The sequence below is a fragment of the Streptomyces amritsarensis genome (genome assembly GCF_001953875.1).
GTDB classification, from domain to species: domain Bacteria; phylum Actinomycetota; class Actinomycetes; order Streptomycetales; family Streptomycetaceae; genus Streptomyces; species Streptomyces amritsarensis.
The window spans coordinates 1-54,729 of the sequence record NZ_MQUR01000034.1 but is presented as its reverse complement, the minus strand read 5'-3'; the positions used below and the strand labels follow the sequence as shown (position 1 = coordinate 54,729).

General features: G+C 71.9%; 55 protein-coding genes, 2 pseudogenes and 1 riboswitch (1 of these 58 only partly in view). Of the genes and pseudogenes, 29 read left to right on the top strand and 28 right to left on the bottom strand.

Annotated elements, in window-relative coordinates:
* Positions 1–595: the 3' portion of a CBM35 domain-containing protein gene (locus tag AVW11_RS16665; protein ID WP_030854694.1), read on the top strand. Its footprint begins 449 nt before the window's first position; 595 of the gene's 1,044 nt are visible here — the last part of the coding sequence; the start codon falls outside the window, past its left edge; the stop codon is at positions 593–595.
* 65 nt (positions 596–660) lie between these two features.
* On the opposite strand, the gene AVW11_RS16660 is transcribed toward AVW11_RS16665, so the two are convergent.
* The 3 genes from AVW11_RS16660 to AVW11_RS16650 form a co-directional block, all read right to left on the bottom strand.
* A complete protein-coding gene (locus AVW11_RS16660; RefSeq protein ID WP_030854690.1) occupies positions 661–1,581 on the bottom strand; it encodes a 1-phosphofructokinase family hexose kinase in 921 nt (306 codons plus the stop codon).
* A 100-nt stretch (positions 1,582–1,681) separates the two neighbouring features.
* Entirely contained in the window at positions 1,682–2,845 is a 1,164-nt protein-coding gene (gene nagA / locus AVW11_RS16655) for an N-acetylglucosamine-6-phosphate deacetylase (protein WP_030854688.1), read from the bottom strand.
* The gene (locus tag AVW11_RS16650) at positions 2,845–3,804 is read right to left on the bottom strand and encodes an ROK family protein (protein WP_076044436.1); all 960 of its coding nucleotides are present in this window, start codon (positions 3,802–3,804) and stop codon (positions 2,845–2,847) included. Before AVW11_RS16650 ends, nagA begins: the two co-directional genes overlap by 1 nt.
* Positions 3,805–3,980: 176 nt before the next feature.
* Between AVW11_RS16650 and AVW11_RS16645 the strand changes: the two genes are divergently transcribed.
* The 3 genes from AVW11_RS16645 to otsB are packed head-to-tail and all read left to right on the top strand — an operon-like array spanning position 3,981 to position 6,460.
* Positions 3,981–5,279 carry an ABC transporter substrate-binding protein gene (locus tag AVW11_RS16645; RefSeq protein WP_030854683.1) on the top strand — a complete coding sequence of 433 codons (1,299 nt, stop codon included), beginning with the start codon at positions 3,981–3,983 and terminating at the stop codon, positions 5,277–5,279.
* A 56-nt stretch (positions 5,280–5,335) separates the two neighbouring features.
* Positions 5,336–5,572 carry a DUF3263 domain-containing protein gene (locus AVW11_RS16640; protein ID WP_030031449.1) on the top strand — a complete coding sequence of 79 codons (237 nt, stop codon included), beginning with the start codon at positions 5,336–5,338 and terminating at the stop codon, positions 5,570–5,572.
* A 39-nt stretch (positions 5,573–5,611) separates the two neighbouring features.
* Positions 5,612–6,460: a trehalose-phosphatase gene (gene otsB / locus AVW11_RS16635; RefSeq protein ID WP_030854680.1), complete on the top strand. Its 849-nt coding sequence runs from the start codon at positions 5,612–5,614 to the stop codon at positions 6,458–6,460.
* Positions 6,461–6,499: 39 nt separating this feature from the next.
* On the opposite strand, the gene AVW11_RS16630 is transcribed toward otsB, so the two are convergent.
* Entirely contained in the window at positions 6,500–7,858 is a 1,359-nt protein-coding gene (locus tag AVW11_RS16630) for an alpha,alpha-trehalose-phosphate synthase (UDP-forming) (protein WP_076044434.1), read from the bottom strand.
* Between the two features lie 46 nt (positions 7,859–7,904).
* A complete protein-coding gene (locus AVW11_RS16625) occupies positions 7,905–8,882 on the bottom strand; it encodes a glucosyl-3-phosphoglycerate synthase (RefSeq protein ID WP_076044432.1) in 978 nt (325 codons plus the stop codon).
* Positions 8,883–9,067: 185 nt separating this feature from the next.
* Positions 9,068–9,225: riboswitch (SAM riboswitch) on the top strand.
* A 17-nt stretch (positions 9,226–9,242) separates the two neighbouring features.
* Here AVW11_RS16625 and thrC point away from each other — a divergent pair.
* The 4 genes from thrC (at position 9,243) to groL (ending at position 13,427) form a co-directional block, all read left to right on the top strand.
* Positions 9,243–10,517 (top strand): threonine synthase, encoded by a 1,275-nt coding sequence (thrC, locus tag AVW11_RS16620; protein WP_060180076.1) that lies wholly within the window; start codon positions 9,243–9,245, stop codon positions 10,515–10,517.
* 36 nt (positions 10,518–10,553) lie between these two features.
* Positions 10,554–10,832, top strand: coding sequence for a MoaD/ThiS family protein (locus AVW11_RS16615; protein WP_030854668.1), 279 nt, complete (start codon positions 10,554–10,556; stop codon positions 10,830–10,832).
* A gap of 385 nt (positions 10,833–11,217) precedes the next feature.
* Complete coding sequence (locus AVW11_RS16610; RefSeq protein ID WP_030009783.1) at positions 11,218–11,424, top strand: cold-shock protein; 207 nt, start codon at positions 11,218–11,220, stop codon at positions 11,422–11,424.
* Between the two features lie 383 nt (positions 11,425–11,807).
* Positions 11,808–13,427, top strand: a complete 1,620-nt coding sequence (groL, locus tag AVW11_RS16605; RefSeq protein ID WP_030854666.1) for a chaperonin GroEL — start codon at positions 11,808–11,810, stop codon at positions 13,425–13,427.
* Between the two features lie 86 nt (positions 13,428–13,513).
* On the opposite strand, the gene AVW11_RS36595 is transcribed toward groL, so the two are convergent.
* Positions 13,514–13,654 (bottom strand): hypothetical protein, encoded by a 141-nt coding sequence (locus AVW11_RS36595; RefSeq protein WP_206281905.1) that lies wholly within the window; start codon positions 13,652–13,654, stop codon positions 13,514–13,516.
* Between the two features lie 312 nt (positions 13,655–13,966).
* Between AVW11_RS36595 and AVW11_RS16600 the strand changes: the two genes are divergently transcribed.
* The 3 genes from AVW11_RS16600 (at position 13,967) to AVW11_RS16590 (ending at position 15,434) form a co-directional block, all read left to right on the top strand.
* A complete protein-coding gene (locus AVW11_RS16600; RefSeq protein ID WP_078094547.1) occupies positions 13,967–14,446 on the top strand; it encodes a hypothetical protein in 480 nt (159 codons plus the stop codon).
* A 51-nt stretch (positions 14,447–14,497) separates the two neighbouring features.
* Positions 14,498–15,103: a phosphoribosylanthranilate isomerase gene (locus AVW11_RS16595; protein ID WP_060180074.1), complete on the top strand. Its 606-nt coding sequence runs from the start codon at positions 14,498–14,500 to the stop codon at positions 15,101–15,103.
* 88 nt (positions 15,104–15,191) lie between these two features.
* A complete protein-coding gene (locus AVW11_RS16590) occupies positions 15,192–15,434 on the top strand; it encodes a hypothetical protein (protein ID WP_413081471.1) in 243 nt (80 codons plus the stop codon).
* 9 nt (positions 15,435–15,443) lie between these two features.
* Here the strand turns inward: AVW11_RS16590 and AVW11_RS16585 are convergent, their stop codons facing one another.
* Complete coding sequence (locus tag AVW11_RS16585; RefSeq protein WP_076044430.1) at positions 15,444–17,123, bottom strand: serine/threonine-protein kinase; 1,680 nt, start codon at positions 17,121–17,123, stop codon at positions 15,444–15,446.
* A gap of 126 nt (positions 17,124–17,249) precedes the next feature.
* Complete coding sequence (locus tag AVW11_RS16580) at positions 17,250–17,621, bottom strand: protease inhibitor I9 family protein (protein ID WP_076044428.1); 372 nt, start codon at positions 17,619–17,621, stop codon at positions 17,250–17,252.
* A gap of 598 nt (positions 17,622–18,219) precedes the next feature.
* Here AVW11_RS16580 and AVW11_RS16575 point away from each other — a divergent pair.
* Positions 18,220–19,404, top strand: a complete 1,185-nt coding sequence (locus AVW11_RS16575; RefSeq protein WP_060180070.1) for a S8 family peptidase — start codon at positions 18,220–18,222, stop codon at positions 19,402–19,404.
* A gap of 70 nt (positions 19,405–19,474) precedes the next feature.
* On the opposite strand, the gene AVW11_RS16570 is transcribed toward AVW11_RS16575, so the two are convergent.
* Together AVW11_RS16570 and AVW11_RS16565 are read right to left on the bottom strand one after the other, a co-directional pair.
* Complete coding sequence (locus AVW11_RS16570) at positions 19,475–19,729, bottom strand: DUF397 domain-containing protein (protein WP_060180069.1); 255 nt, start codon at positions 19,727–19,729, stop codon at positions 19,475–19,477.
* Positions 19,713–20,549, bottom strand: coding sequence for a helix-turn-helix domain-containing protein (locus AVW11_RS16565; RefSeq protein ID WP_060180068.1), 837 nt, complete (start codon positions 20,547–20,549; stop codon positions 19,713–19,715). The genes AVW11_RS16570 and AVW11_RS16565 overlap by 17 nt, the downstream gene beginning before the upstream one ends.
* Before the next feature lie 114 nt (positions 20,550–20,663).
* On the opposite strand from AVW11_RS16565, the gene AVW11_RS16560 reads away from it, so the two are divergent.
* Together AVW11_RS16560 and AVW11_RS16555 are read left to right on the top strand one after the other, a co-directional pair.
* Complete coding sequence (locus tag AVW11_RS16560) at positions 20,664–20,882, top strand: hypothetical protein (protein ID WP_030854634.1); 219 nt, start codon at positions 20,664–20,666, stop codon at positions 20,880–20,882.
* Positions 20,879–21,241: a hypothetical protein gene (locus AVW11_RS16555; protein ID WP_076044426.1), complete on the top strand. Its 363-nt coding sequence runs from the start codon at positions 20,879–20,881 to the stop codon at positions 21,239–21,241. Before AVW11_RS16560 ends, AVW11_RS16555 begins: the two co-directional genes overlap by 4 nt.
* 173 nt (positions 21,242–21,414) lie before the next feature.
* On the opposite strand, the pseudogene AVW11_RS39270 reads toward AVW11_RS16555, so the two are convergent.
* The 4 genes and pseudogenes from AVW11_RS39270 to murQ all read right to left on the bottom strand — a co-directional run bounded on the left by AVW11_RS39270 (position 21,415) and on the right by murQ (position 25,026).
* A pseudogene (locus tag AVW11_RS39270) lies at positions 21,415–21,763 on the bottom strand (YxiG-like protein).
* Between the two features lie 9 nt (positions 21,764–21,772).
* Positions 21,773–22,360 (bottom strand): GNAT family N-acetyltransferase, encoded by a 588-nt coding sequence (locus AVW11_RS16545; protein WP_076044444.1) that lies wholly within the window; start codon positions 22,358–22,360, stop codon positions 21,773–21,775.
* Between the two features lie 95 nt (positions 22,361–22,455).
* Positions 22,456–24,066: a PTS transporter subunit EIIC gene (locus tag AVW11_RS16540; RefSeq protein ID WP_079250647.1), complete on the bottom strand. Its 1,611-nt coding sequence runs from the start codon at positions 24,064–24,066 to the stop codon at positions 22,456–22,458.
* A gap of 30 nt (positions 24,067–24,096) precedes the next feature.
* Positions 24,097–25,026, bottom strand: coding sequence for an N-acetylmuramic acid 6-phosphate etherase (murQ, locus tag AVW11_RS16535; RefSeq protein WP_076044424.1), 930 nt, complete (start codon positions 25,024–25,026; stop codon positions 24,097–24,099).
* 916 nt (positions 25,027–25,942) lie between these two features.
* Between murQ and AVW11_RS16530 the strand changes: the two genes are divergently transcribed.
* Complete coding sequence (locus tag AVW11_RS16530) at positions 25,943–26,317, top strand: hypothetical protein (protein ID WP_030850974.1); 375 nt, start codon at positions 25,943–25,945, stop codon at positions 26,315–26,317.
* A gap of 7 nt (positions 26,318–26,324) precedes the next feature.
* Positions 26,325–26,594, top strand: coding sequence for a DUF4031 domain-containing protein (locus AVW11_RS16525; protein ID WP_030850977.1), 270 nt, complete (start codon positions 26,325–26,327; stop codon positions 26,592–26,594).
* Positions 26,595–26,815: 221 nt separating this feature from the next.
* Here AVW11_RS16525 and AVW11_RS16520 read toward each other — a convergent pair whose 3' ends face one another.
* The gene (locus AVW11_RS16520; RefSeq protein WP_076044422.1) at positions 26,816–27,010 is read right to left on the bottom strand and encodes a hypothetical protein; all 195 of its coding nucleotides are present in this window, start codon (positions 27,008–27,010) and stop codon (positions 26,816–26,818) included.
* A gap of 335 nt (positions 27,011–27,345) precedes the next feature.
* On the opposite strand from AVW11_RS16520, the gene AVW11_RS16515 reads away from it, so the two are divergent.
* Positions 27,346–27,954 carry an SMI1/KNR4 family protein gene (locus AVW11_RS16515; protein WP_030850983.1) on the top strand — a complete coding sequence of 203 codons (609 nt, stop codon included), beginning with the start codon at positions 27,346–27,348 and terminating at the stop codon, positions 27,952–27,954.
* 48 nt (positions 27,955–28,002) lie between these two features.
* Here the strand turns inward: AVW11_RS16515 and AVW11_RS16510 are convergent, their stop codons facing one another.
* On the bottom strand, positions 28,003–29,271 hold the full coding sequence (locus tag AVW11_RS16510) for a serine hydrolase domain-containing protein (protein WP_076044420.1): 1,269 nt from the start codon (positions 29,269–29,271) through the stop codon (positions 28,003–28,005).
* 365 nt (positions 29,272–29,636) lie between these two features.
* Here AVW11_RS16510 and AVW11_RS16505 point away from each other — a divergent pair, with 365 nt between their 5' ends.
* Positions 29,637–30,533: a helix-turn-helix domain-containing protein gene (locus AVW11_RS16505; protein ID WP_206281904.1), complete on the top strand. Its 897-nt coding sequence runs from the start codon at positions 29,637–29,639 to the stop codon at positions 30,531–30,533.
* A gap of 120 nt (positions 30,534–30,653) precedes the next feature.
* The gene (locus tag AVW11_RS16500; protein ID WP_076044416.1) at positions 30,654–31,544 is read left to right on the top strand and encodes an RpnC/YadD family protein; all 891 of its coding nucleotides are present in this window, start codon (positions 30,654–30,656) and stop codon (positions 31,542–31,544) included.
* 51 nt (positions 31,545–31,595) lie between these two features.
* Here the strand turns inward: AVW11_RS16500 and AVW11_RS16495 are convergent, their stop codons facing one another.
* Positions 31,596–31,904 carry an immunity 53 family protein gene (locus AVW11_RS16495; protein WP_076044414.1) on the bottom strand — a complete coding sequence of 103 codons (309 nt, stop codon included), beginning with the start codon at positions 31,902–31,904 and terminating at the stop codon, positions 31,596–31,598.
* A gap of 63 nt (positions 31,905–31,967) precedes the next feature.
* On the opposite strand from AVW11_RS16495, the pseudogene AVW11_RS16490 reads away from it, so the two are divergent.
* Positions 31,968–33,082: pseudogene (locus AVW11_RS16490) on the top strand (IS630 family transposase).
* Between the two features lie 30 nt (positions 33,083–33,112).
* Here the strand turns inward: AVW11_RS16490 and AVW11_RS16485 are convergent.
* A complete protein-coding gene (locus AVW11_RS16485) occupies positions 33,113–34,339 on the bottom strand; it encodes a Cmx/CmrA family chloramphenicol efflux MFS transporter (protein WP_079250650.1) in 1,227 nt (408 codons plus the stop codon).
* A gap of 73 nt (positions 34,340–34,412) precedes the next feature.
* Positions 34,413–35,099, bottom strand: coding sequence for an HD domain-containing protein (locus AVW11_RS16480; RefSeq protein ID WP_076044409.1), 687 nt, complete (start codon positions 35,097–35,099; stop codon positions 34,413–34,415).
* A gap of 110 nt (positions 35,100–35,209) precedes the next feature.
* On the opposite strand from AVW11_RS16480, the gene AVW11_RS16475 reads away from it, so the two are divergent.
* Positions 35,210–35,896: a copper homeostasis protein CutC gene (locus AVW11_RS16475; RefSeq protein ID WP_060180059.1), complete on the top strand. Its 687-nt coding sequence runs from the start codon at positions 35,210–35,212 to the stop codon at positions 35,894–35,896.
* Positions 35,897–35,982: 86 nt separating this feature from the next.
* On the opposite strand, the gene AVW11_RS16470 is transcribed toward AVW11_RS16475, so the two are convergent.
* Positions 35,983–38,073: a HelD family protein gene (locus AVW11_RS16470; RefSeq protein WP_076044407.1), complete on the bottom strand. Its 2,091-nt coding sequence runs from the start codon at positions 38,071–38,073 to the stop codon at positions 35,983–35,985.
* Positions 38,074–38,383: 310 nt separating this feature from the next.
* Here AVW11_RS16470 and AVW11_RS16465 point away from each other — a divergent pair, with 310 nt between their 5' ends.
* Entirely contained in the window at positions 38,384–38,569 is a 186-nt protein-coding gene (locus AVW11_RS16465; RefSeq protein WP_076044405.1) for a hypothetical protein, read from the top strand.
* A gap of 30 nt (positions 38,570–38,599) precedes the next feature.
* Here the strand turns inward: AVW11_RS16465 and AVW11_RS16460 are convergent, their stop codons facing one another.
* Positions 38,600–39,829, bottom strand: coding sequence for a serine hydrolase domain-containing protein (locus tag AVW11_RS16460; RefSeq protein WP_030851010.1), 1,230 nt, complete (start codon positions 39,827–39,829; stop codon positions 38,600–38,602).
* Between the two features lie 287 nt (positions 39,830–40,116).
* Here AVW11_RS16460 and AVW11_RS39095 point away from each other — a divergent pair, with 287 nt between their 5' ends.
* Positions 40,117–40,332, top strand: a complete 216-nt coding sequence (locus tag AVW11_RS39095; protein ID WP_079070793.1) for a hypothetical protein — start codon at positions 40,117–40,119, stop codon at positions 40,330–40,332.
* On the opposite strand, the gene AVW11_RS16455 is transcribed toward AVW11_RS39095, so the two are convergent.
* From AVW11_RS16455 to AVW11_RS16425, 7 genes are all read right to left on the bottom strand, one after another.
* The gene (locus AVW11_RS16455; RefSeq protein ID WP_060180057.1) at positions 40,298–41,941 is read right to left on the bottom strand and encodes a DNA repair helicase XPB; all 1,644 of its coding nucleotides are present in this window, start codon (positions 41,939–41,941) and stop codon (positions 40,298–40,300) included. The genes AVW11_RS39095 and AVW11_RS16455 overlap by 35 nt on opposite strands.
* Positions 41,942–42,208: 267 nt before the next feature.
* Positions 42,209–43,426, bottom strand: coding sequence for a class I SAM-dependent methyltransferase (locus AVW11_RS16450; RefSeq protein WP_060180056.1), 1,218 nt, complete (start codon positions 43,424–43,426; stop codon positions 42,209–42,211).
* Entirely contained in the window at positions 43,423–43,995 is a 573-nt protein-coding gene (locus tag AVW11_RS16445) for a dTDP-4-dehydrorhamnose 3,5-epimerase family protein (RefSeq protein WP_060180055.1), read from the bottom strand. The genes AVW11_RS16450 and AVW11_RS16445 overlap by 4 nt, the downstream gene beginning before the upstream one ends.
* Positions 43,992–45,104: a DegT/DnrJ/EryC1/StrS family aminotransferase gene (locus AVW11_RS16440; RefSeq protein ID WP_060180054.1), complete on the bottom strand. Its 1,113-nt coding sequence runs from the start codon at positions 45,102–45,104 to the stop codon at positions 43,992–43,994. Before AVW11_RS16440 ends, AVW11_RS16445 begins: the two co-directional genes overlap by 4 nt.
* Positions 45,101–46,129, bottom strand: coding sequence for an NAD-dependent epimerase/dehydratase family protein (locus AVW11_RS16435; RefSeq protein WP_076044403.1), 1,029 nt, complete (start codon positions 46,127–46,129; stop codon positions 45,101–45,103). Before AVW11_RS16435 ends, AVW11_RS16440 begins: the two co-directional genes overlap by 4 nt.
* A complete protein-coding gene (locus AVW11_RS16430) occupies positions 46,129–47,502 on the bottom strand; it encodes an NDP-hexose 2,3-dehydratase family protein (RefSeq protein ID WP_060180052.1) in 1,374 nt (457 codons plus the stop codon). Before AVW11_RS16430 ends, AVW11_RS16435 begins: the two co-directional genes overlap by 1 nt.
* On the bottom strand, positions 47,499–48,545 hold the full coding sequence (locus AVW11_RS16425; protein WP_060180051.1) for a glycosyltransferase family 2 protein: 1,047 nt from the start codon (positions 48,543–48,545) through the stop codon (positions 47,499–47,501). Before AVW11_RS16425 ends, AVW11_RS16430 begins: the two co-directional genes overlap by 4 nt.
* A 468-nt stretch (positions 48,546–49,013) precedes the next feature.
* Here AVW11_RS16425 and AVW11_RS16420 point away from each other — a divergent pair, with 468 nt between their 5' ends.
* The 6 genes from AVW11_RS16420 (at position 49,014) to AVW11_RS16395 (ending at position 54,720) form a co-directional block, all read left to right on the top strand.
* Complete coding sequence (locus tag AVW11_RS16420) at positions 49,014–50,018, top strand: LLM class flavin-dependent oxidoreductase (RefSeq protein ID WP_276209090.1); 1,005 nt, start codon at positions 49,014–49,016, stop codon at positions 50,016–50,018.
* A 17-nt stretch (positions 50,019–50,035) separates the two neighbouring features.
* Positions 50,036–51,145, top strand: a complete 1,110-nt coding sequence (gene mpaB, locus AVW11_RS16415; RefSeq protein WP_063898584.1) for a daptide biosynthesis RiPP recognition protein — start codon at positions 50,036–50,038, stop codon at positions 51,143–51,145.
* On the top strand, positions 51,142–51,963 hold the full coding sequence (gene mpaM, locus AVW11_RS16410) for a daptide-type RiPP biosynthesis methyltransferase (RefSeq protein WP_076044401.1): 822 nt from the start codon (positions 51,142–51,144) through the stop codon (positions 51,961–51,963). Before mpaB ends, mpaM begins: the two co-directional genes overlap by 4 nt.
* Positions 51,960–53,234: a daptide-type RiPP biosynthesis aminotransferase gene (mpaD, locus tag AVW11_RS16405; protein ID WP_060180049.1), complete on the top strand. Its 1,275-nt coding sequence runs from the start codon at positions 51,960–51,962 to the stop codon at positions 53,232–53,234. Before mpaM ends, mpaD begins: the two co-directional genes overlap by 4 nt.
* A complete protein-coding gene (gene mpaC, locus AVW11_RS16400; RefSeq protein WP_060180048.1) occupies positions 53,231–54,433 on the top strand; it encodes a daptide-type RiPP biosynthesis dehydogenase in 1,203 nt (400 codons plus the stop codon). The genes mpaD and mpaC overlap by 4 nt, the downstream gene beginning before the upstream one ends.
* A 98-nt stretch (positions 54,434–54,531) precedes the next feature.
* Complete coding sequence (locus tag AVW11_RS16395) at positions 54,532–54,720, top strand: daptide-type RiPP (RefSeq protein WP_060180047.1); 189 nt, start codon at positions 54,532–54,534, stop codon at positions 54,718–54,720.
* Positions 54,721–54,729: the final 9 nt, after the last annotated feature.

Here is a 54,729-nt window from a genome sequence, read left to right as displayed (position 1 = left end):
GGTGGTCGGCGCGGTGGTGATCGGCATCGGCGCGGCCATCGCGTTCGGCGACAGGAACAAGCCCGAGGACAAGGGCAAGGACACCGCGAACGGCAACCAGCAGTCGGCGGCCCCGCAGGATCCGGCGAGCCCGACCCCGAGCGCGAAGCCCTCGCAGGTCCAGCTGCCGAAGGGCGAGGCGGCCGGTGCGGGCATGGTGCTGACCGGCGGCGCGAAGCTGGACAGCACGGTGCCCGGTTCCAAGAGCGCGGGCGGTCAGTACGTCGCGGGCTTCAACCAGCCCGGGGCGGCGCTCACCTGGACGGTGGAGGTGCCGGAGGCGGGCGACTACACGCTGTTCGTCAACTACGGAGTCCCCGGCAAGGACGGCAAGGCGACCCTCACGGTCAACGGGCAGACCCCGACCCAGGGGCTGAACCTGGCCAACTTCGCCAAGGCCGCCGACGGTGCCTGGGACAAGGGCTGGACGCGCACCTACGCGTGGATCACCCTCAAGAAGGGCTCGAACGCGATGAAGATCTCGTGTGAGCCCGGCAACCAGTGCGACGTGATCTTCGACCAGCTGGAGCTGGCCGCGGGCCACACCAAGCGCTGACCGCGACCCGCCGAACGCTCTCTGGCCCTGCCGCACATGCGGCGGGGCCAGAACCGTTTCCCCCGTCAGCTGCCGTTCGTCACGCGCACGGTCCGCCGCAGCTCCTCGTAGGCGCCGGGGTCGAACTCTCCCGCCACCGGGGACAGGACCGTGGCCGCCGAGAGGGCTGCCGCGCGGGTGAGTCGGTCCGGCCAGTCCAGGCCCTCCGCCAGGGCGGACAGCAGGCCGGCGACGACGGAGTCGCCGGCTCCGGTGGGGTTGCCGGACAGCGGGCGCGGCGGGGCCGCCTGCCAGGTGCCCTGGGCGGTGGCGGCCAGCAGGCCGGCCGGTCCCAGCGAGGTGACCACCGCGTGCGCGCCGCGCCGGCGGGCGTCGCGGCTGGCGGGGAGCGGGTCGCGGGAGCCGGTGAGCTCGGCCAGTTCGGCGGAGTTCGGCTTGATGATCTCGGGCCGGGCGGCGACTCCGCGGCGCAGGGCCTCGCCGCTGGTGTCCAGGAGGACGGGGACCCCGGCCGCGCGGGCCGCCCGTACGAGCACCGCGTACGCGCCGACGGGCACGCCCGGCGGGAGGCTGCCGCACAGGGCCACCGCCCGCACCCCGGCGACGAGCTCCTCGTAGTGCGCGAGGAACCGCGCCCACTCCGCGGGCGTGATCAGCGGGCCCGGCTCGTTGAACTGCGTGGTGTCGCCGGTGGTTTCGTCGACGACGGCCAGGGTGCGGCGGGAGGCGCCCTCGCAGGGGAGCAGGGCGTCCACCACGCCGGGGGAGGCGGCCAGCAGGTTCCGCACGACGGAGCCGACCGGACCGCCGGCGAAGCCCGTCGCCGTGACCTTGTGGCCGAGCGCGGCCAGGACGCGGGCGACGTTGAGCCCCTTGCCGCCTGGCCGTTCGGTGACGGCGGTGACCCGGTGCGAGGCGTGCGGAAGCAGCCGCGGCACGCGGTACGTGACGTCTAGTGCGGTGTTGAGCGTCACGGTCAGGATCATGGGCACCCCCGGGTCTGTTGCTGCCGGGATCATGCCAAACCCGAGGCGGTCGGCCCAGTCCTACGGGCCGACGGCCTCGTCCTGTCCAGCCGCTTGGCCGTCAGGCGGGTGCGTGCAGGGCCGGGCTGACGACCCATTCGCCGCGCCGCATGACGCCCTTGAGGTCGAAGGCGGCGTCCAGGACGACGAGGTCCGCGTACTTGCCGGGCTCCAGCGAGCCGATCTCGTCGTACAGGCCGATCAGCTTGGCGGGGTTGGCGGAGATCGCCTGGACGACGGACTCCACGGGCAGCTTGTCGAGGGTCACCGAGCGCTTGAAGGCGGTGTCCAGGGTGAGTGTCGAGCCGGCGATGGAGCCGCCCTCGACGAGGCGGGCCACACCGCCCTTGACCTCGACCTCCAGCGGGCCGAGGTGGTAGGTCCCGTCGCCGAAGCCGGCCGCGTCCATGGCGTCGGTGATCAGTGCCACGCGGTGGGCGCCCGCGTGGTGGAAGGCCAGTTCGAGGGCGGCGGGGTGCAGGTGGGTGCCGTCGTTGATGAGCTCGACGGTGACCCGCTCGTCCTCCAGGAGGGCGGCGATCGGGCCGGGTTCGCGGTGCGCGAGGGCGGGCATCGCGTTGAAGAGGTGGGTGGCCACGGTCGCGCCCGCCTCGATGGCGGCGCGCGTCTGCTCGTAGCTGGCGTCGGTGTGCCCGATCGCGGCGATGACCCCGTGCTCGGCCAGCAGCCGTACGGAGTCCAGGCCGCCGGGCAGTTCGGTGGCCAGGGTGAACATGCGGGCGGCGCCGTGGGCCGCGTCGATGAGCTTGCGGACCTCGGCCGGGTCGGGGTCGCGGAGCAGGTCCTCCTTGTGGGCGCCCTTGCGGCAGGCGTTGATGAACGGCCCCTCGAAGTGGATGCCGGCGATCTCGCCCGCCTGCGTGAGCTCCGCCAGCAGCCCGGCCCGCCGGGCGAGTTCGTCCAGGTCGCCGGTGACGGTGGAGGCGACCAGGGTGGTGGTGCCGTGCGCGCGGTGGGTGCGCACGCCCCGCAGGACGTCCTCCGCGGTTCCGGAGGTGAACGAGGCGCCGCCGCCGCCGTGGTTGTGCATGTCGACGAAGCCGGGGACGATCCAGTGCCCGGTCAGGTCGACGATCTCGGCGCCCTCGCGGGCGCTGCCTGCGATGCGGTCGCCGTCGACGATGACCCGGCCGCCCGCCACGGTCCCGGTGGGCAGCACCACCCTGGCGCCGGAGAGAACAGTGCTGTGTGCGCTTCCGGACATCAGGCCGGTACCTCCGTGGCGAGTAGGTCCCAGGCGAGCAGCCCTGCGCCCAGGCAGCCGGCGGTGTCCCCGAGGGCCGCCGGCACGATGTGGGGGAGCCGCTGGAACGTCACGCGCTCCTCCACGGCCTTCCGTAGTGGTGTGAACAAGGTTTCCCCCGCCTCCGCGAGCCCGCCACCGATGATCAGCGTGCGCGGGTCCAGCAGGGTGATGGCGGTGACCAGCCCGTCGGCGAGGGCCCCCACGGCGGACAGCCACACCTCGCGGGCGCGCGCGTCACCGGATACGACGGCCTTGGCGCAGTCGGCGGCATCCGCCCCGGGGTCGCCGGAGGCTGCCGCCCAGGCGCGGCTGACGGCGGCGGCGGAGGCGAGGGTCTCCAGGCAGCCGCGCTGGCCGCAGCCGCAGTCGGGCCCGCCGGGGCGGACCACGATGTGCCCGATCTCGCCCGCGTACCCGTGGGCGCCGGCCTCGATGCGGCCGGCGATGCCGATGGCGCCGGCGATGCCGGTGCCGAGCGGGACGAAGAGGAAGCGGTCGGCGCCCCGGCCGGCGCCGATGCGGCCTTCCGCGAGCCCGCCCGTGCGCACGTCGTGGCCGAGGGCCACCGGGATCCCGCCGAGGCGCTCGGTGAGCAGGGCGCGCAGCGGTACGTCGCGCCAGCCGAGGTTCGCCGCGTAGACGGCGATGCCCTGGTCGGCGTCGACGATGCCGGGGACGGCGACGCCGACGGCCGAGGCGGCCCGTCCGAAGCGCTCCCGGCCGATGGCGAGGAGCTCGGCGGCGAAGTCCTGGATCGTCTCGACGACGGCGTCGGGGCCCCGCTCGCGCCCGGTGGCGCGGCGTGCCTCGTGCAGCAGGGCGCCTCCCCCGGCCGCCGCTGGGTGGTGCCCCCCTGCGGCGATGAGGGCGGCCTTCATCCCGGTGCCGCCCACATCGAGGGCGATGACGTGTTTCACGGGTTTCACAGAGACAGTCTCGCGTGCTCGGCGGGGAAAGGTCTAGTCCATTGAGGGGGATTGTTGAGTGGCCATACAAATCGGGCGCCCTGGTGGGGGGCCTGATGTGGACGAGCCGCCAAAGTGGTGTAGACCTTACGTGGATCGTACGTACAACAAGGGGTGGATCGATACCTGTGAAGGGCCGTTACCAGAGCCTGGCCGCGTCCGGCGCCGCGCTGTGCCTGACCGCCGTGACGCTGACGGGCTGCGGAGCCGTCGGCGGGCTCACCGGAGACAACGAGGTGACCCTGCGGGTCGTGGCGGCCGACTACGGGGACAATCCGCAGAACTCGTCGGCGGCCTACTGGAAGGGACTCGCCGAGGGCTTCCAGAAGGACCACCCCGGCATCAAGGTCGAGGTCGACGTCTACTCGTGGTCCGAGGTCGACGCCAAGGTCGCCGAGATGGTCAAGGCCGGCAAGGCCCCCGACATCGCCCAGATCGGCGCCTACGCCGACTACGCCGCCGCCGGCAAGCTGTACTCCACGGCCGAGCTGCTCTCGGTGAAGACCGAGGCCGACTTCCTCGCCCCGCTCGCGGACGCCGGGAAGGTCAAGCAGACGCAGTACGGCATGCCCTTCGTCTCCAGCACCCGGCTGCTCTTCTACAACGAGAAGCTGCTGGCCGACGCGGGCGTGATCGGCAAGGACGGCAAGGGCTGGCAGCCGAAGAGCTGGGCCGACCTGGAGGCCGCGGCGAAGAAGCTCAAGGGCGCGGGCGTCACCACCCCCTTCGCGCTGCCGCTGGGCCGCGAGGAGGCGCAGGCCGAGACGATGATGTGGATGCTCGCGGGCGGTGGCGGCTACACCGACAACGAAGAGGGCTACTCCATCGACTCCGCCGACAACGTCAAGTCGCTGGAGTTCCTGCGCGACAAGATGGTCGGCCAGGGGCTCACCGGGCCGGTCGAGCCGGGCAAGCTGGACCGCCAGGCCGCCTTCGAGGCCTTCACCAAGGGCGAGGTCGGCATGCTCAACGGCCACCCGACGCTGATGAAGCAGGCCGAGGCCAAGGGCGTCAAGTACGGCATGGTGCCGCTGCCGGCGTCCGACGGCTCCCCGCAGCCGGCGATGGGCGTCGCGGACTGGGTCATGGCCTTCAAGAACGGCCACCGCGAGCAGTCCGGCAAGTTCCTGGACTACCTGTACCAGCCCAAGAACGTGACGGCCTTCACCGACAAGTACGACCTGCTGCCCGCCACCACCAGCGGCTTCCAGGCCAAGCAGGCCACCACGAACGGCTCCGCGGCGCAGCTGAAGCCCTTCCTGGCGGCGCTGCCCAGCTCGCGGCTCTACCCGGTCGGCAAGAAGTCCTGGGCGGGCGTCAGCGAGGACATCAAGCAGAAGATCGGCACGGCCGTCCAGCCCGGCGGGCAGCCCGCCAAGGTGCTGGAGGAGATCGCCACCGCCGCGCGCGCGGCGGACAAGGGCTGACACGGCTGACCCGGGGGACGCCGCCGCCTGTCGGAGGGCGGCGTTAATCTGGCGGTATGACGGACGAGGGGCAGCTGACGGCCACGGAGGCCGCGGTGCTCGCGTACGAGGGACGCACCTGGCCGGGGCCCGGAGCCAAGGAACGGGCCATACGGGAAGGACTGGGGATGACCCCCGTCCGCTACTACCAGCTGCTCAACGCCCTCATGGACGACCCGCGGGCGCTGGCCCACGCCCCGGGCACCGTCAACCGGCTGCGCAGGATCCGCGAGGCCCAGCGAGCCCGGCGATAGCCGTAGCCGTCGACCCGCCGGGCCGTTAGGGTCGTGCGTATGGGGAGCCATCCGCACGACCTGCCGATGCCCGTCACCGCAGCCGGACGCGAGGGACTCGAAGCCCTGCTCCGCGCACCCCGCCGGTCCGTGGTCGCCCTGGACTTCGACGGCACCCTCGCCGACATCGTCCCGGACCCGGACCAGGCCCGGGCACATCCCGAAGCCGTACCCGCGCTCTCGGCGCTCGCCCCCGAGGTGGACTCGGTGGCGGTGGTCACCGGCCGGCCCGCGGGCGTCGCGGTCCGCTACGGCGGCTTCGCCGGGGTGCCGGGACTGGAACACCTCGTCGTCCTCGGCCACTACGGCGCCGAACGCTGGGACGCCGTGACCGGCATAGTCCACGCCCCGGCCGAGCACCCGGGGGTGGCGGCCGTACGGGCCGAGCTGCCCGGGTTCCTGGACTCCATCGGGGCCTGGCGCGGCACCTGGATCGAGGAGAAGGGCCGGGCGCTCGCCGTCCACACCCGGCGGGCCGAGGACCCGGCGGCGGCCTTCGCGGCCCTGCGCGAACCCCTCACCGAGCTGGCCGCCCGGCACGGGCTGATGGTCGAACCGGGGCGGGCCGTGCTGGAGCTGCGGCCCCCCGGCATGGACAAGGGCGTGGCCCTGACGGAGTTCCTCGCGGAGCGGGACGCGCAGACCGTGCTGTACGCCGGGGACGACCTGGGCGACCTCGCCGCGTACTCGGCCGTCGAGAAGCGCAGGGCCGACGGGCTGCCGGGGCTGCTGGTGTGCAGCGGCTCGGCCGAAGTCCCCGAGCTCGCCGCCCGCGCCGACCTGGTCCTCCCCGGCCCGGGCTCCGTGGCCGCCTTCCTGGCGGCCCTGGCCGCGGCCCTGCGGGGCTGAACACGCCTGCGAGGTCCGGGGCGGCGCCCCGGCAGCGGATCAGGCCAGGGCGGCGAGCTGGGCCTCGAACCAGGCCGTCGGCGGGAGGGCCGTCGCGGCCGCCGCCAGGCGCTTGGTGCGTTCCGCGCGCTCCTCGTCCGGCATGGACAGCGCCGCGTGCAACGCCTCCGCCGTCGCCGACACGTCGTACGGGTTCACCGTCAGCGCGTCCTCGCGGAGCTGTTCGTAGGCCCCCGCACCCGTGGACAGCACCACCGCGCAGCCGGCCTCCGACACCACCGGGATCTCCTTCGCCACCAGGTTCATCCCGTCCCGCACCGGGTTCACCAGAGCCACGTCCGCCATCCGGTAGACCGCCAGCGACCGGGCGAAGTCGTCCTTCACCGACACCAGCACCGGCTGCCAGTCCTGCGTGCCGAACTCCGCGTTGATCTGCGCGGCCAGCTCCGAGACCGCCGCCGTGTAGTCCCGGTACACCTTCAGGTCCTGCCGCGACGGGTACGCCGAGGCCAGGTGGACCACGCGGCCGCGCCACTCGGGGTGGACCGTCAGCAGCTCCCGGTAGGCCAGCAGGCCGCGCAGGATGTTCTTCGACAGCTCCGTCCGGTCCACGCGGGCGATCGTCCTGCGGCCCGCGACCTCCGCCCGCAGCTCCGCCAGCTTCTCGTCCACCTCCGGCCGGTGCGCGAGCGCCCGCAACTCGTCGCCGTCCACGCCCAGCGGGAACACGGCCACGCGCCGTGCGTCGTCCGGCTGCGCGGCGGCCGCGAAGGCGTCGGCCCAGGCCCGGGTGTGGAAGCCCACGACATCGGCGCCGAGCATCCCCCACATCAGCCGGCTGTGGATGTCGTCGGGCAGCATGTCCAGGAACACCCGCGCCGCCCACGGCGTGTGCGTGAAGTGCGCGATCCGCAGGTCCGGCCGCAGCTCCCGCAACTGCCCCGGCACCAGCGCCAGGTGGTAGTCCTGCACCAGCACGCGGGCCCCCGGCCCCGCCTCCTCGGCGAGGGCGCGCGCGAAGGCCTCGTTGTACGCGACGTACGAGGCCCAGCGGCGCCGGAACTCCGCGTCGAAGACCGGCTCGCGCGGCACGTCGTACAGGTGGTGGTGGGTGAACCACAGCACGGAGTTCGCGATGCCGTTGTACGCGTCGTGATACATCGTGGGATCGATGTCCAGCATCCGGACGCCCGGCTCGGAGACGTCCCGGCGGACCGCCTCCCGGTCCGCGTCCGACAGGGCCGCGCAGATCCACAGCGCCCCCGGCTGCCTCGCGAGGGCCGCCGAGAGTCCGGAGACGAGACCGCCCCCGCCGCGCCGGGCGCTGAGCGTCCCGTCGTCGCGGAGGTCGTAGGAGAGCGGGCCGCGGTTCGCGGCGACGAGTACCTGAGAAGCCATGCGGCGAACCTAGCCCGGCCCGCGCTCGCTCAAACGTATGGACACGTCACGCCACGCGGCGCCGCCCGTACTCCTCCACGTCCAGCATCGGCGGCCGCTCCTCGGTGTCCACGGCGTACGTGTGCGGCACGAAGCCCTCCGGGCCCCGCTCGAACTGCGTCAGCTCCGGCCGTACGAGGTGCCCGCGCGAGAGCCGTACCTGGGCCGTGCGGTAGATCGCCGCGGCCATCCGGCCCAGCGCCTGCCCGCCCTGGTGGCGGTGGAGGCGCACGCCCACGTCCACCTGCGCCAGCGCGTCCAGCCCGACCGTGTGCAGCGCGTCCACCAGCAGGCCCAGCTCGACGCCGTAGCCCACGGGGAACGGCAGCCGCTCCAGCAGGGAGCGGCGCACGGCGTACTCGCCGCCCAGCGGCTGGACGAAGCCGGCCAGCTGCGGCCAGTGCAGGTTCAGCAGCGGGCGGGCGACCAGCTCGGTGACCCGGCCGCCCTGGCCGGGGGGCCTGCCGGAGGCGAGCCCGTCGAATTCCGTGCCCAGCGGCCGGTCGTACATCGCCTTGACGAACTGCACGCCCGGGTCGGTCAGCAGCGGGCCCACGATCCCGTGGACGAAGGAGGCGGAGAAGTCGCGCAGGTCGGCGTCGACGAAGCAGACGATGTCGCCGGTGGTGGCCAGCAGCGAGCGCCACAGCACCTCGCCCTTGCCGGGCAGCGCCGGGATCCTCGGCAGGATCTCGTCGCGGTGCACCACCCGGGCGCCCGCCTTCGCCGCGACCTCGGCGGTCCGGTCGGCCGAGCCCGAGTCGACCACGACCAGCTCGTCCACGAACGGGACCGGCAGTCCCTCGATCAGCTCACGCCGGATGACCTCCACGATCGCGCCGACCGTGGCCTCCTCGTCCAGCGCGGGCAGCACCACGCTGACCGTGGTCCCGGCCGCCCGTTTGAGGTCGAGCAGCTGGTCGAGCGGTCGGTCGGCGGCGGACCAGGAGCGGTCGGCCAGCCAGCGCTCCACCTCTTCCAGCACCCTCAGCACTCCCTGCTCGTCGGCGTTATCGGCCGTTATGTGATCCATCTCGCGGTTCGGACGGCTGTCTCAACCGCCCGTCCCTTCGGTTACAGTCTTGAACAACGCGAAGGACCACCGCATGCCGGGGTCCCCCGCGTACAAACGCACCGGCGCGCCACAGAGCGCGTGTGCCGGTGCCATACCGCTCATCCAGAGGGGCAGAGGGACACGGCCCGTTGAAGCCCCGGCAACCCTCCAGTCGGTTCTCGCGATCGCGCAGCAGCGCTCGTCAGCGAGGTCCCCGGCTAGGGAAGGTGCCAATTCCGTCTCATGGCGAAATGCGCCATGGGGAAGATGAGGAGAAAGGGCCTCGCCATCATGGCTGCACAGACTGTCGCCACCTCTGTCGATCTCGGACCTGCCACGGGCCTTTCCTGTCGCGAGTGCGGTACCCGCTTCGAGCTCGGTCCCATCTTCGCGTGCGCCGAGTGCTTCGGACCTCTGGAAGTCGCCTACGAGCTGCCCACCGGTGACCCGGAGGCCCTGCGCGCCGCGATCGAGGCCGGCCCGAACAACATCTGGCGCTACGCGCCGCTGCTGCCCGTCCCCGCGGACGTGGCGTCCAAGCCGAGCCTGAACCCGGGCTTCACCAAGCTCGTCGACGCGGCCAACCTGGCCAAGGAGCTGGGCGTCACCGGCAAGCTGTACGTCAAGGACGACTCCGGCAACCCGACGCACTCCTTCAAGGACCGTGTCGTGGCCATCGCCGTCGAGGCCGCCCGCGCCTTCGGCTTCACCACCCTGTCGTGCTCCTCGACCGGCAACCTGGCCGGCGCCGTCGGCGCCGCGGCGGCCCGGGCCGGCTTCCGCTCCTGCGTGTTCATCCCGCACGATCTGGAGCAGGGCAAGGTCGTCATGGCCGGTGTGTACGGCGGCGACCTGGTCGGCATCGAGGGCAACTACGACGACGTCAACCGCTTCTGCTCCGAGCTCATCGGCGACCCGCTGGGCGAGGGCTGGGGCTTCGTCAACGTCAACCTGCGCCCGTACTACGGCGAGGGCTCCAAGACCCTGGCGTACGAGATCTGCGAGCAGCTCGGCTGGCAGCTGCCCGACCAGATCGTCATCCCGATCGCGTCCGGCTCGCAGCTCACGAAGATCGACAAGGGCCTGCAGGAGCTCATCAGGCTCGGCCTCGTCGAGGACAAGCCGTACAAGATCTTCGGTGCCCAGGCCGAGGGCTGCTCCCCGGTGTCGACCGCCTTCAAGGCCGGCCACGACGTGGTCCGCCCGCAGAAGCCGAACACCATCGCCAAGTCCCTCGCGATCGGCAACCCGGCCGACGGGCCGTACGTCCTGGACATCGCGCGCCGCACCGGCGGTTTCGTGGAGGACGTCAACGACGAGCAGGTCGTCGAGGCCATCAAGATCCTCGCGCAGACCGAGGGCATCTTCGCCGAGACCGCGGGCGGTGTGACCGTCGGCGTGACGAAGAAGCTCATCGAGAACGGGCAGCTCGACCCGGCGCTGACCACCGTCGTCCTCAACACCGGCGACGGCCTCAAGACCCTGGAGGCGGTGGCCGCGGACAGCGGGCAGACCGCCACCATCCGCCCCAGCCTGGACGCGTTCCGCGCCGCCGGCCTGGCCTGACCTCCCTCCACGAACTACCGGAAAGGCAGTAGCGCCATGAGCGTCAACGTCCGCATCCCCACCATCCTGCGCACCTACACCGGCGGTCAGGCCGAGGTCCCGGCCGAGGGCGCGACCCTCGCCGAGGTCATCGAGTCCCTGGAGAAGAACCACCCGGGCATCGCCGCGCGCGTCCTGGACGACCAGGGCAAGCTCCGCCGCTTCGTGAACGTCTACGTCAACGACGACGACGTGCGCTTCGAGGGCGGGCTGGCGGCGGTGACGCCGGACGGCGCCGGCGTCTCGATCATCCCGGCCGTCGCGGGCGGCTGCTGACCCACCCGGTAAACCGAAATTACCCCCTCCGCTATAAGTGGAGGGGGTAATTCTGCTTGATTGGGCGGGGTAGAGTTGGGGAAGTCCCCTCCGCTGGACTTGCCCGCCGCATATGAACGGGTCGCGTGAGGGTCGACATCGGGTCAATGTGCAGGTGCGGTATGGGGCTTTGGCGAAATTTGCCAGGCCCGAGTTGCCCTGGAATATGCCAAATTTTCACTCTATTTCAATGTTTCTCGGTGTCCAGATTTCTCGTCGGATTGACCTGTTGCAGACAGCACTCGCGCAGATACATTCAGCCTCGGTCGAAGCGTTCCGACGCAAGTTCTGACCCGGGAACGCGAAGTGCGTTCCCGCGCAAGGGCCAGTAATAGGGGAGTTAGGCATGGCTCAGGGCACCGTCAAGTGGTTCAACGCGGAGAAGGGCTACGGCTTCATCGCGGTCGACGGTGGTGCGGATGTGTTCGTCCACTACAGCGCCATCCAGATGGACGGGTACCGCACCCTTGAAGAGGGTCAGCGGGTCGAGTTCGAGATCTCGCAGGGCCAGAAGGGTCCGCAGGCGGACATGGTCAAGCTCGCGCTCGGCTAGTCCCGGAGCATCGACCACCGACGCTCGGTCTTCCGTCGAAGACCCGGAAGACCTACGAGGGGCCCACATCCCGGACACGGGATGTGGGCCCCTCGCGTGTGCGCCGCCGTGTGCCTGCGTTCTCCCTGGAGCCGCTTGCGCCCACCCGTCACCCGACCGCCACCCCTCGTCGAGGCTTCTTCGAAGCCGCTTGCACTCTCGGGGGTCGAGTGCTAATCATTGGCGTTAGCACTCTACGAGTGAGAGTGCTACTGAAACGAGGACCGGGTCGGTGAGGCCCGCAGGGTCCGGTGGGAAGGAACCGCCGGGCACGCAGGCCGTCCGTCGCGGGCGCGGGCGCGGTCCTGGGAGCAATCCACCGCTGTCCGGGAGGACCACTTCAGATGGCCAAGATCATTGCGTTCGACGAGGAGGCCCGCCGCGGCCTCGAGCGTGGGATGAACCAGCTCGCCGACGCCGTCAAGGTCACCCTTGGCCCCAAGGGTCGCAACGTCGTCCTTGAGAAGAAGTGGGGCGCCCCCACGATCACCAACGATGGTGTCTCCATCGCCAAGGAGATCGAGCTCGAGGACCCGTACGAGAAGATCGGCGCCGAGCTGGTCAAGGAAGTCGCCAAGAAGACGGACGACGTCGCCGGCGACGGTACGACCACCGCCACGGTCCTGGCCCAGGCGCTCGTCCGCGAGGGCCTGCGCAACGTGGCCGCCGGTGCCAACCCGATGGCCCTCAAGCGTGGTATCGAGAAGGCCGTCGAGGCCGTCTCCGCCGCCCTGCTCGCCCAGGCCAAGGATGTCGAGACCAAGGAGCAGATCGCTTCGACGGCCTCCATCTCCGCCGCCGACACCCAGATCGGCGAGCTCATCGCCGAGGCCATGGACAAGGTCGGCAAGGAAGGCGTCATCACCGTCGAGGAGTCCCAGACCTTCGGTCTGGAGCTGGAGCTCACCGAGGGCATGCGCTTCGACAAGGGCTACATCTCGGCGTACTTCGCCACCGACATGGAGCGTATGGAGTCGGCCCTCGACGACCCGTACATCCTGATCGTCAACTCCAAGATCGGCTCGGTCAAGGACCTGCTGCCGCTCCTGGAGAAGGTCATGCAGTCCGGCAAGCCGCTGCTGATCATCGCCGAGGACGTCGAGGGCGAGGCCCTGTCGACCCTGGTCGTCAACAAGATCCGCGGCACCTTCAAGTCCGTCGCCGTCAAGGCCCCGGGCTTCGGCGACCGCCGCAAGGCCATGCTCGGTGACATCGCCATCCTCACGGGCGGCACGGTCATCTCCGAGGAGGTCGGCCTCAAGCTGGAGAACGCCGGTCTCGACCTGCTCGGCCGCGCCCGCAAGGTCGTCATCACCAAGGACGAGACCACCATCGTCGACGGTGCCGGTGACAGCGACCAGGTCGCCGGTCGCGTGAACCAGATCCGCGCCGAGATCGAGAACTCCGACTCGGACTACGACCGCGAGAAGCTCCAGGAGCGCCTCGCGAAGCTGGCCGGCGGCGTGGCCGTCATCAAGGCCGGTGCCGCGACCGAGGTCGAGCTCAAGGAGCGCAAGCACCGCATCGAGGACGCCGTTCGCAACGCGAAGGCGGCCGTCGAGGAGGGCATCGTCGCCGGTGGTGGCGTGGCCCTGCTGCAGGCCTCCGCGGTCTTCGAGAAGCTGGAGCTCGAGGGTGACGAGGCGACCGGCGCCAACGCCGTGAAGCTCGCCCTGGAGGCCCCGCTGAAGCAGATCGCCGTCAACGGTGGTCTCGAGGGCGGCGTCGTCGTCGAGAAGGTGCGCAACCTTCCGATCGGTCACGGCCTGAACGCCGCGTCCGGCGAGTACGTCGACATGATCGCCGAGGGCATCATCGACCCGGCGAAGGTCACGCGCTCCGCGCTGCAGAACGCCGCGTCGATCGCCGCGCTGTTCCTGACCACCGAGGCCGTCATCGCCGACAAGCCGGAGAAGGCCTCGGCCGCTCCGGGCGGCATGCCGGGCGGTGACATGGACTTCTGATCGGCCCGCTGGTCGATCGGCTGTTCTCGAACGAGGGCGGCACCCCGACGGGGGTGCCGCCCTCGGGCGTTCCGGGGCCGGGACGGTCAGAACGCGGTGTCGAGGGCGAAGTCGAACGGTGCGGGGATGCGCAGCGGCTCGCCGAAGGACACCGTCGTACGGGCGCGGTACCCGTGGGGCGACGGGTCGTGGAAACAGGTGATCTCCGAGTCCTGCATGTCGACCACCAGGTGGATCGGGACGAGGCGCGCTCCGCCTCCGGGAAACGGAAGAGGAACCCCGATCGGGCGGTGAAAACCGCTGGCCGCAGCGGGTGGGGGCGTGTGAACGTACGGCCATGGGGAACTCCGTCGCTCATCGCGTGCTGCGCACCGCCGATCCCGCCGAGGCGTACGCGAAGGCGCGCCATCCGTCCGTACCGCCTCCCCGGCGTGACGGGCAGGGATGAGGACGGGGTGGGGAGTTCTCGGGCCTATCCCGTGTTCCGGACCGATGACCTCGGGGAGGCCCATCGCAGGGCCCGGATGCTGTGCGGGCGGATGAGGCCCCTCGAACCGGAGATGTGGCTGTGCGCGCGGACGGAGACCGTCGCCGAGGCCCGCGGGATGGCGGCGCTGCTGCCGGCCGGCATGTTCGATCCGTCGGACTACTGGGCGGCCGCGGACACCTGGTACCTGGGTGCCGAACTGCCCCGTGACGACCGGGAGCTGGCAGCGGCGCTGCCGCTCACCGTCGACGCGTACGCGGCTCCCGGCCCGGTGGAAGCGGGGTTCCTGCGGGCGCTGCGCGGCGGGGCGGCCACGATGCTGTGGCGGGGAGCCTGGCCGGACGTCCCCGGGATACCGTCCTCGTCGGCCGACCCGACGAACCAGCGGGTGGAACTCGACCTCAACGAGGAGCATCCCGACGGGCGGCACACCGTCTACGTGCACTTCGCGGCCGCCGACGACGAGGGCGCCGCCCATCTCGCGGCCTTCATCGGCGGGGCGGTGCTCGGTCCCGTGCAGGTGGGCCGGTGAGAGAGGCGGGCGGGCACGGCCCGGCTGCCCGGGTCGGCATAGGCTGGGCGCATGGCTGACCTCTTCGTCAAGATCTGCGGGCTCAGGACCGCGCCGGACGTCGACGCCGCGGTGGCGGCCGGGGCCGATGCCGTCGGGTTCGTGTTCGCGCCCGGCAGCCCCCGTACGGTCGACGCCGCCGGCGCGCGCGAGCTGGCGGCCCGGGTGCCGGACACCGTGCTGACCGTCGGGGTCTTCCGCGGGCAGTCCGTCGAGGAGGTGCGCCGCCTCGCCGAGGAGAGCGGCGTGCGCGGTGTGCAGCTGCACGGCGAGGAGGGCCCCGAGGACTTCGCGGCGCTGCGCGCCGAGGGCCGCACCCTGCTGCGGGCCACCTCCGGGCGCGTGGAGCGCTGCGGTGACTACGGCGAGGACCTGCTGCTGCTCGACGCCCCCGACCCGGGCTCCGGCCGGCCGTGGAACTGGGGGTCGGCGGACTTCACCGCGCCCGAGGGCCGGTGGCTGCTGGCCGGCGGGCTCAACCCGGGCAACGTGCGCGAGGCGCTCGCGGCCACCGGGGCGTGGGGTGTGGACGTGTCCAGCGGTGTGGAGCGGGAGCGCGGGGTGAAGTCGCCGGACCTGATCCGCGCCTTCGTCGAGGCGGCCCGGGCCCGGACCTGATCCGCCGGACACCCCCTGGGTCGGTGCGCGGCCGCGGCAACACCGCAGGTGTTGCCGCCGTCGACGCCCTCGGCGGGCGGTGCATGGGATGCGGCGGACGGGGCACCCGGGCGGTGGAGGACGGTTCGTCGTTCAGGAGGTGGAAGCCGTGCGCCGTAGGAAGGTGCTGAACTCCTTTCCCGCCGGTGATCCTTACGGCAGTCGGCCGGCCGAGGAGTACGCGGCCAGGTGCCGCGAGCGGGGCCTGCGGGCGACCGTCGTGATGGACCTCGACCGGGACGCCTTCCTCGTCGTGGCCCTCGACGCGGACGCGCCGCAGCGGGCGGCGTGACGCCCTGCGTCAGGCGGCCGCGCGCCAGACCGTCATGTCGGCCCTGACCCAACTGGGCTGCTTCGACTGGCCCGGCGCCGACTTGATGCCGATGACGAACAGCGCGATGTCACCGGAGGGGTGCTTCATGCACACCTCGCTGCCGACCGCCAGGACGTGCAGCGTCAGCTTGTTCTGCCGGGCGAAGGCGAGCTTCTCGCGGCACGTTTCGAGGTTGCCGGTGCCCGCCTTCTCGGGCAGGGAGAAGACGACCGCGTCGCTCTTCATCGTGCAGCCGCTGGCCAGCCCGCACTCCATGCGGATGTCCCCCGAGCGGTCGCCGTCGTCGTGCTGGACGGGCTCCTTGATGCTGATCGAGTTGTTCTCGTTCAGCTCCAGCCCCGGGTACGGGACGGGCCTGGGCGGCTGGACCGCGCTCGGTGTCGGTGTCGGGGTGGGTGTGGGGGCTGACCCGGTCGTCGGCGTCGGGCCGGACGACCGGGCCGCGGCCGTCTCGCGTTCGGTCGCCCCGTCCGCCCCCTCCATGAGCTTCCAGCCCAGGCCCCCCAGCGTCAGCGCGGCCGTCACCGCCGCCACGGTGGCGACCCGGGCGGTCCGCCGCCGTCCGGGCTCGGCGGCGGCCGCTGCCGACGCGGCCGGCGTCGCGGACGACGCGGCCGCGGCTCCCGCCGGGGCGGCCGTCGCGTGCGCTTCCCCGCCGGGGGCCGCGTCCCCCGGCGGTGTGCCCTGCGGCGTCGTGCCGCCCGGGGGCGCGTCCTCCTGCGTCGTGCCCGACGCGGCGGGTCGTGCGACCGGAGTCGGTATCTCCTCCTCCAGGCCGGACACCTCCCGCCAGACGGCCGGTCCGCCGCCCGCGGCGGCCTCCTCGCCGAGGTACTCGAGGCACCACGCGAGGATCTCCGCCGGGGTGGCCCGCTCCTCCGGTTCGGTGGCCAGGCACAGCGCGAACAGCGGACGCAGCGGCTCGGGCAGTCGGGTCAGGTCGGGCTTGGAGTGCACGATCCGGAACAGCACGGTCATGGACGGCCCGTCCCCGTACAGCGGCTTGCCCAGCGCCGCGAACGCCGCGGTCTGACCCAGCGCGAAGACGTCGGTGGCCGGGGTGGTCTCGCCCGCCAGCCCCTGCTCGGGAGCCATGTACTGGGGCGTGCCGATGGTGTTGCCCGTGGCGGTGGCCGTCAGGCCGGAGGCCTGCGAGATGCCGAAGTCGATGACGCGGGGCCCGTCGGCGGCCAGCAGCACGTTCGACGGCTTCAGGTCGCGGTGGACGATGCCCGCGCCGTGGACGGCCACGAGGGCCTCGGCCACGCCGGCCACCAGCCACACCACCGCCGCGTCGGGCAGCGGCCCGCGCCGGGCGACGGCCTCCGACAGCGAGGGGCCGGGCACGTAGACGGTGGCCAGCCACGGCGGCGTCGCCTCCGCGTCGGCGTCGATCAGCTCGGCCGTGTACGCGCCCCGGACCCGCCGGGCGGCCTCCACCTCCCGGCGGAAGCGCCGCCGGAAGGTCGCGTCCTCGGCCAGTTCGGGATGCACCACCTTGATCGCGACGGGGCGGCCGCCCGGGGTGTGCGACAGGTACACGCGGCCCATGCCCCCGGACCCGAGCCGGGCGGCGAGGCGGTAGCCGCCCACGGTCCGTGGATCGTCAGCCCGCAGCGGCTGGAACACCTCGGTCGCGCTGTTCATCGGTCTCCCCCCGATCCCCCCGTGACCAACCGGTGAGTTGATCCACGTAACCCTAAGCGCCGGGCGGTGACGGGGTGCTGCCGGGGAGCGGGCGAGGCCGGGGCGGACCGGGCCGGGCGGCGCCGGTCAGCCGGCCGTCTCGAAGGAGGACACGCCGCCGTCCTCCTGGACGGACTCCACCCCCGGGATGACGTGCAGGGCCGCGACCTGGCCGGGGCTCAGTCGGGCGGAGAAGCCGTGCAGGGCGGTGCGGTAGACGTAGTCCGGGGAGGCCCCGACCATCCGGGCCACCGCCGCCGGATCGACGTCCTGGTGCACGGTGACGATGTACGGGGCTTCGTCGCCGACGGCCGCACGGGCCACGGGCGCGGCCACGGCGGCGGTGGCCGCGGCCGCGGCCGTGGCAGTGGCGACGGGGAGGGCGGTGGCGGCGGCCAGCGCGGCGGCGGCCGCGACCACGGGCAGGGCTCGGCCCGCTCGGCTCAGGAGGATGCGCATGGGGGGAGGCCATCACGCGCCGCGGTGCGGGTCAACGACGTCCGGGGGTGTGGCGGGCGCACGGGCGGCGCACCGGCCGTGCGCCCCCCGGGCCGGTGGCGGCCCGTACGGGTGATGTGGCGATCCAGCCGGGTCGGCCGCCGGCCGTGGGGGCTCCGGGTACGCCGGTGGGGGTCGGCCGCCGGCCGTGGGGTCCCGGGGTGCTCCGGTGACGGCGCGACGGGGTCCCCCCTCGTGCCGTCGCCGCGCCTGTCTCGGCGCCCCGGCCCGGCCAGGGGCGGCCGCTCGCCGCCGGCAGCTTTGACGACCTGCCCGCGCGGTCACCCGTACGGGTGGATCTTCCCGGATCTTTCCCGGCGGCCGGCCTTCCCGTGCGGCCCGCGTTCGCCCACGGAACCGCCGGAGGATGACCCTTTCTGCACCGTGCGCGCCGGGCCCTCCCGGGGCGAGTCCGGCGCTGGGCCAGGCGGAGGGCGGGCGGCTCAAGTCCTCCGAGGGGCGAGCCCGATGTACGGGAGGGCCGCGTCCCGGGCGTCGTCCGCCCGGTGGAAGCGGCTCCCCCCACGTCGATCCACACGCACTTCAGGGAGTTCTCTCGATGCGTCTGCTCGCCGCACGCCTGACCACGGCCGCCGTGCTCACGTTGACTTCCGTGGCGGCCGGTACGGCCTCCGCCGCCGGACCGGAGCCGACCCCGGCGCCGCTGATCACCTCCACGAACGCCATCGCCGGCAGCTACATCGTCACCCTCGCCAAGTCCGTCGATCCCGCGAAGGTCGCGGAGTCCGTGGGGGTGACGGCGAAGTTCACGTACGAGACGGCGCTGAACGGCTTCGCCGCACCCCTCACCGACAAGCAGCTGAAGATGGTGCGGCACACCCGCGGCGTGCTGTCCGTGGCGCAGGACGGGCAGGTGACCGGGCCGCCGGCGCCGCCGAGCGGCATCACCACCAAGGCGCCGTCGAACTCCTGGGGCCTGGACCGCATCGACCAGAGGTTCCTGCCGCTCGACAACCAGTTCAGCCCCAACACCAACGGCCAGGGCGTGACCGCGTACATCCTCGACAGTGGGATCGACTACCGCCACCCGGAGTTCGGCGGCCGGGCGCGTCCCGGCTTCGACGCCATCGGGGACGGCCGCAACGGCCAGGACTGCCACGGCCACGGCACGCACGTCGCGGGCACGGTCGGCGGCACGAGCGTCGGCGTGGCGCACAAGGTGAACCTCGTCAGCGTCCGCGTCCTCGGATGCGACAACAGGGGTTCCTGGTCGGGGATCATCGCGGGCCTGGACTGGGTGGCCGCGCACGCCCAGCAGCCGGCCGTCCTGAACGGCTCCCTGGGCGGGGACCGCTTCGAGCCGGTCAACACTGCCACCGCCGCTCTGTTCGACCGGGGCGTCCTGCCGATCGTCGCGGCCGGCAACGACAACCGGGACGCCCGCTTCGTCTCACCGGCCTCCACCCCCAACGCGGTGACGGTCGGCGCCACCAACCGCTTCGACCAGGAGACCGACTTCTCCAACTGGGGCGAGCTCCTCGACCTCTACGCCCCCGGCCAGGACATCATCTCCGCGCGGATCGGCGGCGGCACGGTGTCCCTGAACGGCACCTCCATGGCCGCCCCGCACGTCACCGGCGTGGCTGCCCTCTACAAGGCCGCGCACCCCAACGCCAGTCCGGCCGAGGTGGCGAACTTCCTGAAGAACGAGGCCACCGAGGACGTCATCCAGAACCTCAGCGACAACGGCCCCGACAAGCTGCTGTTCACCAACGGCCTCTGACCCGGCACCGTCCAGGGCGCGCGGCGACCGCCGCGCGCCCTTGCTCGCTTTCTGTGGCCCTGGGGTCGGGTCACAGGCTGGTGACGAACGCCTTCCAGGCGAACCCGCGGAAGGTGAGGTGAGGGCCGTCCGGCACCTTCGAGTCCCGGACGGGCACGAGGTCGGGGTGCCCGTCCGCGACCTCGACGCAGTCGCCGCCGTCCCCACCGCTGTAGGTGGACTTGCGCCAGGTGGCCATCTCCAGGCAGTTGCCGCCGTCCCCGGCGCTGTAGCTCGATTTGTGCCAGGTGGCCGCTGCGAGGTCGTACTCAGGCGTGCTCATCATGGTCGTAATCCTCCGCCACGGACTCGATCAGGGCCAGTGATTCCCGGGGTGGTAGCGAGCTGGCCGTCAGCAGATCGTAGGTCAGCGTGCGCTGGTTGACGGTGGCTGGATCGTCCAGCAGCAGTCCCGTCTCCAGGCCTTCGACGTAGACCAGAGGTGGCGCGTCATCGAAGGCCATCAGCCTGAGTGGGCCGCCCAGGACGGGATGCGCCCCGGCCGTGAAGGGGATTACCTGGAGGATGATCCGGTGTGACCGCGCCAGGGCCGCGAGATGACGGAGCGCGTCCGCCATCACCTGTCGGCTGCCGACCTCACGGCGAAGAACTGCCTCGTCAAGGACGGTCCACAACAGTGGGGTTGTTGGATCCTCCAGTAGGGCGGCGCGAGCCATTCGGTTCGTGACCAGCTCGTCGATGGTCCCTTCGGTGGCCGTTGGCTGGTACGCCCGGAAGACGGCGCGCGCGTACGGTTCGGTCTGGAGCAGCCCCGGGATGATCAGGGGCGCGTACTCGCGGATGGCCTTAGCAAGAGCCTCCGCTTCGGCCGCGGCGGCGAAGTGGTCGGGGTATTTGGACTTGGCCGCCGCGCCGCAGTTGCGGGCGAAGAAGCCGTTCGCGTCGAGGATGTCGTCGATCTGGCGGGCGAATTCGATGTGCATCCGCCGGGTGCCCGCTTCGAGTTGGCCGATGAACGAGCCGCTCACGAAAAGCGGTTCGCCCAACTCGGCCTGGCTCATCCCCGCCCGCTCGCGCGCCACGCGCAGTTCGGCGCCGAGCAGGGCGCGGGGTGAGGAGGAGGGATCGAGGTTCTTACCTGCCATGGCAACTCCCGGGCCAACAGGTGGGGTTGTTCTCGGTGCTTCCTTGAAAGGCTAGCCAGCCCGTCGCCACGCTGTGTGCAGAACGAGACCACTCAGCGTAGAAAGGCGCAGTACATGGTGCTCACGCCCACGGAACGGATCCAGGCGGCCGAAGAGGCCGTACGGGAACTGAAGGAGGCCCTCGACGGGGTCGGCGTCGTCTTTCCCTCCCTGGGCGTGGAACGGGTCTCGGCGGCCGGTACGTACGGGCTGCCGCTGGTCGACCTGGGCCGCTGCAACCTGGACACCGCGCTCCGGCTGGCCGCCGTGCTCCACGAGCGGGCCCACCCGTGAGCGAATGCGACCGGGACGGGGAGCGGGCTCGGTGCGAGGCCGCCCTGGAGGGCTTCTTCGAGGTGGCGCAGAGCTGGGAGTTCGAGCTGGCCTGGAAGCTGTGCTGGCTGGAGAAGGACTTCGCCGACGCCGGGTGGAGGGGCGGGCCGCCGGACCCCTCGCCGCCGGGACGGCAGCGGTTCACGCCGGCCCAGGGCGGTGAGGGCGATCCGCGCCACGACGCGGTCCGGGACGAGTGCGGGCTGCTGACGTCCGGGCCGCACGCCGAAAGCCGGGGCGACCGGGGCGCACCGTACTCGGTGGAGAACCTGGCCCGCCTTCTGCGGGCGGCCGGCGGAGCCGACGGTGCCGGAGCCTGAGGGGCCGCAGGACGACCCACCGCCCCGCCGCTGACCTGCGGCGGCGCTTCGTGGAGCTGATGGACGAGGGGGTCTACGACGACCTGCGCGACCCGGAGGTGACGCGGGGTGCGTGGCGGTGACCACCTGGGTCGCAGGCGGAAGCCTGGTGCTCAGTCCGCGACGAAGGGGGCCTACCCGACCGGGACCTCGCTCACTTCGAGGTCCGAGAAGAGCAGGGTCGGATCGTGCGCGTCGGTCTCGATGTGCACCTCGTGGAAGTCGATGCCGACGGCCTTCGACCAGCGGCGGGCGGCCTCCGACCCGGGGCGGAGTTCGGCCCCGTACATCTCGTGGTACTTCGCCCCCACACATAGCCGCCGAGGTCGGGATCGGCGGTTTCGCGGTCGAGGATCGGGCCCTGGGGGCGTCCCATACGTAGATGACGACCTCGTAGTCGCGCATGTAGGTGGTGTACCCGTGGTGCACGACCAGGTGCTCGACGGTCTCGTTCAGAGTCTGTTGGAGTGCTGCGGTGTCCATGCGGTCCTTCTACGGGGTGGCGTCGGTGCGCAGGCGGGCGTGGAGGTGTTCGTCGTGCCAGCCGTCCGCGTGGAGGAGGGCGCCGCGCATGGTGCCCTCCAGGGGGAAGCCGGCCTTCGTCGCGACCGCGCAGGAGGCCGGGTTGGCCACGGAGTGGGTGATGCGCACGCGGTGCAGGCCCAGGTCGTCGAAGGCCCAGCGGGCCAGCCGGTCGGCGGCCTTCACCGTGACGCCGGTGCCGCGTCCGGCGGGCAGCAGCCAGTAGAGGATCTCGCCGCTGCCGCCCGCCAGGTCGATGTCGGCCAGGCCGATCAGGCCGACGGCCCTGCCGCCTTCGGGGGCGATCGCCCAGGTCCCGGCCTTCTCCGCCTGCCAGCGTTCGTGCCAGCGGGCGATCCGGGCCCCGGCCCCGGCCAGGTCCAGCCGGCTCGGCCGGTTCCAGTGCCGGATGTCCGGGTCGGCGTGGGCCGCGACGAGCGTGGGGGCGTCGTACGGGGTCCAGGGGCGCAGCAGCATCCCGCCGGAGAGGGCCAGCTCCGGTTGGGCGAGTTCACGCATCCGGCCGGCCGGGACCACGGGAGGTATGGAGTCGATCATGGCCCCGATCATTCCCGCTGCCTCGCGGAAGCGCAGCCACAGGTACTGGGCGTCGGCGGACAGCCTCGCGCAGGGCGCACCCCGCCCGCCGGCGGCTATGTCAGGGCCGGAGCCTTCGCCGGGTCGGCGGGGCCCGGGGAGGCCGGACCCGGGCCCGACCTCCCCGGGCCCGGGTCAGGGTCGGTGTTGAGGTCGGTCAGCATCCGGCCGGTGAAGCCGAAGAAGTAGGTCGCGGCGAAGCCCACGAGGTAGCCGGTGAGCAGGCCGCCCGCGTAGATCGCGACGGTGACGCCCGGGCCGGAGGTGCCGTCCAGCAGCGGGAAGAGGGCCCAGCCGGAGGGGCCGATGGCGGTGGAGCCGAAGGCGGTGCCCAGTTGGTTGAAGAGGCCGACGAAGGCGCCGCCGGCCGCGCCGCCGACGCAGGCGGTGACGAACGGGCGGCCGAGGGGCAGGGAGACGCCGTAGATCAGTGGCTCGCCGATGCCGAGGAAGCCCGCGGGCAGGGCCGACTTGATGGTGGCGCGCAGCGAGACGTTGCGCGGGAGCCGGCAGTGCACGGCGATGGCCGCGCCGACCTGGCCCGCGCCCGCCATGGCGAGGATGGGCAGCAGGACGGTGTGGCCGGACTGCTCGATGAGCGTGGTGTGGATGGGGATGAGGGCCTGGTGCAGGCCGAGCATCACCAGCGGGAGGAAGAGGCCGCCCAGGACCAGGCCGGCGAACGCGCCGCCGGTGGAGAGCAGCCGGTCGGCGAAGGCGCCGATGGCGGCGGAGGCCTCACCGGCGAGGAACATCAGGCCGAAGAGGGTCACCAGGCCGGAGATCAGGACCGTCAGGGTGGGCGTGACCAGGACGTCCAGGGTCTCCGGGACCAGGCGCCGACAGTGCTTCTCGACGTACACGGCGAGGAGGGCGGCGGCGAGTGCGCCCAGGACGCCGCCCTGGCCGGGCTTGAGCTCCGTGCCGAAGGCGGTGATCTTCGCGACGCCCGGGAAGACGATGATCGCGGCGACCGCGCCGCCAAGGATCGGGGTGCCGCCGAACTCCTTGGCGGTGTTGTATCCGACGAAGACCGCGATCAGCGACATGAAGCCGGACGCGATGGCGGTGAGTGCGGGGACGACGGCGGGCAGCCAACCCAGGTTCGTGAGGAGGCCGTTCAGGCCCGCGATGATCCCGCAGCCGATGAGGGCCGGGATCAGCGGCACGAAGATGTTCGCGATCCGGCGCAGCATCAGTTTGAAGGGGGTGGCGTTGCGTGCCTTCTGGGCCTGCTTCAGGGCCGCCCCCTGGGCGGCCAGTTCGTCGGCGGTGACCGGGTGGGCGGCGACCGGGTGGCCGGGGGCGGGGGCCGGGGCCGGGGCGGCCGTCGAGTGGGCCTCCTCGACGAGCGCCTCGAACTCCGGGGTGACGCGGGCGACGGCGCCCGGGCCGAGCACGATCTGGTACGTGTCGTCCTCCACCACGCCGAGGACCGCCGGGAGGGCTCGCAGGTCCGTGTCCTGGACGAGTGAACGGTCGCGCAGCGAGAGCCGCAGCCGGGTCATGCAGTGCGCGATCGAGGTGACGTTGTCCGGGCCGCCGACCAGGGGGAGGATCGCGGCGGCCGTGGCGCGGTTCTTGTCGGTGCCGTTGTTTTTGTCGGTGGAGCGAGTGGGTTCGGTGGGCCGAGTGGGCTCGGTGGGCTCTTTGGGCTCAGTGGACATGTGGTGGTCGCCTTGCCGTAGGGGGTGGGGTCAGCGGGTCCGGGCGTGGGCGAGGGCCTCGCGGAGGTGGCCCCTGGAGGCGGCGAGGAGTTCGGCGGCGGCCTGCCCGTCGACCTCCCCGAGGACGACGAGGATGGCGTTCTTGACCTCGCCGCCGGTGGCGGTCAGCGCGGCCTCGATCTCCTCGTCGGGGGCACCGGTGGCCAGGGCCACGATGCGGCGGGCGCGGGCCCGCAGCTTCTCGTTGGAGGACCGCATGTCGACCATGAGGTTCCCGTAGGTCTTGCCCAGACGGATCATGGTGATCGTCGAGATGAGGTTGAGGACGAGCTTTTGCGCGGTGCCGGCCTTCAGGCGGGTGGAACCGGTGAGCAGTTCGGGGCCGACGACGACCTCGATGCCGTGGTCGGCCGCGGCGGCGAGCGCGGAGCCGGCGTTGCAGGACAGGCCGACGGTGAGCGCGCCGCGGGCGCGGGCGGCCTCGACGGCGCCGATGGCGTACGGGGTCCGGCCGGAGGCGGAGATGCCGACGACGGTGTCGTCCGGGCCGATGCGCAGCGCGGCCAGGTCCTCGGCGGCCAGCTGCGGGGAGTCCTCGGCGCCCTCGACGGCCCTGACCATGGCGGAGGGGCCGCCCGCGATCAGTCCGACGACGTCGGCCGGGTCGGTGTTGAAGGTGGGCGGGCACTCGCTGGCGTCCAGGACGCCCATCCGGCCGGCCGTGCCGGCACCGGCGTAGACGAGGCGGCCGCCGCGGGCCATCCGCTCGGCGATCGCGTCGACGGCGGCGGCGATCTGCGGCAGCCGGGCGGCGACGGCGGCCGGGACGGTGGCGTCCTCGGCGTTCATGGTGCGGGCGATGTCGAGGGTGGACAGCCGGTCGATCTCGGCGAGTTCGGGACGGAAGGCCTCCGTGGTCAGCGTCTCCAGCTGGGCGCGGAGTTCGGCGTACGCGGTCATGGCGGGAGCCTCCGGCGGTTCGGGGTTCGGGGTTCGGGGGTCGGGGTTCGGGGGTTCGGCGGTGGGGGCGGGGCGCCGGCCGGGCGACCGGCTCGGGCCCGGACCCGCCTGCCGACGCGGGCCCGCCCGGTCCCGCCGGCGCGGCGGCATCCGTGCCGCTCCGCGGCGCGTGCGTCCGGGGGAGCGGCCCGCCGCGCGGCACGGCGCCGACCGCTGCACCGCGAGGCGGGGCCGACGGCTGCCCCGGGACGCCGCGGGCCGGCCCCTGGGACGGCCGACGCCGAGTCCCGGCGGTGCGGAGCGGTGCCGAGCCCGGCGGACCTGCCTGGGCGGGCGGACCGTAACGAACCCGGTTCCGGCCCCGCGGCGGGCTGCCGCAGGACCCAGGGGCCATGCGGACCGGCCGGCGAGCTGCGGTGCCGGGCCGCGGGCGGGCGGGAGGCCGGGGGCTCGGGCTCGGTCGGGGCGTGCGGGCTCGGGGGAAGGTTCGGCCTGGGCAGGTGTCTGCGCGGCGTGCGTGCAGGCTCGTGGGGCGGATGGGGGCGTCGCAGGGCGCGACCGCGCGCCTGGGGACAGGGCGGCGAGGTGCGGTGGCGGGCCGCAGGCGGGTGAGGCCACGGGCTCGGGCCCGGCTGGGGTCGGTCGTGCGGGCGGGATGCCGCGGATTCGGGCCCGGCCGATGGGCGCGGCCGGGGTGGCGGCGGCTTCGGGACGGGCTCGCCGGGGGTGGGGCACGGCGCGGGCCGGATCCTCGCCGCGGCGTCGGCCGTGGTCACGGGCCGACCGGGCGGAGGTCTCTCTCGACTCCCTCGTCACGCTCGAAAGCTATTTTCAGGCGGGGTGCCGGTCAATCCGCCATTGGGCCCACGCCAGGCGCGCCTTCTTCACCGGCACCCGGCAGGTCCACAATGGCCCCATGGACCATACGACCCCCCTGGAACAGGCGCTGCACGTCGCCCGCGCACTCGTGCTCGCCGATCTCGCCGCCGGTGAGGTCGCCGATGCCGATGTCGTCTCCCTCGTCGAGGACTCGGTCACGCACCGCCGGTGGTGGGTGGAGCAGTGGCCGGAGGGGGCCGACTACCTTCCGGGGCTCGTCGCCCAGGACGTACAGGACTCGCTGCTGGAGAAGTACGGGCGCTGGCCGCTGTGCCCGGTCTGCACCCACGGCGACCCGCACGCGCTGGACGTCGAGCCGGAACTGGGACCCGACCCGCACTGGGTGTGCTCGGAGGCGGGCGTGAGAGTGGCCGCGGTCGGCGGCCTCGGCCCCGTGCTCGGCGTACGGTGAGCCGCCGATGACCGTCTACATCGACCCGCCGACCTGGCCGGGCCACGGCCGTATGTGGTCCCACCTGGTCAGCGACGTCTCGTACGAGGAACTGCACGCTTTCGCGGCCGGAATCGGCTGTCCGCCGCGGGCCTTCGAGCGGGACCACTACGACGTGCCCTCGCACCGCTACGCCGACGCGGTCGGCGCGGGCGCCGTGGAGATCGGCAGCAAGGAACTCGTCCGGCGCCTCACCGCGGCCGGCCTGCGCCGCCCGAAGGGCCGCCCGGCTGCCTAGTGCTGTGACCGGCAAGGTTCACCGGGTCGCGACGCCCGGCACGGCACCTCGCCGCGTTGTCGGACCGCGCACGTACGTCCAGTACGCGCCGCGGCCCTCCGCCTTGCGATGCACCGCACCGGACGCCGCGCCCCGGCAAACCTTTCCGGCCACAGCACTAGCCCGCCCCGGCGGCCGGGCTGCCGGGCAGGACCGGGCTCCCCGGGCCGCCCAGGGGTGTGTCAGCCGGCGCCGACCGTGACGCGCCGGGTCGGGTCGGTGGTGTCGGTGACCGCGTAGCGCGCCGTGATGGTCGCCGTCGTGACCGAGGTGGCGCAGAAGAAGGAACCCGTGATCTTCACCGGGATCGGCGCGCGGTCGAGGACCAGGGCGGATCGCTCCCGTTCGCCCCAGGTGCCATCGGCGGTGGCCTGCACCGCGGTCGCCGCACCCGACAAACCGCCCGCGGGGACGGACAGCCGGGCCGTGCTGGGCGACCCGTGCTGGAGCAGTACCTGTCAGGGGCCGGCCTGCTCGTCGGTCTCGACGGAGACCCGCAGACCGGGCGCGTCGGTCGTGCAGCCCTTGAAGACCGGCGGGCTGATACGGACGCTCGCCGGTCCGGCGGTACTGGGACGGTCGGGGAGGGTGTTGGGCCTAGGTTCTGTCTCCTTGGTCAGCACCGGCTGTGATGCCGGCCCCGGGCAGCCGGACCAGCCGAGAGATGGTCGATCATTGGGCACCCTGCATCGTTCCATCAGTTTGAGGGGCCATGACCGACTACTTGCGGGCCGTCATCGACATGATCGGCCCCTCCGATGACCGCTGTGCCGACGCTGTCGCCTGGCTGCGGCTGGAGAGTGAGCTGGGGCGGTCGCTGCCTGCGGACTACAAATCGATCGCCGATATGTACGGGGCCTGCCAGATAAACCACCACCTCTACTTGGACCGCCCCACGGATGGCTGGCGGGATCTCGGCACGTGGATGCGGCGTACATCCCAGCTGTGGTCACAGGAGGAGGTAGTGAGGCAGGGAGTGGAACCTCATCTCGACCCCCGGGTCATCTGCGGCCTTCCGACCATCACCTTCGGCACAGCCCAGGGCCTCATTCCTCTCGCCGGCACCGACCAGGGACACCTCATCTTCTTGGCGCCGCAGGTCCACGAGGTCCCAGACGGGATCGCCGTTCTGAACAGGGAACTCGAGTGGACCGGCTACGCCCTGCCCTTCGCCGAATGGCTGTACCGCTACCTGACCGGTGAGGAGATGTGCGGCTGGAACAGCGCGGTCTTCTATCCCGGCCCTGTACATCGCGAACACCTCCCCACGGGACCAGGACAGCAGACGCGTGTCGTCCACGGTCCACCGCGAGGTATGTAGGACTTGGCCCTCGCTTCATGCTCCCGAAGACTTCGGAATGACTCGTCTCTAGCTGCTCGGGGCGGGCTTCGGGGTCGGGGCCGAGGGCGTCGACGGCGCGGACGGGGTGGTCGGCGCGGACGGTTGCGGGACCGCGTTGGGCTGGGCCGCCTCCGGGAGCGCCCAGACGTGCTCCGGGGTCACGATCTCGGTGACCTTGCTGGCGATGAGGGTGCTCAGGCTGCCGAACTTCCCGTCGGCGTCGGAGTTCACGACGATCACCATCGTGGCCCGGTCCTGCGGGAGCCGGACGGCGACGGTCTCGTAGCCGGGCAGCTCGCCGTTGTGGCCGATCCAGCCGGCGATGGCGGATATGCCGAGCCCGTAGCCCACGCCGGGGTGCCCGGTGGGCAGCATGCGCAGCCGCTGGGCCTGGGTGCCCGGTTCCAGCAGTCGGTCGCCGTCGGGCAGCCGCCCGCTGACCAGGGTCGGGACCCAGGAGTGCAGGTCGTCGATGGTGGAGATCATCGCGCCTGCCGACCAGGCCCAGGACGGGTTCCACTGGGAGGCGTCGACGGTCGCGCCGTCCGGGGTGAAGTTCGTGTAGCCGTGCACGAACGGGCTGGTGATCTCCGCGCCGGTCGGCAGCGAGGTCGCGTCCAGGCCGACCGGTTCGAAGACCTCCTGTTCCAGGTAGGCGTGCAGGGGCCGGCCGCTGATCTTCTCGACGAGCAGGCCGAGCAGGACGGTGTTGGTGTTGGAGTACTCCCAGCGCGCGCCCGGCGCGAAGTCGGCGGGGTGCCGGAAGGCGATGTCCAGCAGCTGCTGCGGGGTCCAGGCGCGGTACGGGTCGGCCTTGAAGGCCGCCAGCCAGCGCGAGTCCTCGGTGTAGTTGTAGAGGCCGCTGCGCATCTCGGCGAGTTGCCGGACGGTGATCTTCTCGCCGCCCGGTACCCCGTCGAGGTACGTCGAGATCGGCGCGTCGAGCCGCACCTTGCCGTCGTCGACGAGCTGGAGGACGCCGGTGATGGTGAAGGTCTTGGTGACGCTGCCGATGCGGGTGTGCATGTCCGTCTTGATGGGGGCGCCGGTGGTCTTGTCGGAGGTGCCGAATGCGCGTACGTAGGCCTCGTCGCCGTCGATCCACAGGCCGACGCCCACACCGGGGATGTCGGCCTCGCGCATGGCCGCGGTGATCGCGTCGTCGAGCTTCTCGGCGACCACCGGGTCGATGCCGACCCGGCCCGGCGGGGCGGCGGCGGGGGCCTGGCCGGCGCACAGAGCGGTCAGCAGCAGGGAGGCGGCGGCCAGGACGGTGGGCGTGCGGAACCGGCCCATGCGGGATCACCTCTGAGGCACGTCCCCGAGCGTTCACCGGATCCCCGAGCCGACCTTCCCATCGTAGGAAGGCGGGTCGGTGGCGGCGACCGGGACCGGAGCCCGTGCGCCGGGACGCCGGTGGCGGGGACGGTCCCAGGACCACAAGACACGAGAGGAAAGGACCCCGCCAAACCCCACCCCTCCCGCCCGCGGCGCGCACTCACTCGCTTGAGTGAAAAAGGCCAACTTGACTGGCTTCGGGGCGGGTTGCCTGATCTACGCTCAGCGCGACCGAGCACATCACCGCTGACATGCGTCGGCCCCCGCCGGGAGTTGCGATCCCAGTGCGGGGGCCTGACCACCGAGGAAGCGAACCCTTCCCGATGGATACCCAGAACACTAGCGTGCGCCCGCACGCCCAGCCCCGTAACGGCGAGGAAAACCACCCTTCCCGGGGCACCCGTGCGAACAACCGCTCCGGCGGCGTCATCCACGACAACTCCCGCCACACCAGCCGTTTCACGGTGATCGGCAACCACCTCGCCCAGCATGCCGAGCTGTCGCTGCTGGCCATCGGCCTGGCGGTGCACATCCAGTCCCTGCCCGGTGGTGCGCTCATCGACATCAGGACCCTCGCGGCCCGGTTCCCCGAGGGGAAGACGCGGATCGCGGCGGCCCTGCGCGAACTGGAGACCCACGGCTATCTGCGCCGTACCTGCGAACGCACCAGCAGCGGCCGGGTCGTCACCCGTACGGTCTCCTGCAACCAGCCGGGCCGGTCCGGCGCCGCGGACGGGCCCGCGCCGAAGCCGAAGGCCCGCCGCCCCACCCGCCGGGAGGGCGAGCCGCCGCGCCGCGCCCTCCCGGCAGTGCCGCAGCCCGCGTACCCGGCCCCCGACCTCCTGCGGTCCGCCGTCGAGGTCCTCGCCGGCCTGCGCCGCGGGGACCCGCGCCTGCTGCTCTCCGCCACGGACGTCGAGCACCTCGCCCCCGGAGTCGCGGCCTGGCTGGAGCGCGACCTGCCGGCGAGCGCCGTGCACCACGCCCTGACGAGCGACCTGCCGGCGCAGCCCCTGCGCCGTCCGGCCGCCCTCCTGGCCCACCGCCTCGCCGCCGAGCTGCCGCCGGTGCCGCCGTTCAGCGCCCCGGCAGCAGCGCCGGACGCCGTCAGGCATCCGCTGCAGAACTGCGACGTCTGCGACCACGCCTTCCGCGCCGCCGAACCCGGCCGCTGCCGCGGCTGCTCGTCCGAACCGCCCGGGGCTCACCCGTCCGGATGATTCCCGCCCCATCGTCCCGCCCGGCAGGGCGCCGCGCCCTAAGTTCGGCGCGAGACACGGCTGAGGCATATGTCAGAGGCGATTTCCTCGCCCGTGCGGCCCTCTACCCCAGGAACCCGAATGGTCAGCTCGCCCCACGAGGCGATGCACCGCATCTTCCAGGAACACCCGGAGCTCTTCTCCCGGGTGTCGGAGGTGCTCGGCGTCGACTTCGCACCACCCACGTCGTTCACCGTCCTGCCCAACGACCTCACCGAGACCCAGCCACTGGAACGCCGCGTCGACACGTTGCTGCGGTTCGACACGGAGGGCGACGGGTCCTTCCTCCTCGCCGTCGAGGCGCAGGGCAAGAAGGACCCGGACAAGCCCGCCAGTTGGGCGTACTACGCCTCCTACCTCCTCACGAAGTACCGGTTGCAGCCGATGCTGCTGGTCGTCTGCCAGGACCGCTCGACCGCGGAATGGGCCGCTCGGCCGGTCCGCTTCGGCCCTCCCCAGTGGCCCCTGCTCACCCTGTGCCCGCTGGTGGCGGGGCCGCACAACATGCCGTTGATCACCAGCCCCGCCGAAGTCCGGAAGGACCTGGCGCTGGCCACCCTGGCCGCGATCACCCACGCCACGAATCCGGACATCGGAGCCATACTCAAAGCGATGACCAACGTCCTGCGGGACACACCGGCGGCTCTCGCCAACCCGATCATCGAATTCATCGCCCAAGGCATGGGTAAGCACCCATCCGCAGCACTCTGGAGGAAGCTGGTGGCCGTGGACCTCTCTTTCTACAAGTCGCCCCTCTCCGAAGAACTCCGCGACGAAGGCCGAGCCGAGGGCCGAGCCGAGGGTGAGGCGCGGCGGGCTGCCGAGGATGTCCTTGCCGTCCTCGCCGAACGGGGTGTCGACGTCTCCGAGGCGGTTCGGGAGCGGATCAGGGGTTGTGGTGATGTCGAGACGCTGGGCCGCTGGCTCCGGCGGGCCGTCACCGCTCCCTCCGCCGACGCGATCTTCGGCTAGTGCTCTGACCGCATAGGTTCACCGGTTCCCTGTCTCCGGCTCTGCATTGGCTCAGGGAGTGGTTGTGGTGGCCCAGGTACGGAAAAGCGTAAGAGCCTCGCTGAGGTTTCCGGGGCCGCACGCGGCGTGGAAGGTCTTTTCAGCGGTCCAGGCCCAGACCCAGTCCTGGGTGCTGCGATTGACGTCCTGACGGGGGTACTCGCGGCCTTCCAGGTCCGTCTCCTCCAGATCAATTTCGACGGTCCAGCCGGGGTTGTCGAGCGTGGCGATCTTCACACCCCACTCGTGCTCCCAGTCGCCGTCGCACTGCTGCGCGTACCAGTCCTGCAGCCAGGCAAGAAGATGATCTGAATCGCTCATGACAGGAGATGCTAAGCGAGTCGCGTATTCGGGCTCGGGCATGGCTGGCCAGCGGGAGAAGCAATGGCGGAACGAGTACGAGTACGCAGACTGACCGACCAGGAGGGACAGCGCCTGCGCCGGGGCAGCACCAGTTCGGTGCGCTACCGCCGCGCAATGATGCTGCTGGCCTCGGCCGGCGGGAACCGCGTCCCGGTGATCGCTCAGCTGGTCCAGGCCGACGAGGACACCGTCCGGGACGTGATCCACCGGTTCAACGAGATCGGCCTGGCCTGCCTGGACCCTCGATGGGCGGGAGGCCGTCCCCGCCTGCTCAGCACTGACGACGAGGACTTCGTCGTTCAGACGGCCACCACCCGCCCGGTCAAGCTCGGCCAGCCTTTCACCCGCTGGTCACTGCGCAAACTCGCCGCCTACCTGCGCAAAGTCCACGGCCGGACCATACGCGTCGGCCGCGAGGCATTACGCCGCCTCCTCGCCCGCCGCGGCGTCACCTTCCAGCGGACCAAGACGTGGAAGGAGTCACCCGACCCGGACCGCGAGGCGAAACTGGACCGGATCGAGGAGGTCCTGGACCGCTTCCCGGACCGAGTCTTCGCGTTTGATGAGTTCGGCCCCCTCGGGATCCGGCCCACCGCAGGCTCGGGCTGGGCTGGCCAGGGGCACCCCGACCGGGTGCCCGCCACCTATCACCGCACCCACGGCGTGCGCTACTTCCACGGCTGTTACTCAGTCGGGAGCGACACCTTGTGGGGTATCAACCGCCGCAAGAAGGGTGCCGTGAACACTCTGGCCGCGCTGAAGTCGATCCGCGCCGCCCGGCCCGACGGAGCACCGATCTACGTGATCATGGACAACCTGTCCGCTCACAAGGGAAGCGGCATCCGCCGCTGGGCGGGAAAGAACAGAACAAGGTCGAGTTGTGCTTCACCCCGACCTACGCCTCTTGGGTGAACCCGATCGAAGCCCACTTCGGACCGCTGAGGCAGTTCACCACCGCCAATTCGAATTACTCGAACCACACGGTCCAGACGCGGGCCCTGCACGCCTACCTGCGGTGGCGCAACGCCAACGCCCGCCACCGCGATGTCCTGGCCGCCGAGCGCAAGGAACGCGCCCGCATCCGCAGCGAGAAGGGCATCCGCTGGGGCGGACGCCCTCTCAAAACCGCCGCCTGACAAACCCGGTGAACCTATGGGGTCACGGCACTAGTGGGCCGGGGCCTCGGCGGGGGCCGGGGCTGGGGCCGGGGTGGCGCTGCCGGCGACCACGCGGGTCGCGCGTGGCGGCGTACGGCGGTCCAGGCGCAGGGCCGAGGCCGCCAGGGCGATCGCGGTCACCGTCATGGCGGCACCCGCCCAGGCGGTGGCGGAGAAGCCCAGGCCGGCGTCGATGACGGTGCCGCCCAGCCAGGGGCCGCCGGTGTTGCCCAGGTTGAAGGCGGCCGTGGTGGTCGCCCCGGCCAGGGTCGGGGCGGCGCCGGCCACGTTGAACATGCGGGCGTTGAGCGCCGGCGCGGTGAAGAAGGCCGAGACGCCCAGCAGGAAGGACAGCGCGATCGCGGCGGCCGCGGCCGACGCCAGCAGGGCGAGGGCGGTCAGGAAGACGGTGGAGGCGGTGATGCCCCAGATCATCACGCCGAACAGGTGCGCGTCGGCGACCCGGCCGCCGATGGTCGTGCCGACCAGCGCGCCGATCCCGAAGAGGCCGAGGATCCACGGCACCCACTGCGAGTCCAGCCCCGCCACGTCCGTGAGCAGCGGGGAGAGGTAGCTGAAGGCGCAGAAGACGCCGCCCGCACCCAGCGCGGTGATGCCGATGGCGAGCCACACCTGCCGGTCGCCGTAGATGCGCAGCTCGCGGCGGAGCGTCGGCTTCTCGGCGGGCAGCGGGATGCGGGGGATCAGCGCCAGGATGCCGGCGAGCGCGATCGCGGAGGCCAGCCCGACCGCCCAGAAGGCGGAACGCCAGCCCAGGTGCTCGCCGAGGAACGCGCCGGCCGGTACGCCGAGGACGTTGGCGATGGACAGTCCGCCGATCATCACGGCCATCGCGCGGGCCCGCTGGTCCTTGTCGACCATGGCGATGGCGACGGCCGCGCCGACGGCCCAGAACCCGGCGCAGGCGAGGGCCGAGACCACGCGGGAGGCGAAGAGGAGCTCGTAGGAGGGGGCGAGCGCGCCCGCGACCTGCCCGAGGCCGAAGAGGCTGATCAGGGCGATCAGAGTGGTGCGGCGGGGCAGGCGCAGGGTGGCCACGGCCAGCAGGGGGGCGCCGACGACCATGCCGATCGCGAAGGCGGATATGAGCAGGCCCGCCTGCGGGATGCTGACGCCCATGTCGTCGGCGATCGGCGCAAGCAGCCCGGAGAGCATGAATTCGCTGGTGCCGAGTGCGAAGACGGACAGTCCGAGGACGTGGACGGCGACGGGCATGCGGGGGCGGGCGGCATCTGCGGGCATGACTGTCACCAACCCGTGTGAACGCGGCCGAATTCCCCCCGGTGTGTCATTCCCGTGACGGCTGTGCCGTCGGGGCGGCCGTCAGGGCGGCCAGCTCCGCCGCCAGGTTCGCGCGCGCAGGGGCCTCCCAGTGCGCCGTGCCGTGGGGCGTGCGGAACAGCCGGGGCAGGTCGAGGAGCTGGCGCAGTACGGCGGCGCGCCCGTCGCGGAAGGCCTCGTCGGGGACGAAGCCGTACTCGGCGCGGACGGCGGCGGCGTAGGCGGCGTACTCCTGCGGGGTGCCGGCCAGGACCGCCAGGTCGGCGTCGCAGAGCACCTCGCCGTCGGTGTCGCCGGGGGCCGGGTCGTGGGTGACGGTGAGCCGGACCAGGCGGGCCACCTCGGCGGTGCGCGCGGCGTCGATGCCCAGCTCGGGCAGGGCGCGCTCGGCCAGGGCGGCGCTGCGCTCCTCGTTCTCGGAGCGGTCGGGGCGGTAGACGGCGTCGTGGAACCAGGCGGCGAGCCGGACGGCGGCCGGGTCGGCGGCGTACGGGGCCAGTACGTCGATCCGTGCGAGTACGTCGGCCAGGTGCGCGGTGGTGTGGTAGCGGCGCTGCGGCTCGGCCCAGGCGGTGAGGAGGCGGTCGGCGTAGGGGGCGGGATCGCGGTCGGCGGCGGCGCCGGCCTCGGTGACGGTGGCCCTCCAGCGGGCGCGGAGATCCGTGGTGTCGGTACTCGGGATGCCTATGTCCATGCGCACATTGTGGGGGTGGCGTGATTGTGCTGGTGGAGCGCGGCCGGAGGCCCGTACCCTTGATATTGGACTAGACCTATTTTGAGTGTTCTTCCGAAGGATGGGATCGAATGAGCAACCGTGCGCTCCTGGAGGTGATCGCCCTCGACGTGGAGGACGCGGTCGCGGCCCAGGCCGGTGGGGCGGACCGCCTCGAGCTGGTCACCGACATGGCCGCCGACGGCCTCACTCCGGCGCGCGAGACGTTCGCAGCGATCCGGGCGGCGGTGGACATCCCACTGCGCGTGATGGTCCGCACGGCGGACGGCTTCGCCGCGGGCGACGTCGGCGGCCTGGCGGCGACGGCGCGGGCGCTGCGGGCGGAGGGGGCGCGGGAGTTCGTCCTCGGCTTCCTGACCGCGGACGGCAGCCCCGACCTGGCCGCCGTCGAGGCGGTCGTCGCGGAGCTGGACGGCTGCGCGTGGACCTTCCACCGGGCGATCGACCGCGCGGCCGACCGGGACCAGCTGCGCAAGGCGCTGGCCGACCTGCCCGGCCTGGACACCTACCTGACCGCGGGGGCGGCGGCCGGGGTCGACGAGGGGCTGCCGGTGCTGCTCGCGGAGGCGGCGCGGGGCGGCGAGCCGGGGTACGGGCCGCGGATCCTCGTCGGCGGCGGGCTGGCGCTCGCGCACGTACCGGTGCTGCGGGCCGGCGGGATCGACGCCTTCCACATCGGCGGCGCGGCCCGCCCCGGTGGCTGGCACCACCCGGTCTCGGCGGCGGCCGTCGCCGAGTGGCGGGCCGCACTGGACTGACCGGCGGCCCCGCCGCCCGTCACCGGGGTCCGGCGCCCGGCCCCTCAGCCTGCAGGGCAGGTGCGTGCAGGGGGCCGGGCCGGGGGTCAGGTCAGGGGTGGGGGGAGGGGGGCCGAGTGGAGGGCCGTCAGGCCCGAGACGGCGCGGGTGAGGCAGACGTACAGGCGGCGCAGGCCGGTCCGTTCGTCCGGTTCGCCGTCGACGATCGCCGCGGGCTCGTCCAGGACCACGTAGTCGTACTCCAGGCCCTTCGCCAGCGACGCCGGGACGAGGGTCAGCCGGGACTCCGCGGTCGTCTCCTCGCCGGGGGACAGGTACGGCAGGTCCGCCGCCAGCAGGGCCTCGGCCAGGGCGGGGATCCGGGCGTCGGCGGCGATCAGGCCGATCGAGCCGTCGTGCGCCAGGGACTCGCGGCAGGCCTCCAGCACCGCCGCGTCGAGGTCCGCGGCCTGCGCGACCTCCGCGATCCGCAGGGATCCCGGCGTCTCGCGGACCGAGGAGACCGGGGCCAGGCCCGGGGAGATGGCCGGCAGCAGGCGGGAGGCGTAGGCGATCACCTCGCGCGGTACGCGGAAGCCCGCCGTCAGCTCCTCCAGGACCGCCTGCGGCTTGCCCAGGTGCGCCAGCGCCTCGTCCCAGCTGCGCGTGGCCCACGGCGTGGTGCCCTGCGCGAGGTCGCCGAGGACCGTCGCCGAGCCGGTCGTGCAGCGCCGTCCCACCGCCCGGTACTGCATGGGGGAGAGGTCCTGCGCCTCGTCGAGGACGACGTGGCCGAGCGAGTGGGTGCGCTCCACCAGGTCGGACGCCTCGTCGATGAGGACCAGGTCCGCCGCCGACCACTTCGCCGACTTCACGCTCCGGCACGGCTTGGGCCACAGCAGGAGCTTCTGCTCGTCGGCCGTGAGGACGTCCTGCGCGTGCTCGGCGAGGAAGTCCGGGTCGGAGAGCAGCCGCAGGACCAGCTTCGCCGGTTCGACGAGCGGCCAGACCTCCTTGACAGCGGCCTTCACGGCCGCGTTGCGGGCCACCGCGTCCTGGACGCGGTCGTCCGGGGCCTCGCCCGCCTGCTCCATGCGGACCAGGACGGCGTGCGCGATGCGCTGGGGGAGGGCCTCGCGGGCGGCGCCGTAGCGGATGTCGCGGTTCTGGAGCTCCTCGACCATCTCCTGGAGCTCGTACGCCGGCACGCGCCAGCGGCGTGAGCCGCGGACCACCACCACGGGCTCCGTCGGGCGGCCGACGTGCGAGCGGACCGCGCGGCGCAGCACCTGCGCCATGCGGGCGTCGCCCTTGACGACGGCGGTCTCGGCGGGGTCGGTGCCGCGGACCTCCAGGCCCTCGCGGGCGACCAGGTCGTCGACGGTGGCCTGCTTGACCTCCAGCTCGCCCAGGGCCGGGAGGACCTGCTCGATGTAGTGGAGGAAGGAACGGTTCGGGCCGATGACGAGGGTGCCGGTGCGGGCGAGGCGCTCGCGGTGCGCGTACAGCAGGTAGGCGACGCGGTGCAGGCCGACGGCCGTCTTCCCGGTGCCGGGGCCTCCCTGCACACAGACGGAGCCGGACAGGCCGGAGCGGACGATCTCGTCCTGCTCCGGCTGGATCGTGGCCACGATGTCCCGCATGGGGCCGACGCGCGGCCGCTCGATCTCCTGCTGGAGCAGCCTGCTGACGGCGGCCGCCTCGGCCGGGTCGGACAGGTGCTCGTCCTCGTAGGCGGTGAGCTCGCCGCCGGTGTAGCCGAAGCGGCGGCGCAGGGCGATGTCCTGCGGGTCCTTCTTGGAGGCCCGGTAGAACGGCTGGGAGACGGGCGCGCGCCAGTCGATGACCATCGGGTCGCCGTCGGCGTCGTGGACGTGGCGGCGGCCGATGTAGAACTGCTCGCCCTCCGCGCCTTCGGCGAGGTCGGCGCCGGGGGCGTGGAGGTAGTCGAGGCGCCCGAAGAAGAGCGGTGTGTGGGCGAGGTCGGCGAGGGCCTTGATGCGGTCGTCGATCTGGGCCCGGAGCACGATCGCGTTGACCCAGTTCGCGGTGACATCGCGGATGTCGAGGGCCTCGACGTCCTCGCGCATGGCGCGCAGGGCGGAGCGCGAGGCGGTGAGGTGGGCCCGTTCGCGGCCCAGCGGGTCGGCGGGCGCGGCCGTGTCGTCGGGGGTGGTCTCGGGGGCGTGCGCGGGCACGGGAATGCCTCCAACTGCTGGTACGGAACACAAGCCCCCGGTTTCCGGCCGGTGGGCGGCTCTCCCCGATGAGGCGGTGGGAGGCGGCAAGAGCGGAGATTCTAGCCAGCGCGGCGCGCCCGCGCGAACGAATTCGCCGGGCCGGAGGTCCGCCGCGGCCGGTACCTCCGTACGGGTGTCGTACCCGGGAGTGTCAGACCTCGGGTAGGTCCACCAGGGGGTGGCCTACGACCGGAGGAGGAGGCGCGGGGCCGTGAGATGAGGCCTCGGGAGCGATGTGGATCCGGTGGCGGCGGAGCACCATGGATTCATGAGCACCGCAACCTTCACCCCGGTCCAGGGCCGCCGCCCGAGCGGCGCCACCGCCATCTCCGACTCCACGCCCCGCCACCGCCTCGGCAGCATGCTGCACGCCGCGAAGGTGTTCGCGGCGGCCGCCGTGAGCGTCGTCGTGCTGGGCGAGTACGCCGAGGACGCGGGTGTCATACGCCGCTGAGGCGTCGCCCCGCGCCCCCGGCTGTCGGCGTCAGGCGTCGATCGCCTGGTAGACCGTGGTCCAGAAGTCGTGGATGAGCTGCGCCGGAGCCGCAGTGGTCAGTCCGACCTGCGTGAGCAGGACCCCCGTGAGCCCGTTTTCCGGGTCGGCGTACGCCGAGGTGCCGGTACCGCCGTCCCAGCCGAACTGGCCGACGGGCGCGTAGTCGCCGCGGTAGGTGCGCACCGCCATCCCGAAGCCCCAACCGCCCTGCTGTCCCTGGCCGAACGACACGTGGACGGCGCCCCGGGCCAGGGCCGACCGGGCGGCCTCCTGCTCGGGGGTGAGCCGGTTGGTGGTCATCAGCTCGACGGCGGGCCGGGACAGGATCCGCTGCCCCGCGTGCGTGCCGTGGTTGAGCAGCATCCGGAAGTAGGCGTGGTAGTCGTCCACGGTGGAGACCAGCCCGCCGCCGCCCGCCTGGAACGCGGGAGGCGCGCTGTACTGTCCGCCCTTCGCCTCGTCCCAGACGGTGAACTCCCCGGTCTGCGGGTTGGGGGCGTAGCTGGGCGGCAGCCGGTCGATCTTGTCGGCGGGCACGTGGAAGGCGGTGTCCTGCATTCCGAGCGGGTCGAGGACGCGCTCGCGCAGGAACGCCTCGAACGGCTTGCCCGTGACGCGTGAGACGAGTACGCCGAGGACGTCGTGGCTGAGGTGGTACTGCCAGTGCTCGCCGGGCCGGCGCATCAGCGGCAGCGTGCCGAGGCGGCGCATCCACTCGTCCTGATCGGGCAGCGGTACGGCGCCCTGGCTGAAGACACCCCCCTCGAAGATCGCGTTCATGATCGGGGAGCCCAGCGCGGTCAGGTCGATGCCGAGGCCGAAGGTGGAGGTCAGCAGGTCGCGCACGGTGATGGGGCGCGGTGCGGGCTCGGTGTCGTCCAGGGGGCCGTCGACCCGCTTGAGCACCTGACGGCCGGCGAGTTCGGGCAGCCACCGGTCCACCGGGTCGTCCAGCCGCAGCGCGCAGTCGTCGAGCAGGGCCATCGACGCCGCCATGGTGACCGGCTTCGAGGTCGACGCCATCCTGAAGATCGTGTCCCGGCTCATCGGTGCGCCGCCGTCGTGGCGCATCGTCCCGATCGCCTCGACGTGCGTCTCCCCGCCGCGGCCGATCAGGGCGACCACTCCGGGGATCTTCCCGGAGTCGACGTGCCGTGTCAGCACGTCGCGCACCTTGCGCAGCCCCGCTTCGGAGAAGCCGCCGTTGCTCCTGCCCATGATGATTCTCCCCGTTATAAGTGTTCGAGAACTGCTGAACGACTCCGAAGCTACATTGCGTTCACGGATTGCGCAACAACGCTTTGGCGGCCTCAACGCTTAACTACGTAGGGAGTTTAGGCCCATGTTGCAATGAATATGGCGCTGAATGCAATGAATGGCCGCGGTGATCGTTGCAATGAACTGGGAGTGAACGCATAGATCCACCAGGGCCACGCACGTGACGTCGAGCCCTGCCCCCGGCCGCTCGCCCTCGTCCCTCGCCGGCGGGCGGGACTGCCGGCCGCGTGTGGGACCTCGCCCGCCCCGGGGCCGCGTGCGGCAAGGGCTTCGCGCTGGGCATCGCCGCCGGGATCACCCTGACCCCGGCGGTCCTCGTCGTACCGGACGGGCCCGGCCTGTGGGCCTGGTGCGTCCCGCTGCTGACCGTGGTCGTCGCGCGGGTCCGCACCGCCCACGGCCGGTCGGTCAGTCGTTCGCCAGCAGCTCGTCGGCGTCCATGATCCGGTAGGCGTACCCCTGCTCGGCCAGGAACCGCTGGCGGTGTGCGGCGAAGTCCTGGTCGATCGTGTCGCGGGCGACGACCGAGTAGAACCGCGCCTCGTGGCCGTCCGCCTTCGGGCGCAGCACGCGGCCCAGGCGCTGTGCCTCCTCCTGGCGCGAACCGAAGGTGCCCGACACCTGGATGGCGACCGTGGCCTCCGGCAGGTCGATGGAGAAGTTTGCGACCTTCGAGACGACCAGCACGCTGATCTCGCCCTCGCGGAAGGCGTCGAAGAGCTTCTCGCGCTGCGCGTTGGACGTCTCGCCCTTGATGACGGGGGCGTCCAGGTGCTCGCCGAGCTCGTCGAGCTGGTCGATGTACTGCCCGATGACGAGGGTCTGCTCGCCCCGGTGCTTACGCACCAGCGCCTCGGTGACCTTCCGCTTTGTCGCCGTCGTCGCGCAGAAGCGGTACTTCTCCTCCGTCTCGGCGGTCGCGTACGCCAGGCGCTCGGACTCGGTCAGATTGACCCGGACCTCCACGCAGTCGGCGGGCGCGATGTAGCCCTGCGCCTCGATCTCCTTCCACGGGGCGTCGAACCGCTTCGGCCCGATCAGCGAGAAGACGTCCGACTCGCGGCCGTCCTCGCGCACCAGCGTCGCGGTCAGGCCGAGCCGGCGCCGCGCCTGGAGGTCGGCGGTGAACTTGAAGACCGGGGCGGGCAGCAGGTGCACCTCGTCGTAGACGATCAGGCCCCAGTCCCGGGAGTCGAAGAGCTCCAGGTGCGGGTAGACGCCCTTCCGCTTCGTCGTCAGGACCTGGTACGTGGCGATCGTGACCGGCCGGATCTCCTTGCGGGTGCCGGAGTACTCGCCGATCTCGTCCTCCGTCAACGAGGTCCGCTTGACCAGCTCGTGCTTCCACTGGCGGGCCGAGACCGTGTTCGTGACCAGGATCAGCGTCGTCGCCTTGGCCTTCGCCATCGCGCCCGCGCCGACGAGCGTCTTGCCGGCGCCGCAGGGCAGCACGACCACACCGGAGCCACCGTGCCAGAAGCCCTCCACCGCCTGCTGCTGGTACGGGCGCAGCGCCCAGCCGTTCTCGGCCAGGTCGATCGGGTGCGCCTCGCCGTCGACGTAGCCGGCGAGGTCCTCGGCCGGCCAGCCCAGCTTGAGCAGCGTCTGCTTGATCTGCCCGCGCTCGGACGGGTGCACGGCGACCGTGTCGGGGTCCAGCCGCGCCCCGACCAGCGGGGTGATCTTCTTCGACCGCAGGATCTCCTCCAGCACCGGCCGGTCGGTGCTGGTCAGCACCAGGCCGTGCACGGGGTGCTTGGAGAGGGTGAGGCGGCCGTAGCGGGCCATGGTCTCGGCGACGTCGACGAGCAGCGCGTGCGGCACGGGGTAGCGGGAGTACTCCACGAGCGCGTCGACGACCTGCTCGGCGTCGTGTCCGGCGGCCCGGGCGTTCCACAGGCCGAGCGGGGTGATCCGGTAGGTGTGGATGTGCTCGGGCGCCCGCTCCAGCTCGGCGAACGGAGCGATGGCGCGGCGCGCCGCTCCGGCGAGCTCGTGGTCGACCTCGAGCAGGAGGGTCTTGTCGCTCTGGACGATTAGTGGACCATTCACGCGCGGCGCCCCGTTTCACTCAGGTCAAACCTCCAGTGTGCCGTACGGGGCCGGGGCTGGGAACACGGCGCCCGGCGGGTCAGCGGCCCAGCCCAGCCAACAGCAGGCCGAGGCCGCCGTGGAACTCCTGGTCCGGGGGGAGCGGCCGGCGGCGGAGGGAACTCCGGCGGCCCGGGTACGGGGCGCCCCGGGCCGGTAGGTGGAGGGGGTGCACCTGGCCGTCGTCCTGACCCTCCGCAGTCCGCTCGCACCCTCTGTCGGAGCTGGTCAGACCATGTGCACATCCGGGGTGTAGAGGATCCACCTGCCGCCCCGCTCGCGGAACTTCTGCTCCTTCGCCATGATCTCCTCCGCGTGGTTCCAGGCGAAGAGCAACGCGTATTCGGGGTAGGGGTCGCCGAAGGCATCCGGGGTCCGGACCGGGATGTGGGAGCCGGGAGTGAGCCGGCCCTGCTTGGCGGGGGTGCTGTCGCAGACGAAGGAGATCAGCTCGGGTCCGATGCCGCAGTAGTTGGCGACGGTGGCGCTCTTGGCCGTGGCGCCGTAGGCGACGACCCGGTGGCCCTCCGCCCGCAACCGGGTGAGCAGAGCGGTCAGCTCGTCGCGGGTGCGCCGGACCTCGGCGGCGAAGCGCTCCAGCGTGACCGGCTCGGCGAGGTCCTTGCTGTCCTCGTCGGCCAGCAGCTCGGCCACGGACGCCGTGGGCACCCGCGTACCCCGGCGTGCGAGGGTGTAGCGGACCTCGCCGCCGTGCACGGGCAGGCGGAGGACGTCGACCAGCTCGAAGCCGTAGTGGTGGGCCATGCTCTGCACCGAACGGGCTGTGAAGAAGTAGAAGTGCTCGTCGTAGATCTGGTCGAACGAGGTCCGCTCGACGATATCGCCGAGGTAGGGGTCCTCGAAGACGAACACCCCCTCCGGCTTGAGCAGCGCGTCCAAGCCGCGGAAGATCGATTCCAGGTAGGGGAGATGGCACAGGGTGTTGGCGGCGTAGACGACATCCGCCCGGCCCTCGGCCGCGGCGATGGCGAGCGCCGTCTCCTCCTCGAAGAACGCGGTACGGACCCGCACTCCCTTGGCCCGAGCCCGGTCGGCCACGCCTGCTGAGGGATCGACACCCAGATGACGCACCCCGGCCCCGGCGACGGTGGCCAGCATGACGCCGTCGTTGCAGCCGATCTCGACGACGAACGGGTCCGGGTCGTCGGCCACGGTGGCGAGAATGCCCCGGGCCGTGGCCTCGAAGTGCTCCCGCATCACCGAGGATCCCGAGGAGTGGTACGGGTAGTCCTCGTGGAACATCCGCTCGCGCGGAACCTCCTCCATCAGCTGCACCATCGTGCAGGAACCGCACCGCCCGACGGCGAGCCGGAAGAAGAACTCGCCTTCGGTCTCCCCGGGCTTGGGGAAGGCGTCGGAGTTGGGCTGCGCTCCCAGATCGAGGAACTCGGTCAGCGGGCCCGCGCAGATGCGGCAGATGGTCATCGGTTCTCCTGAGGGTGTGCGAAGAGCGGGAGCATGCCCTCGGCGGCCGCTTCCGCGAGGGGGAGCGCCAGCCGGTCCCGCGCCGAGAGGATCGGGGTGATGTCACGCGGAATGGGTAGGCCGAGTTCCGGGTCCAGTACGGACACGGCGAGCTCGTGCTCCGCGACGTAGCCGGTCGAGAGCAGGTAGGACATGACCGTGTCGTCCTCCAGTGCCACGAAGGCGTGCCCCACGCCGGGTGGGATGTATACGGCGCGGAAGGTCCGGTCGTCCAGTACGACGGAGTCCCAGGTGCCGAACGCCGGCGAACCGACGCGGAGGTCGACGACGATGTCCAGGGCCGAACCGCGCGGGCAGTGGACGTACTTCTCGGTGCCCGGGGACACGGCGGTGTAGTGCACACCCCGTACCACGCCTCTGCGGGAACGGCTCTGACTGGCCTGTCTCACCGGGAAGAGCGGCCCGGCGGACCGCTCCTCGAAGGTGGAGACGAACAGGCCCCGATCGTCCGGGTAGCGGGTGGGGGTGAACTCCACCGCGCCGGGAACGGAGAGCTCGCGTGCCTTCACGACAGTTCCGCCAGTACGTCGAGCAGCGCGCCGATCACCCGGTCCTGCACATCGCGCGGCAGTGAGGGGTACATGGGGAGCGAGAAGATCTCGCCCGCGAGGGCCTCCGTGACCGGAAGCGCGCCGCGGGAGTAGCCGAGGTGGGCGAAGCCGGACATGGTGTGCACTGGCCACGGATAGCTGATGTTGAGAGAGATCCCGCGCGACTTCAACGCCTCGATGATGCGGTCCCGTTGGGGGTGGCGGACCACGTAGACGTAGTAGACGTGGTCGTTGCCGGGGGCGGTGGCCGGCAGGATCAGCCCGGTGTCCTTCAGTCCCTCGGCGTAGCGCCGGGCGACGGCGCGACGCCCCTCGATGTAGGCGTCGAGGCGACCGAGTTTGCGGCGCAGGATCTCGGCCTGGAGTTCGTCGAGCCGGCTGTTGTGCCCGGGTGTCTGGACGACGTAGTACCGCTCCTCCATGCCGTAGTACCGCAGTCGGCGCAACCGGTCGGCCACGACCGCGTCGGAGGTGATCGCCGCGCCGCCGTCGCCGTACGCCCCGAGCACCTTCGTCGGGTAGAAGGAGAACGCGGCGGCGTCGCCGGTGGTGCCCGCCTGCCGGCCGTGTCGTCGGGCGCCGTGCGCCTGGGCGCAGTCCTCAAGGAGGACCAGGCCGTGTGCCGTGGCGATGTCCTTCAGTACCTCCATGTCGGCGCACTGGCCGTAGAGGTGGACGGGAAGGATGCAGCGCGTCCGGGGGGTGATCGCCGCGGTGACCTGGTCGGTGTCCATGAGGAAGTCCTCCTCACGCACATCGACGAAGACCGGGGTGGCGCCGACCGCGTCGATCGCCAGCACGGTGGGGGCTGCCGTGTTCGACACGGTGATCACCTCGTCGCCCGGACCGACGCCCAGTGCCTGGAGCGCGAGCTTGATCGCGTTGGTGCCGTTGTCCAGGCCCACGCAGTGGTCCACACCGTGGTAGGCGGCGAACTCCGTCTCGAAGCCGCGCACGCTCTTGCCGAGCACGAGCTGCCCGGAACCGAAGACCGTTTCGACGGCGTCCAGGAGGTCCGTACGCTCCTTCGCGTACTCCTCCAGGTAGTCCCAGACATACGTGGTCACAGGTGGATCCCTTCCTTGGCCGATGGACCGGTGTGAGGTTTGGGCGTGGGTGCGTGTGTGGACACGGCGTGAGCGGCGACGACCTGTTCCAGTGCGTCGCGCAGAACTGCCCTGGGCGCCCACCCGGTGACCGACCGGAAGGCGGACGAATCGGCTCGTACGCTGCGGAAGTCCAGACCGGTGGCACCGTCCGGCGGGTCCACTCGCAGTACAGGTACCGGTGGCCGCCCGGTGTGCCGACCGATGATCTCGGCGATCATCCGGAACACGTCCCCGAGGCCGTGGCCGAGGCCGCAGCCGACGTCCCAGTGCCGGCCGGTGAGGGCATCCGCGTGGTCCAGCGCCGACAGGAAGGCGCGGGCCGCGTCGTCGACGTGGAGGAGGTCGCGCTCGACCGTGCCGTCGTGCCACATGGTCAGCGGCTCACAGGCGAAGCCTCGGCGGACCATGGCCGCCACTACGCCCCGGCCAAGATCTCCCGGCACGGGGCCGTGGCCGTAGACGGTCGGCAGGCGCAGGACCACGCCACGGAGCGAGCCCGCCGCGCAGGCCGCGCGCAGGATGCGCTCGGAGGCGAGCTTCTGTCGTTCGTAGGTGTTCGCCGGGGCCGGGCCGCCGGGCGGGAGGACCGTACTGGCGTAGATCACCGCAGGTGGCGGTCCGGCGGTCCGGCCGGACCCGAGGCTCTCGACGAGGTCGAGCGTCACGGTGACGTTGGCGTGTTCGCCTTCCGGGTCGCCGTCCCGTGTCCGCCAGTCGCCCGTGGCCGAACGGTGGGTGACCAGATGGATCACGGCGTCCGAACCCGCCACCGCGTCGGCGACCGCGCCGGGGGCGGTGAGGTCGGCCGTGCGGACGTCCAGTTCCGCGAGGCCGTCACCGGCCACGGGGCAAGGGCGGCGCGACACCGTACGCAACCGGACCGGCCGGCTGCGCAGGAGTGCGACGACGGACGAACCGATGTAACCCGACGCACCGAGCACAGTGACCAGAGGGCGGGCGGCCGGCGTCCGGGACCCGGCCATCACCGTACTCCGACGGGACGGGGCGCCGTGGCCAGGGAGCGCAGACAGGCGAGCAGGCTGCGGGTCTCCATGCTCACGTAGTGGCTGTGACGCAGCAGGGCGGACAGCTGGTGAGGCGTCATCCAGCGGAAGTCCGGGTGCTCGGCCAGCTCCGGGTGGTACGGCGTCTCGACGATGAGGTGTCGGGTTCGTGCATGGTAGAAGCGGCCGCCCTCCTCCGACTGGACCGTGTCGAACCTGACGGCGGAGGCGGGCGCCCCCAGCACCTCGTCGAGGAGCGGCGGCCGGGCGGCGGCGGGAAGGACGTCGTAGTTCTCCGGCACGCACTGCAGGGTGGGGGCGAGTTCCACGGCGTCCACGTACCCGACCTCCGCACGCAGTTGGACGAGAGCGTGCAGGACGCCGTCGATACGGGTGACGAGGAGGCCCACGACCCCCATGCCGTGCGGCGCGATCATCGGCTGGTCCCAGCGGGCGACCTCGCGGCCCGACGCTGTCACCTGTACACCGATGACGTCGAAGAACCGGCCGCTCTCGTGGGAGATCCGGCCTTCCGTCCGCCGCCATCCGGGGAGTCCGCTCAGCGGTACCCGGCTGACGGCGAGGTCGGCGCGCACCCGCGTGTCAGTGATCCAGCTGAGGAGACTGCGCTCCGTGTGATGCGTGGGCGAGCCCGCACGGCACGACCGGAGCAGGGCCATGGTGAACTCGTCCCGCTCCCCGCCGGGTTCCGGCTCCGGCTCCGCGAGGGGCAGGCAGGCCAGCACCGAACGGGTGTCCATGTTGACCAGATCGTCCTGGGCCAGCAGCCGGTGCAGTTGGGGCAGCGACAGCCAGTGGAACCCGTCGTGGAGTTCCACCTCGCCCCGGACCTCGACCACCATGTTGCGATTGCGCTTGCGCAGGAACCAGGCACCTTGTTCGGACTGGCGGACATCGGCCACCACCCGGTGCCGGGACGGGTCCCTGAAGTAGTCGAGGTAGGGGACGGGTTTGCCGCCGTGCACCCGGAGATAGTTGCTCCGGGTCGCCTGGACGGTCGGGGAGACCTGGATGCCGTCGCAGTTGCCGGGCTCGGCCTTCAGCTGCATCAGATAGTGCGGAACGCCGTCGAACTCCTTGACCAGGATGCCCAGGATGCCGATCTCCGGCTGGTCGATGATCGGCTGGGACCAGTGGTCGACCGGGTGCCCCGGGCGGTCGACGCGCACTCCCTCCACGGTGAAGAAGCGGCCGGCGTGATGGCGGATGGTCCCGGTGGCCGGGTCCGCGGTCCATCCGGCGAGGGCGTCGAGCGGCACCCTTCGAACCGTGGTGAACATGCGGTCCCGGGCGTCGTCGAGCGCGCGGTAGAACCCCTCCGAGGACGTCATCGCACCACACATCCCGCGGGCAGGACGTCCTCGAAGAACGCCTGCTGGTGGGCCATCGTGGCGCGGAAGTGGGCGCTGTAGCGCTCCGCGTGCCCGGCGGTCATGGTGCCCAGCACCATCGCGAGGGCGACGTAGCCGTCCTTGGGCTCGATGATCAGGTTGTTCCACACCATCCGGACGGCTTCCACATGCCGGTCGACGGCGCCGGTCAGGGCGTCGGTACCGCCTTCCCAGCCGAGGGGCAGCACCAGCTCGCCGGAAGCGGCCAGGGAGCCGTACCAGTGATGGAGATCTGCGCGGCTGGCTTCGAGCCCCGCGCGGAAGTGCCGGGGATGGGTGAGGGCCCGGTACGCGGCACGGGCGGCACGGGCATCCTCGAACCGCGCGATCTCATGGTCGTAGTCGCACGGAAGGCTGTGCTGCCGGGTGCCGGGGTCGTCCAGCATGTTCACCGTGACGTCGAGGAGCGTCGTGCAACGGACCCCCGCGTCGGTCATGCGCAGCCACAGGTCCCAGTCCTCAAGGCCGACCGGGGACTCGCGCCAGCCACCCACCGACTCCGCGAGGCCTGCCCTGTGCGCGGCGCACGAGTTCTCGAACAGGGGATTCATCAGCTGGAGTTCGGGTGCCCAGCACATGGTCAGCGGATCGGCGGTGGTGGTGACCGTGCCGGACGCGGTCACCTTCCTCGCCCGGGTGGCCACGAACTGCGCGCCGTCGTCGAAGGCGGCTGTCAGGAGCTCGAGATGGCCGCTCTCCCAGCGGTCGTCGTGGTCCAGGTAGGCGATGTACTCGCCCTTAGCCTCGGGCAGAACGAGGTTGGTGGGGCCGGCCTGGAAGCCGAAGTGCGGAACCCGCCGCAGCCGGATCCGGTCGTCCTGCGCCGCGACCTCGGCCACGACCTCGTCCGTGTCGTCGTCGCTGCCGTCGGATACGACGATCATCTCCCAGTCACGCATCGACTGCGCTCGGACGGAGTCCAGCGTGGGCAGGATGGCCCGGCTGCGGTTGTAGGTCGGGCAGATAACGGAGACGCGGGGCATCGGCGACTCCTTCCGTTCGTCGGTCGACAGGCGCGAGGGGCCCTTTGGATCGCATTGTTCCCGCAATGAAGGGCATTGTTCCCGCCCTTGGGCCGAGCCATCGGTCCTTGAAGGATTCCGCGGCCCGCACCAGCCGTAATTAAATGCCAGGGAATAGCGTGACCAGAAAGGCGGGCCGGTGTCAACACGCTGCGTTCCCGCAGGCTGTCCCCGGCGGCGTGGATCTGTACGTCACTGCAGGCAGGCACCCCGACGAAGGCCAGGTGGGGGGATATCCCGGTCTGTGGAGGGGGCGATACTAGCCTCGCGACGGGGGCGTCGGCCCTCCCACGGGTCTACGTTTATCCATGTCGCCGACGAGATTCCCGCAAGGGGTCCTGGTGGGAGAATTCTGCGGCGACCAGACATAATATGTCGCCGTAGTCGCAAGGATTCTCGTTGCACTCGAACCGACCGTCGATGTGCGCGATGTCGATTGTGCGCAATGTCGATGTGCGCGATTCGGGGGGACAGATGACCAAGTATTCAGTTCTTGTTCCGTTCCTGCCACGCAGGCCGGAACAGCTGCTGCCGTATGCCGCTCTGGTGGACTGGACGGCGGCGGAACGGCTGTGGCAGGGCCAGTCGATGCTCGTCGATCCCTTCCAGGGCTTCGCCGCCGCGGCGGGGTCCGGGTTCCGGGTCCCGGTGGGGTTCGGTGTCACGCTCATGCCGTTGAGGCATCCCTTCGAGGCGGCGCACCAGGTCAGATCGCTGGCCATGGCCACCGGCCATCCGGTGGTGGCAGGGTTCGGGCCCGGTGGTGCCTCGTTCCAGCGAAGTCTCCTCGGCGCCCCGTACGCCAGCCCGCTGACTGCGGCCCGTGAGTACCTCGGCATTGTCCGCGGTCTGCTGAACGGTGAAACCGTGCAGGCCGAGGGGGTCTACTTCTCGTGCCACGGCGCCCTCGCGCCGAGCCCGGCTCCTGCGGTGGAACTCGGACTCGGTGTGCTGCGTCCCGGCATGGCACGGGTCGCCGGTGCGGTTGCGGACTGCGCCATCACTTGGCTGACCCCGGCGTCGTACCTGCGCGACACGGTGCTGCCCGCCCTGCGGGAGGGTGCCGCGGCGGCAGGCAGGCCGGTGCCCCGGATCGTGGCCATGGTGCCGCTGGCCCTGCGCCGGCCCGACCGCGCCCCGGCAGAGGTCGCGCTGGCCAGCAACGCTCCACACCTCGCGGCACCGCACTACATCGACATGCTCCAGCGCGCCGGCATCGCGGTGGACGAGGGCGATACGGCACTGAGCGCCCGGCGACTCGTGGAAGGCCGCGGCTTCCTCCACGGGGACATCGACGGACTGGTCGAACAGCTCGCCGAGTACCGGGAGGCGGGGGTGGACGAGGTCGTGTTGAACACGACCGGAGTGTTCAACCTGCACGGCCATCATGCGGCCATGGCGGACCTCAAGACGATTCTGGCGGCTGTCGCGTAATGAAGGGCACGGGGGACATGGAACACAGTCAGCTCAAGCGGGCCAAGCGGCAGTTGGCGTCCTGGGGAACAGGCCGCACCGGCCCGGTGGACAACGGCCCGGCCCAGGGGACTCGCACCGCGACCGTCGTACTGGAGAGCGCCGCACAGCTCCCTCCGGTGCTGGCCTCGGACTTCGTCGGCCACCGGACTGTCGTCTTCGTACCGGACGGCCAGGACGGCGGCCCGGTACGCCAGGCGGATCCGCAGGCCCCGGGTGCGGTCGGGCCCCTCGTCGTCCGGTACGAAGGGTCCCTGGCCGAGCCCGGCGACGAGATGTCGGTCGGAGACTCCTTCTTCCTGCAGACCCAGGACTACGCCACCAGCGAGTACATGTCGGTGATCGGTCCCACGCTGATCAGGATCACCGAAGAGGCCGACTTCGACGGGTACCTGGCGGACGCGGACCGCGCCCGGAACCAGGGCACGTTCGCCGACTTCGCGACCGACCCCGCCGTGCGGATCGGCGACCTCTCCGCGCTGGGCGCGGGCCCGGCCGGCGACGGCCCGTTCACCCGCCTGTACGTGCGGTCCAACGGCGAGGTGTCCCTCTCGCCCGTGGCCCTGCCCCTGGGCACCGTCGCCGACGGCGGCGCCGCTCTGGCGGCGGAGTGGACCAGGCTCAACTCCGGGAGCGCACACCCCTGCGCGGTCTCCCTGGGCCTCGTCGTGCCCGACCGGGCACGTACGGACGCGCTGACCGCACGGCCGTGGCTCGGCCGGTATCTGGCCGCACTCGACGCCGTCCGGGAGCTCCGTTCCCGGGGGATCACCGGCCTCGAAGTCTCCGGATTCGGCGCCCGTCTGGTGCCCGGCCTGGCGGAACTCGGGGACAGCGCCGCCGACCGCGATGACGTGGACGCTCCACTGCTGTTGTGGACCGGGGAGCAGGCCGTGGTGCACAGTGCCCGAACCGGCCGCTTCTTCTCTCTCGGCCGTGCTGCCGCGGAGCTGGCCGAAACCCTGCTGGTCCACGGATCGGTCGAGGCCGCCGCCGCCCACGCGGACCGTGCCGCGCTGACTCAGGTCGAGACCCTCTTCGCCTCCGCCGGTGTCCGGCTCACCGTCGCGACGGCGGCCGCCCGATGACGGCGACGGCCGTCGGCGGAACGCCGCGGTCGGTCCCCGGACGGGCCGGCCGCGCGCTGGCCGAGCTCGGGGACCGGGTGGTCATGTGCGGGATCTACGACGAGGTCGGCTCACTGATCTACGACGACCTGAGCAGGAACGACACCCATGAGGTCCGTGAACTGATCGGCCTCGTCCGCCGACGCCCCGGACCGGTCCTGGAACTCGCCGCGGGAACAGGCCGGTTGACGATGCCGCTGCTCGCGGCCGGCAGGGACGTCACGGCACTCGAACTGGCACGCCCCATGCTGGACCTGCTCCTGGCCCGCCTCCACGAGGCCCCCGAGCGGCTGCGTGAACGCTGCACCACCATCGAGGGGGACATGGCGTCCTTCACGCTGGACCGCCGGTTCGGGGCGGTCGTCCTCGGGACGACCTCGATCTCGCTACTCGACGAAGAGGGCCGTGCCGCGCTCTATCGCACGGTGCGCGACCATCTGGCTCCCGGCGGGGCATTCCTGCTCTCGACCACGTATCCCACCGCCGGAGCCACCCAGGACGAGATACGCATCGACATGGCCGGTGCCAGCGGCCGGCTCTACCACCTGCACGAGCACTGGTCCCCGCAGACCGGCACGCGCACCGTCACCCTCCATGCGGCCGATCTCTCCGAGGGCCCTGTCCACGTGTGCACCTCGACGGTCGCGGCCCTCCCGGCCGACCTGTTGGAGAACGAACTGGCCGCCGCCGGTTTCCGGGTGAACACCCGTCTCACGCTGCGTACCGGTGGCGACCGACACGAATCCGTACTGCTGGAAGCAGAGGTGGAGCCCCGATGAACGATGGACAGGCCCTGTGGCCCTCGCTGTTGCCGCCCGCGCAGCAGGGCGACGACACGCTGTGCGCGGTCTCCGCCGAAGGCGTCCGCGTCCGCTTCGCCGACGGCCGTGAACTGCTGTGCGGCACCAGCGGGTTGTGGAACACCAACATCGGCTACGGCAATCGCGTCATCGCCGAGGCGGTGGCGGCGGCCCTGCGTGACGCTTCCTACCTCTCCGTCTTCCGGTACGAGAACAGCTACGCCCGCAAGGCTGCGTCGGCTCTCGTCGACCTCTGCGGCGCCGACCACTACGGCCGGGTGCTGTTCTCCACCTCCGGCGGCGCCGCCAACGACCTGGTGATGAAGATCGCCAGGCTGCACCACGCGCTGCGCGGCGACGCCCGGCGCAAGGTGGTGGTCGGTCTGCGCGGCAGCTACCACGGCCTGACCTTCGGCAGCTTCGCGCTGACCGGTGATGATCTGGGCCAGTCGGTGTACGGCGTCGATCAGAGGCTGGTGCGGCACGTGGCCCCGAACGACCCGGCCGAGCTGGTGACGCTGCTCGGCAGGCAGGGGAGCCAGATCGCGGCCGTCGTCGTCGAGCCCGTCCTCGGCAACGGTGCGGTACCGCTCACCGAGGAGTACGTGAACGCTCTGCTGCGGTTGCGCGACGAGCACGGATTCCTGCTGGTCGCCGACGAGGTGGCCACCGGCTTCGGCCGTACCGGTTCCTTCCTCGCCTCGCAGAGGTGGGCCGGGCAGCCCGATCTGCTGGTCGTCTCCAAGGGGCTCACGAACGGCACCATGCCCGCCGCCGCGGTCGTCGTCTCGACCGAGGTGGCCCGGGTGTTCAACGACGCGGGAGCCGTGCTTGCGCACGGCGAGACCCAAGCGGGAACCCCGGCGACCTGCGCCGCGATCCTCGCCACCCTTGAGGAGATGCGCCGGCTCGACGCGATCGCCGCCGGCCGAAGCCTTGCCGTACTCCTGGACACCGAGCTGGACCGGCTGGTCGCCGAGCGGCCCGACGTGACCGGCACCAGCGGCGTCGGCTGTTTCCGGGCCCTGCGACTGTGCGGCCGGGACGGGGCACCCCTGCCGCAGACCGAGGTCCCCGCCGTGGTCGCGGCGATCAGAGCGGCGGGTGCGATCGTGCATCCCGGACCGCACGGCATCCAGCTCTTCCCCGCGCTGACCTACAGTGATGCCGAACTGGCCGAGCTGCTCGACCGGGTGCGGACCGGACTCACGGCGTACACGCGGCAGGCGACGGCCGGGGTGGCCGGATGAACCTCAGCTGGCACTGCCCGACGCTGACGCTGTTCGGCGCCGACGGTATCGCCGGATGGCTTGACGCACGGCCTGCCCTGCGGCACATCACCGTGCTGGTCGACGCAGCCGTCGCCGACAGTCCGATCGTCTCCCGGGTGCGGACCTCGGTCGCAGGATCGCGCCGTGACGTGCTCGTCCTGGCGCTGGAAGGGGCCGGCGATGCGGAAGGTGTCCTCGCGCTGGGGGACAACCTCCACGGCACGGACGTGGTCGTCGCCGTCGGCGGCGGCGCCCTGCTGGACCAGGCCAAGCTGGCGGCCCTGGCGCGGAACAACCCGGCCGCCCGCACGCGGCTGACCCTGCCGCAGCGCAGCGGGCTGATCCTGCTCCCGCCTGGCATCCAGCGCGGGCTTCCCCTGGTCGCGGTGCCCACCACCGTCGGTACGGGGGCGGAGGTGAGCGCGGCGGCATGCCTGGCCTTCCCACAGGGCAGGCGGCTGATCCTGGGGGAGTCGCTGCAGCCCGAGGTCGCCGTACTGGACCCGCTGGCCACCAGCACACTGCCGGACGAGCTGATCGCCGAGGGCGTGCTGGAGGCCCTGTTCCGAGTGGTGAGCCTGTACGCGGGTGACCACCGGGACCTGCCGACCGAGGACGCGCTGGCCGAGACCCTGGCCACGCGGCTGGCCCAGCTCGGGCATCAGCTGCGTGACGTACGGCTGGGCGGTGGGCGCAGCGACGACCGGATCCGTCTGGAGATCGCCAAAGTGAGCGGACTGACCCACCTCGGCTGGACGTACATCGGACGCGACCGGTACGGGGCCAAGGGCTGGTATCTCGCCAACGAGCTGTCGTCCGTGCTCGGGCTGCGCAAGATGACCGCCGTGGCAGCGCTGCTGGAACCGCTGTGGCGGGCCATCGCCGACGGCGACCAGCGGCTGGGGTCGGCCCGGCGGCTGTCCCGGATCTGGGCGCTGCTGCGTGCCACTGCCCCGGACGCCCTGCCCGAGGATCCGGCGGAGGGGATCGGCGCACTGACCGATTCCTGGCTGGTGGACCGGCGGATCAGCGCCGACGCCGCCCGGCTGGACACGGTGACGGCCCGGACCGTGCGCGCCTGGGGAGCCGGGCTGCCGATGCTCGGCGGGCTGCGGGCCGCCGACGTACGCGGCCTGCTCGACGGCGCCGTACTTGACGCGGAACCAGCCCTGAGCTGACCCGGCGTCACCAAAGACTTCCGTTCTCCGCGCCGTGATCACGGCGCGGAGAACGGGGGAACACACAGAAAATCCGATTTCAGAGGGAGGGAAACACCATGCAGGGAATTGCCAACTTCTCGCAGGACCTGTCTGTGCCGGCACTTGAGCTCGGCATGCAGGAGCTTGAGGCCATGGAGGCCCCGGGCTGGTCCACGTGGGCCGGTTTCGGCACGGGCACGGTTGTCACCAGCGCCATCGCCTACGGCAGCGTCTACGTGGCCGTCAGCGGCGCGGCGATCACCTAGAGCGGCCTG

Bases quoted from the DNA above. Each gene is read 5' to 3' on its own strand.
- AVW11_RS16575 (WP_060180070.1), top strand. From the start codon at position 18,220: ATGCGTCTGCTCGCCGCACGCCTGACCACGGCCGCCGTGCTCACGTTG.
- groL (WP_030854666.1), top strand. From the start codon at position 11,808: ATGGCCAAGATCATTGCGTTCGACGAGGAGGCCCGCCGCGGCCTCGAG.
- AVW11_RS16465 (WP_076044405.1), top strand. From the start codon at position 38,384: ATGAGCACCGCAACCTTCACCCCGGTCCAGGGCCGCCGCCCGAGCGGC.
- AVW11_RS16585 (WP_076044430.1), bottom strand. From the start codon at position 17,123: ATGAACAGCGCGACCGAGGTGTTCCAGCCGCTGCGGGCTGACGATCCA.
- AVW11_RS16595 (WP_060180074.1), top strand. From the start codon at position 14,498: ATGGCTGACCTCTTCGTCAAGATCTGCGGGCTCAGGACCGCGCCGGAC.
- mpaD (WP_060180049.1), top strand. From the start codon at position 51,960: ATGAACGATGGACAGGCCCTGTGGCCCTCGCTGTTGCCGCCCGCGCAG.
- AVW11_RS16515 (WP_030850983.1), top strand. From the start codon at position 27,346: ATGACCGACTACTTGCGGGCCGTCATCGACATGATCGGCCCCTCCGAT.
- AVW11_RS16525 (WP_030850977.1), top strand. From the start codon at position 26,325: ATGACCGTCTACATCGACCCGCCGACCTGGCCGGGCCACGGCCGTATG.
- AVW11_RS16615 (WP_030854668.1), top strand. From the start codon at position 10,554: ATGAGCGTCAACGTCCGCATCCCCACCATCCTGCGCACCTACACCGGC.
- AVW11_RS16420 (WP_276209090.1), top strand. From the start codon at position 49,014: ATGTCGATTGTGCGCAATGTCGATGTGCGCGATTCGGGGGGACAGATG.
- AVW11_RS16450 (WP_060180056.1), bottom strand. From the start codon at position 43,426: ATGACCATCTGCCGCATCTGCGCGGGCCCGCTGACCGAGTTCCTCGAT.
- AVW11_RS16540 (WP_079250647.1), bottom strand. From the start codon at position 24,066: ATGTCCACTGAGCCCAAAGAGCCCACCGAGCCCACTCGGCCCACCGAA.
- AVW11_RS16495 (WP_076044414.1), bottom strand. From the start codon at position 31,904: ATGAGCGATTCAGATCATCTTCTTGCCTGGCTGCAGGACTGGTACGCG.
- AVW11_RS16435 (WP_076044403.1), bottom strand. From the start codon at position 46,129: ATGGCCGGGTCCCGGACGCCGGCCGCCCGCCCTCTGGTCACTGTGCTC.
- AVW11_RS16510 (WP_076044420.1), bottom strand. From the start codon at position 29,271: ATGGGCCGGTTCCGCACGCCCACCGTCCTGGCCGCCGCCTCCCTGCTG.
- mpaC (WP_060180048.1), top strand. From the start codon at position 53,231: ATGAACCTCAGCTGGCACTGCCCGACGCTGACGCTGTTCGGCGCCGAC.
- thrC (WP_060180076.1), top strand. From the start codon at position 9,243: ATGGCTGCACAGACTGTCGCCACCTCTGTCGATCTCGGACCTGCCACG.
- AVW11_RS16545 (WP_076044444.1), bottom strand. From the start codon at position 22,360: ATGATCGACTCCATACCTCCCGTGGTCCCGGCCGGCCGGATGCGTGAA.
- AVW11_RS16530 (WP_030850974.1), top strand. From the start codon at position 25,943: ATGGACCATACGACCCCCCTGGAACAGGCGCTGCACGTCGCCCGCGCA.
- AVW11_RS16460 (WP_030851010.1), bottom strand. From the start codon at position 39,829: ATGGGCAGGAGCAACGGCGGCTTCTCCGAAGCGGGGCTGCGCAAGGTG.
- mpaB (WP_063898584.1), top strand. From the start codon at position 50,036: ATGGAACACAGTCAGCTCAAGCGGGCCAAGCGGCAGTTGGCGTCCTGG.
- murQ (WP_076044424.1), bottom strand. From the start codon at position 25,026: ATGACCGCGTACGCCGAACTCCGCGCCCAGCTGGAGACGCTGACCACG.
- AVW11_RS16580 (WP_076044428.1), bottom strand. From the start codon at position 17,621: ATGCGCATCCTCCTGAGCCGAGCGGGCCGAGCCCTGCCCGTGGTCGCG.
- mpaM (WP_076044401.1), top strand. From the start codon at position 51,142: ATGACGGCGACGGCCGTCGGCGGAACGCCGCGGTCGGTCCCCGGACGG.
- AVW11_RS16430 (WP_060180052.1), bottom strand. From the start codon at position 47,502: ATGACGTCCTCGGAGGGGTTCTACCGCGCGCTCGACGACGCCCGGGAC.
- nagA (WP_030854688.1), bottom strand. From the start codon at position 2,845: ATGTCCGGAAGCGCACACAGCACTGTTCTCTCCGGCGCCAGGGTGGTG.
- AVW11_RS16590 (WP_413081471.1), top strand. From the start codon at position 15,192: ATGCGGCGGACGGGGCACCCGGGCGGTGGAGGACGGTTCGTCGTTCAG.
- AVW11_RS16565 (WP_060180068.1), bottom strand. From the start codon at position 20,549: ATGGCAGGTAAGAACCTCGATCCCTCCTCCTCACCCCGCGCCCTGCTC.
- AVW11_RS16560 (WP_030854634.1), top strand. From the start codon at position 20,664: ATGGTGCTCACGCCCACGGAACGGATCCAGGCGGCCGAAGAGGCCGTA.
- AVW11_RS16630 (WP_076044434.1), bottom strand. From the start codon at position 7,858: ATGGCTTCTCAGGTACTCGTCGCCGCGAACCGCGGCCCGCTCTCCTAC.
- AVW11_RS16500 (WP_076044416.1), top strand. From the start codon at position 30,654: ATGGTCAGCTCGCCCCACGAGGCGATGCACCGCATCTTCCAGGAACAC.
- AVW11_RS16480 (WP_076044409.1), bottom strand. From the start codon at position 35,099: ATGGACATAGGCATCCCGAGTACCGACACCACGGATCTCCGCGCCCGC.
- AVW11_RS16570 (WP_060180069.1), bottom strand. From the start codon at position 19,729: ATGATGAGCACGCCTGAGTACGACCTCGCAGCGGCCACCTGGCACAAA.
- AVW11_RS16485 (WP_079250650.1), bottom strand. From the start codon at position 34,339: ATGCCCGTCGCCGTCCACGTCCTCGGACTGTCCGTCTTCGCACTCGGC.
- AVW11_RS16660 (WP_030854690.1), bottom strand. From the start codon at position 1,581: ATGATCCTGACCGTGACGCTCAACACCGCACTAGACGTCACGTACCGC.
- AVW11_RS16505 (WP_206281904.1), top strand. From the start codon at position 29,637: ATGGATACCCAGAACACTAGCGTGCGCCCGCACGCCCAGCCCCGTAAC.
- otsB (WP_030854680.1), top strand. From the start codon at position 5,612: ATGGGGAGCCATCCGCACGACCTGCCGATGCCCGTCACCGCAGCCGGA.
- AVW11_RS16640 (WP_030031449.1), top strand. From the start codon at position 5,336: ATGACGGACGAGGGGCAGCTGACGGCCACGGAGGCCGCGGTGCTCGCG.
- AVW11_RS16395 (WP_060180047.1), top strand. From the start codon at position 54,532: ATGCAGGGAATTGCCAACTTCTCGCAGGACCTGTCTGTGCCGGCACTT.
- AVW11_RS16475 (WP_060180059.1), top strand. From the start codon at position 35,210: ATGAGCAACCGTGCGCTCCTGGAGGTGATCGCCCTCGACGTGGAGGAC.
- AVW11_RS16610 (WP_030009783.1), top strand. From the start codon at position 11,218: ATGGCTCAGGGCACCGTCAAGTGGTTCAACGCGGAGAAGGGCTACGGC.
- AVW11_RS16600 (WP_078094547.1), top strand. From the start codon at position 13,967: ATGAGGCCCCTCGAACCGGAGATGTGGCTGTGCGCGCGGACGGAGACC.
- AVW11_RS16425 (WP_060180051.1), bottom strand. From the start codon at position 48,545: ATGCCCCGCGTCTCCGTTATCTGCCCGACCTACAACCGCAGCCGGGCC.